This window comes from Saccharothrix sp. NRRL B-16348 (genome assembly GCF_001280085.1).
Taxonomy (GTDB): domain Bacteria; phylum Actinomycetota; class Actinomycetes; order Mycobacteriales; family Pseudonocardiaceae; genus Actinosynnema.
The window spans coordinates 1-55,033 of sequence record NZ_LGED01000114.1 but is presented as its reverse complement, the minus strand read 5'-3'; the positions used below and the strand labels follow the sequence as shown (position 1 = coordinate 55,033).

At 72.1% G+C, this 55,033-nt stretch carries 57 protein-coding genes, 4 pseudogenes and 1 riboswitch (1 of these 62 cut by a window edge); of the genes and pseudogenes, 27 read left to right on the top strand and 34 right to left on the bottom strand.

The window, feature by feature from the left end; all coding sequences use genetic code 11:
- From prcB to ADK67_RS12820, 4 genes are all read right to left on the bottom strand, one after another.
- Positions 1-700, bottom strand: the 5' portion of a protein-coding gene (gene prcB / locus ADK67_RS12835) for a proteasome subunit beta (RefSeq protein ID WP_053716645.1). The gene continues 149 nt to the left of window position 1, outside the view; the window shows 700 of its 849 coding nt (coding positions 1-700); it begins with the start codon at positions 698-700; the stop codon falls past the left edge of the window.
- Between the two features lie 34 nt (positions 701-734).
- A complete protein-coding gene (locus ADK67_RS12830; RefSeq protein ID WP_053716644.1) occupies positions 735-929 on the bottom strand; it encodes a ubiquitin-like protein Pup in 195 nt (64 codons plus the stop codon).
- Positions 930-1,013: 84 nt separating this feature from the next.
- The gene (gene dop, locus ADK67_RS12825; protein ID WP_053716643.1) at positions 1,014-2,507 is read right to left on the bottom strand and encodes a depupylase/deamidase Dop; all 1,494 of its coding nucleotides are present in this window, start codon (positions 2,505-2,507) and stop codon (positions 1,014-1,016) included.
- Positions 2,508-2,559: 52 nt separating this feature from the next.
- Complete coding sequence (locus tag ADK67_RS12820) at positions 2,560-5,037, bottom strand: FtsX-like permease family protein (RefSeq protein ID WP_053716642.1); 2,478 nt, start codon at positions 5,035-5,037, stop codon at positions 2,560-2,562.
- A 104-nt stretch (positions 5,038-5,141) separates the two neighbouring features.
- Here ADK67_RS12820 and ADK67_RS12815 point away from each other — a divergent pair, with 104 nt between their 5' ends.
- Together ADK67_RS12815 and ADK67_RS12810 are read left to right on the top strand one after the other, a co-directional pair.
- A complete protein-coding gene (locus ADK67_RS12815) occupies positions 5,142-5,636 on the top strand; it encodes an NUDIX hydrolase (protein WP_053716641.1) in 495 nt (164 codons plus the stop codon).
- Positions 5,627-5,923, top strand: a complete 297-nt coding sequence (locus tag ADK67_RS12810; protein WP_053716640.1) for a DUF6191 domain-containing protein — start codon at positions 5,627-5,629, stop codon at positions 5,921-5,923. The genes ADK67_RS12815 and ADK67_RS12810 overlap by 10 nt, the downstream gene beginning before the upstream one ends.
- Here the strand turns inward: ADK67_RS12810 and ADK67_RS12805 are convergent.
- Complete coding sequence (locus ADK67_RS12805; protein ID WP_053716736.1) at positions 5,895-6,815, bottom strand: aldo/keto reductase; 921 nt, start codon at positions 6,813-6,815, stop codon at positions 5,895-5,897. The two genes, ADK67_RS12810 and ADK67_RS12805, sit on opposite strands and share 29 nt — an antisense overlap.
- A gap of 82 nt (positions 6,816-6,897) precedes the next feature.
- On the opposite strand from ADK67_RS12805, the gene ADK67_RS12800 reads away from it, so the two are divergent.
- Positions 6,898-7,137, top strand: a complete 240-nt coding sequence (locus ADK67_RS12800) for a hypothetical protein (protein WP_157620234.1) — start codon at positions 6,898-6,900, stop codon at positions 7,135-7,137.
- A 320-nt stretch (positions 7,138-7,457) separates the two neighbouring features.
- Entirely contained in the window at positions 7,458-7,748 is a 291-nt protein-coding gene (locus ADK67_RS55330) for a hypothetical protein (protein ID WP_157620232.1), read from the top strand.
- Here ADK67_RS55330 and ADK67_RS12795 read toward each other — a convergent pair.
- Both ADK67_RS12795 and ADK67_RS12790 read right to left on the bottom strand, forming a co-directional pair.
- The gene (locus ADK67_RS12795) at positions 7,745-8,512 is read right to left on the bottom strand and encodes an ABC transporter permease (RefSeq protein ID WP_053716638.1); all 768 of its coding nucleotides are present in this window, start codon (positions 8,510-8,512) and stop codon (positions 7,745-7,747) included. The genes ADK67_RS55330 and ADK67_RS12795 overlap by 4 nt on opposite strands.
- A complete protein-coding gene (locus ADK67_RS12790; RefSeq protein ID WP_053716637.1) occupies positions 8,509-9,417 on the bottom strand; it encodes an ABC transporter ATP-binding protein in 909 nt (302 codons plus the stop codon). The genes ADK67_RS12795 and ADK67_RS12790 overlap by 4 nt, the downstream gene beginning before the upstream one ends.
- A gap of 111 nt (positions 9,418-9,528) precedes the next feature.
- Between ADK67_RS12790 and ADK67_RS12785 the strand changes: the two genes are divergently transcribed.
- Positions 9,529-10,635 carry a sensor histidine kinase gene (locus ADK67_RS12785; protein ID WP_053716735.1) on the top strand — a complete coding sequence of 369 codons (1,107 nt, stop codon included), beginning with the start codon at positions 9,529-9,531 and terminating at the stop codon, positions 10,633-10,635.
- Entirely contained in the window at positions 10,632-11,276 is a 645-nt protein-coding gene (locus tag ADK67_RS12780) for a response regulator (RefSeq protein ID WP_053716636.1), read from the top strand. Before ADK67_RS12785 ends, ADK67_RS12780 begins: the two co-directional genes overlap by 4 nt.
- A 59-nt stretch (positions 11,277-11,335) precedes the next feature.
- Here ADK67_RS12780 and ADK67_RS52475 read toward each other — a convergent pair whose 3' ends face one another.
- Positions 11,336-11,608, bottom strand: coding sequence for a hypothetical protein (locus ADK67_RS52475; protein WP_053716635.1), 273 nt, complete (start codon positions 11,606-11,608; stop codon positions 11,336-11,338).
- A gap of 76 nt (positions 11,609-11,684) precedes the next feature.
- Here ADK67_RS52475 and ADK67_RS12770 point away from each other — a divergent pair, with 76 nt between their 5' ends.
- Positions 11,685-12,908, top strand: a complete 1,224-nt coding sequence (locus ADK67_RS12770) for an MFS transporter (protein ID WP_053716634.1) — start codon at positions 11,685-11,687, stop codon at positions 12,906-12,908.
- A 126-nt stretch (positions 12,909-13,034) separates the two neighbouring features.
- Entirely contained in the window at positions 13,035-13,208 is a 174-nt protein-coding gene (locus tag ADK67_RS50760; protein ID WP_157620230.1) for a hypothetical protein, read from the top strand.
- A gap of 17 nt (positions 13,209-13,225) precedes the next feature.
- Here the strand turns inward: ADK67_RS50760 and arc are convergent, their stop codons facing one another.
- The gene (arc, locus tag ADK67_RS12765; RefSeq protein WP_053716633.1) at positions 13,226-15,025 is read right to left on the bottom strand and encodes a proteasome ATPase; all 1,800 of its coding nucleotides are present in this window, start codon (positions 15,023-15,025) and stop codon (positions 13,226-13,228) included.
- 239 nt (positions 15,026-15,264) lie between these two features.
- Between arc and ADK67_RS50755 the strand changes: the two genes are divergently transcribed.
- Positions 15,265-16,059 carry an Rv0361 family membrane protein gene (locus tag ADK67_RS50755; protein WP_157620228.1) on the top strand — a complete coding sequence of 265 codons (795 nt, stop codon included), beginning with the start codon at positions 15,265-15,267 and terminating at the stop codon, positions 16,057-16,059.
- A gap of 66 nt (positions 16,060-16,125) precedes the next feature.
- Here the strand turns inward: ADK67_RS50755 and ADK67_RS12755 are convergent, their stop codons facing one another.
- Together ADK67_RS12755 and ADK67_RS12750 are read right to left on the bottom strand one after the other, a co-directional pair.
- On the bottom strand, positions 16,126-16,953 hold the full coding sequence (locus tag ADK67_RS12755) for a tRNA (adenine-N1)-methyltransferase (RefSeq protein ID WP_053716631.1): 828 nt from the start codon (positions 16,951-16,953) through the stop codon (positions 16,126-16,128).
- 99 nt (positions 16,954-17,052) lie between these two features.
- Entirely contained in the window at positions 17,053-17,640 is a 588-nt protein-coding gene (locus tag ADK67_RS12750) for a hypothetical protein (RefSeq protein WP_053716630.1), read from the bottom strand.
- A gap of 100 nt (positions 17,641-17,740) precedes the next feature.
- On the opposite strand from ADK67_RS12750, the gene ADK67_RS54610 reads away from it, so the two are divergent.
- Both ADK67_RS54610 and ADK67_RS12740 read left to right on the top strand, forming a co-directional pair.
- Positions 17,741-18,862, top strand: coding sequence for a sensor histidine kinase (locus tag ADK67_RS54610; RefSeq protein ID WP_082403428.1), 1,122 nt, complete (start codon positions 17,741-17,743; stop codon positions 18,860-18,862).
- A complete protein-coding gene (locus tag ADK67_RS12740; RefSeq protein WP_053716628.1) occupies positions 18,859-19,533 on the top strand; it encodes a response regulator in 675 nt (224 codons plus the stop codon). The genes ADK67_RS54610 and ADK67_RS12740 overlap by 4 nt, the downstream gene beginning before the upstream one ends.
- Here the strand turns inward: ADK67_RS12740 and ADK67_RS12735 are convergent.
- On the bottom strand, positions 19,508-20,638 hold the full coding sequence (locus ADK67_RS12735; protein WP_053716627.1) for a site-2 protease family protein: 1,131 nt from the start codon (positions 20,636-20,638) through the stop codon (positions 19,508-19,510). The genes ADK67_RS12740 and ADK67_RS12735 overlap by 26 nt on opposite strands.
- Positions 20,639-20,711: 73 nt before the next feature.
- Positions 20,712-21,425: a TetR/AcrR family transcriptional regulator gene (locus ADK67_RS12730; RefSeq protein ID WP_053716626.1), complete on the bottom strand. Its 714-nt coding sequence runs from the start codon at positions 21,423-21,425 to the stop codon at positions 20,712-20,714.
- 86 nt (positions 21,426-21,511) lie between these two features.
- On the opposite strand from ADK67_RS12730, the gene ADK67_RS12725 reads away from it, so the two are divergent.
- From ADK67_RS12725 to ADK67_RS12710, 4 genes are read left to right on the top strand one after another with little or no spacing between them, the layout of a single operon-like run.
- Positions 21,512-22,687, top strand: a complete 1,176-nt coding sequence (locus ADK67_RS12725) for an FAD-dependent monooxygenase (RefSeq protein WP_053716625.1) — start codon at positions 21,512-21,514, stop codon at positions 22,685-22,687.
- A 55-nt stretch (positions 22,688-22,742) separates the two neighbouring features.
- Complete coding sequence (locus ADK67_RS12720) at positions 22,743-23,609, top strand: RecB family exonuclease (RefSeq protein ID WP_053716624.1); 867 nt, start codon at positions 22,743-22,745, stop codon at positions 23,607-23,609.
- Positions 23,610-23,638: 29 nt separating this feature from the next.
- On the top strand, positions 23,639-24,421 hold the full coding sequence (locus ADK67_RS12715) for a thioesterase family protein (protein ID WP_053716734.1): 783 nt from the start codon (positions 23,639-23,641) through the stop codon (positions 24,419-24,421).
- A gap of 38 nt (positions 24,422-24,459) precedes the next feature.
- A complete protein-coding gene (locus ADK67_RS12710) occupies positions 24,460-25,092 on the top strand; it encodes a phosphoribosyltransferase (RefSeq protein ID WP_053716623.1) in 633 nt (210 codons plus the stop codon).
- Here ADK67_RS12710 and ADK67_RS12705 read toward each other — a convergent pair.
- Genes ADK67_RS12705 through ADK67_RS12695 form a run of 3 tightly spaced genes read right to left on the bottom strand, consistent with a single transcriptional unit; the run spans position 25,077 to position 26,135 of the window.
- Positions 25,077-25,364, bottom strand: a complete 288-nt coding sequence (locus tag ADK67_RS12705; RefSeq protein WP_053716622.1) for an antibiotic biosynthesis monooxygenase family protein — start codon at positions 25,362-25,364, stop codon at positions 25,077-25,079. The two genes, ADK67_RS12710 and ADK67_RS12705, sit on opposite strands and share 16 nt — an antisense overlap.
- Positions 25,361-25,624: a phosphoribosyl-ATP diphosphatase gene (locus tag ADK67_RS12700; RefSeq protein WP_033434999.1), complete on the bottom strand. Its 264-nt coding sequence runs from the start codon at positions 25,622-25,624 to the stop codon at positions 25,361-25,363. Before ADK67_RS12700 ends, ADK67_RS12705 begins: the two co-directional genes overlap by 4 nt.
- Positions 25,625-25,679: 55 nt before the next feature.
- Complete coding sequence (locus ADK67_RS12695) at positions 25,680-26,135, bottom strand: hypothetical protein (RefSeq protein WP_053716621.1); 456 nt, start codon at positions 26,133-26,135, stop codon at positions 25,680-25,682.
- 85 nt (positions 26,136-26,220) lie between these two features.
- Here ADK67_RS12695 and ADK67_RS12690 point away from each other — a divergent pair, with 85 nt between their 5' ends.
- Positions 26,221-27,396, top strand: coding sequence for a GNAT family N-acetyltransferase (locus tag ADK67_RS12690; RefSeq protein WP_053716620.1), 1,176 nt, complete (start codon positions 26,221-26,223; stop codon positions 27,394-27,396).
- A gap of 1 nt (position 27,397) precedes the next feature.
- Here the strand turns inward: ADK67_RS12690 and ADK67_RS12685 are convergent, their stop codons facing one another.
- Complete coding sequence (locus tag ADK67_RS12685; protein ID WP_053716619.1) at positions 27,398-28,138, bottom strand: nucleotidyltransferase domain-containing protein; 741 nt, start codon at positions 28,136-28,138, stop codon at positions 27,398-27,400.
- Between the two features lie 54 nt (positions 28,139-28,192).
- Entirely contained in the window at positions 28,193-28,912 is a 720-nt protein-coding gene (locus ADK67_RS12680) for a LysE family translocator (protein ID WP_053716618.1), read from the bottom strand.
- Positions 28,913-28,930: 18 nt separating this feature from the next.
- Between ADK67_RS12680 and ADK67_RS12675 the strand changes: the two genes are divergently transcribed.
- The 4 genes and pseudogenes from ADK67_RS12675 to ADK67_RS50750 all read left to right on the top strand — a co-directional run bounded on the left by ADK67_RS12675 (position 28,931) and on the right by ADK67_RS50750 (position 30,233).
- Positions 28,931-29,587: a (2Fe-2S)-binding protein gene (locus ADK67_RS12675; protein WP_053716617.1), complete on the top strand. Its 657-nt coding sequence runs from the start codon at positions 28,931-28,933 to the stop codon at positions 29,585-29,587.
- 31 nt (positions 29,588-29,618) lie between these two features.
- Positions 29,619-29,738, top strand: a riboswitch (cobalamin riboswitch).
- Positions 29,715-29,840: pseudogene (locus tag ADK67_RS55325) on the top strand (CbtB domain-containing protein); the annotation flags it as partial. Its footprint overlaps the riboswitch before it by 24 nt.
- A pseudogene (locus tag ADK67_RS55320) lies at positions 29,789-30,043 on the top strand (CbtA family protein); the annotation flags it as partial. The pseudogenes ADK67_RS55325 and ADK67_RS55320, both read left to right, overlap by 52 nt.
- 22 nt (positions 30,044-30,065) lie before the next feature.
- Complete coding sequence (locus tag ADK67_RS50750; protein ID WP_157620222.1) at positions 30,066-30,233, top strand: hypothetical protein; 168 nt, start codon at positions 30,066-30,068, stop codon at positions 30,231-30,233.
- 60 nt (positions 30,234-30,293) lie between these two features.
- Here the strand turns inward: ADK67_RS50750 and ADK67_RS12670 are convergent, their stop codons facing one another.
- Both ADK67_RS12670 and ADK67_RS12665 read right to left on the bottom strand, forming a co-directional pair.
- Positions 30,294-30,932, bottom strand: a complete 639-nt coding sequence (locus ADK67_RS12670; protein WP_442974137.1) for an HAD family hydrolase — start codon at positions 30,930-30,932, stop codon at positions 30,294-30,296.
- Between the two features lie 42 nt (positions 30,933-30,974).
- Complete coding sequence (locus tag ADK67_RS12665; RefSeq protein WP_053716615.1) at positions 30,975-31,406, bottom strand: homocysteine S-methyltransferase family protein; 432 nt, start codon at positions 31,404-31,406, stop codon at positions 30,975-30,977.
- A gap of 50 nt (positions 31,407-31,456) precedes the next feature.
- Here ADK67_RS12665 and ADK67_RS12660 point away from each other — a divergent pair, with 50 nt between their 5' ends.
- Both ADK67_RS12660 and ADK67_RS12655 read left to right on the top strand, forming a co-directional pair.
- Complete coding sequence (locus tag ADK67_RS12660) at positions 31,457-32,353, top strand: PAC2 family protein (protein ID WP_053716614.1); 897 nt, start codon at positions 31,457-31,459, stop codon at positions 32,351-32,353.
- Entirely contained in the window at positions 32,350-33,504 is a 1,155-nt protein-coding gene (locus tag ADK67_RS12655) for an MFS transporter (protein WP_053716613.1), read from the top strand. The genes ADK67_RS12660 and ADK67_RS12655 overlap by 4 nt, the downstream gene beginning before the upstream one ends.
- On the opposite strand, the gene ADK67_RS12650 is transcribed toward ADK67_RS12655, so the two are convergent.
- Genes ADK67_RS12650 through ADK67_RS12635 form a run of 4 tightly spaced genes read right to left on the bottom strand, consistent with a single transcriptional unit; the run spans position 33,419 to position 37,770 of the window.
- The gene (locus ADK67_RS12650) at positions 33,419-34,657 is read right to left on the bottom strand and encodes an MFS transporter (RefSeq protein ID WP_053716612.1); all 1,239 of its coding nucleotides are present in this window, start codon (positions 34,655-34,657) and stop codon (positions 33,419-33,421) included. The genes ADK67_RS12655 and ADK67_RS12650 overlap by 86 nt on opposite strands.
- On the bottom strand, positions 34,654-35,211 hold the full coding sequence (locus tag ADK67_RS12645; protein WP_053716611.1) for an ArsR/SmtB family transcription factor: 558 nt from the start codon (positions 35,209-35,211) through the stop codon (positions 34,654-34,656). Before ADK67_RS12645 ends, ADK67_RS12650 begins: the two co-directional genes overlap by 4 nt.
- Before the next feature lie 52 nt (positions 35,212-35,263).
- Positions 35,264-36,856: an ABC transporter permease gene (locus ADK67_RS12640; protein ID WP_053716610.1), complete on the bottom strand. Its 1,593-nt coding sequence runs from the start codon at positions 36,854-36,856 to the stop codon at positions 35,264-35,266.
- Entirely contained in the window at positions 36,853-37,770 is a 918-nt protein-coding gene (locus ADK67_RS12635; RefSeq protein ID WP_053716609.1) for an ABC transporter ATP-binding protein, read from the bottom strand. Before ADK67_RS12635 ends, ADK67_RS12640 begins: the two co-directional genes overlap by 4 nt.
- Before the next feature lie 103 nt (positions 37,771-37,873).
- On the opposite strand from ADK67_RS12635, the gene ADK67_RS12630 reads away from it, so the two are divergent.
- The gene (locus ADK67_RS12630; RefSeq protein WP_231648154.1) at positions 37,874-38,386 is read left to right on the top strand and encodes a GbsR/MarR family transcriptional regulator; all 513 of its coding nucleotides are present in this window, start codon (positions 37,874-37,876) and stop codon (positions 38,384-38,386) included.
- A 185-nt stretch (positions 38,387-38,571) separates the two neighbouring features.
- The gene (locus ADK67_RS12625) at positions 38,572-40,377 is read left to right on the top strand and encodes a S8 family peptidase (RefSeq protein WP_053716608.1); all 1,806 of its coding nucleotides are present in this window, start codon (positions 38,572-38,574) and stop codon (positions 40,375-40,377) included.
- 151 nt (positions 40,378-40,528) lie between these two features.
- Here ADK67_RS12625 and mshC read toward each other — a convergent pair whose 3' ends face one another.
- Positions 40,529-41,767, bottom strand: a complete 1,239-nt coding sequence (gene mshC, locus ADK67_RS12620; RefSeq protein WP_053716607.1) for a cysteine--1-D-myo-inosityl 2-amino-2-deoxy-alpha-D-glucopyranoside ligase — start codon at positions 41,765-41,767, stop codon at positions 40,529-40,531.
- Positions 41,768-41,857: 90 nt separating this feature from the next.
- On the opposite strand from mshC, the gene ADK67_RS12615 reads away from it, so the two are divergent.
- The 3 genes from ADK67_RS12615 (at position 41,858) to ADK67_RS12605 (ending at position 45,813) form a co-directional block, all read left to right on the top strand.
- Positions 41,858-42,655: an SPFH domain-containing protein gene (locus ADK67_RS12615; protein WP_053716606.1), complete on the top strand. Its 798-nt coding sequence runs from the start codon at positions 41,858-41,860 to the stop codon at positions 42,653-42,655.
- 70 nt (positions 42,656-42,725) lie between these two features.
- A complete protein-coding gene (gene ctaD / locus ADK67_RS12610; protein WP_053716605.1) occupies positions 42,726-44,501 on the top strand; it encodes an aa3-type cytochrome oxidase subunit I in 1,776 nt (591 codons plus the stop codon).
- 127 nt (positions 44,502-44,628) lie between these two features.
- Positions 44,629-45,813 carry an FG-GAP-like repeat-containing protein gene (locus ADK67_RS12605; RefSeq protein WP_053716604.1) on the top strand — a complete coding sequence of 395 codons (1,185 nt, stop codon included), beginning with the start codon at positions 44,629-44,631 and terminating at the stop codon, positions 45,811-45,813.
- A gap of 45 nt (positions 45,814-45,858) precedes the next feature.
- Here the strand turns inward: ADK67_RS12605 and ADK67_RS12600 are convergent, their stop codons facing one another.
- From ADK67_RS12600 to ADK67_RS12570, 9 genes and pseudogenes are all read right to left on the bottom strand, one after another.
- On the bottom strand, positions 45,859-47,793 hold the full coding sequence (locus ADK67_RS12600) for a vWA domain-containing protein (RefSeq protein ID WP_053716603.1): 1,935 nt from the start codon (positions 47,791-47,793) through the stop codon (positions 45,859-45,861).
- Positions 47,790-49,175: a sigma 54-interacting transcriptional regulator gene (locus ADK67_RS12595; RefSeq protein WP_053716602.1), complete on the bottom strand. Its 1,386-nt coding sequence runs from the start codon at positions 49,173-49,175 to the stop codon at positions 47,790-47,792. Before ADK67_RS12595 ends, ADK67_RS12600 begins: the two co-directional genes overlap by 4 nt.
- A gap of 309 nt (positions 49,176-49,484) precedes the next feature.
- Positions 49,485-50,345, bottom strand: coding sequence for an aminoglycoside phosphotransferase family protein (locus ADK67_RS12590; RefSeq protein WP_053716601.1), 861 nt, complete (start codon positions 50,343-50,345; stop codon positions 49,485-49,487).
- Between the two features lie 112 nt (positions 50,346-50,457).
- Positions 50,458-51,507, bottom strand: coding sequence for a glycoside hydrolase family 6 protein (locus tag ADK67_RS54605; RefSeq protein ID WP_269435993.1), 1,050 nt, complete (start codon positions 51,505-51,507; stop codon positions 50,458-50,460).
- A pseudogene (locus ADK67_RS54600) lies at positions 51,497-51,607 on the bottom strand (hypothetical protein); the annotation flags it as partial. The gene ADK67_RS54605 and the pseudogene ADK67_RS54600, both read right to left, overlap by 11 nt.
- A gap of 273 nt (positions 51,608-51,880) precedes the next feature.
- Positions 51,881-52,207, bottom strand: a pseudogene (locus tag ADK67_RS54595) (cellulose binding domain-containing protein); the annotation flags it as partial.
- 423 nt (positions 52,208-52,630) lie between these two features.
- On the bottom strand, positions 52,631-53,428 hold the full coding sequence (locus ADK67_RS12580; protein WP_053716600.1) for a hypothetical protein: 798 nt from the start codon (positions 53,426-53,428) through the stop codon (positions 52,631-52,633).
- Positions 53,429-53,460: 32 nt separating this feature from the next.
- Complete coding sequence (locus tag ADK67_RS12575; protein ID WP_053716599.1) at positions 53,461-53,934, bottom strand: YcxB family protein; 474 nt, start codon at positions 53,932-53,934, stop codon at positions 53,461-53,463.
- Positions 53,931-54,959, bottom strand: a complete 1,029-nt coding sequence (locus ADK67_RS12570; RefSeq protein WP_053716598.1) for a ferrochelatase — start codon at positions 54,957-54,959, stop codon at positions 53,931-53,933. Before ADK67_RS12570 ends, ADK67_RS12575 begins: the two co-directional genes overlap by 4 nt.
- Between the last annotated feature and the right edge of the window lie 74 nt (positions 54,960-55,033).

Sequence of the window (55,033 nt, the reverse complement as noted above, 5' to 3'; positions counted from 1 at the left end):
AGTCGTCGTCGGCCGCGTCGTACAACGCCTCGATCGCGGTCCTGGTGGCGCCCTCGGCGTCCGCGTCGGGGTTGTACAGCTTCTTCATGGCCGACTTCGCGAACAGCGAGCCGGAGCCGACGGCCTGGTAGCCCTGCGACTCCTCGTACCGCCCGCCCGTCACGTCGTAGGACACGATGCGGCCCGCGCGGTCCGGGTCGGGCGCGTCGGTGTCGAAGCCGGCGAACAGCGGCACGACCGCCAGGCCCGCGAGCGCGGCGTCGAGGTTGCCCTTGATCATCGCGGAGAGCCGGTTCGCCTTGCCGTCCAGCGACAGCGAGACGCCCTCGATCTTCTCGTAGTGCCGGAGCTCGACCGCGTAGAGCCGGACGATCTCGACCGCGATGCCCGCCGTGCCCGCGATGCCCACCGCCGAGTGGTCGTCGGTGATGAACACCTTCTTCATGTCGCGCTGGGCGATCACGTTGCCCATCGTGGCGCGCCGGTCGCCCGCGATCACCACGCCGCCCTTGAACGTGAGGGCGACGATGGTCGTGCCGTGCGGAGCCTGCACCGCGCTGCCCTCGGGCAGGGTGCGGCTCGACGGCAGCAGTTCGGGGGCCTGCGCGCGGAGGAAATCGGTGAACGACGACGACCCCGGCCTGAGGTAGGCCGGGGGCAGCGACGCGGCCGGGTAGTGCCCGGTCGAGCTGTGGTCCATGTGTTGGTTTCTCTCCTGTCCCGCCGGCGGCTTCTTACTCGCCGCCCTTTTGCACGTACGCGCGGACGAAGTCTTCGGCGTTCTCCTCGAGCACGTCGTCGATCTCGTCGAGGATGGCGTCGACGTCCTCGCCGAGCTTCTCCCGGCGTTCCTGGCCGGCGCCGGCCGCGCCGTCGCCGTTCTCGTCGCCGTCACCGCCGCCTTGGCGCTGAACCTGTTCCTGGGCCATGTCGACCTCCCGGTCTTCGGGTCCTGCGAGTTAAACACTACCCACCAGGCACGACATCCTGCGCCTGCCACTCGGGTCTGTTGATCAGCCCCGGGTGAGCGCCTCCACCAGTTGCTCGGCCGTGTCCGAGGCTTCCAGCAGGGCTCCGACGTGCGCTTTCGTGCCGCGCAGCGGTTCCAGGGTGGGGATCCGGACGAGTGATTCCCGACCGAGGTCGAAGATCACCGAATCCCACGACGCGGCGGCCACCGAAGTGGGGTAGCGCTCCAGGCAGCGACCCCGGAAGTAGGCGCGGGTGTCCTCCGGCGGAGCGAGGATGGCCGCACGCACCTCCTCCTCGCTGACCAGGCGTTTCATCGAGCCGCGGGCCACCAGCCGGTTGTACAGGCCCTTGTCGAGCCGCACGTCCGAGTACTGCAGGTCGACCAGCGACAGCCGGGGCGAGCCCCAGGCCAGGCCGTCCCGGGCGCGATAACCTTCGAGCAACCGCAGTTTCGCCACCCAGTCGAGTCGGTCGGCGCACTCCTGCGGGTCGCGGGCCAGCGCGTCGAGCACCTCGCCCCACACGCGCAGCACGTCCCGGTCGCCGTAGCCCTCCTGCTCGACGAACGCGGCGGCGCGCTCGTAGTAGGCGAACTGCAGGTCCAATCCGGTGAACTTGCGCCCGTTCGACAGCTCGACCTTCACCTTGAGGGTCGGGTCGTGGCTGATCTGGTGCACCGCCCGGACCGGCTCCTGCAGCCGCAGGTCGTCGAACCGGCGGCCGGCCTCGATCATGTCGAGCACCAGCGACGTGGAGCCGCACTTGATGTAGGTGGAGTACTCGGCGAGGTTCGCGTCGCCGATGATCACGTGCAGCCGGCGGTACTTGTCCGCGTCGGCGTGCGGCTCGTCGCGGGTGTTGATGATGCCCCGCTTGAGCGTGGTCTCCAGGCCGACCTCGACCTCGATGTAGTCGGAGCGCTGGGACAGCTGGTAGCCGGCCTCCTCGCCCGCCGCGCCGAGGCCGACGCGGCCGGAGCCGACCACGACCTGGCGGGACGCGAAGAACGGCGTGAGCCCGGCGATCACCGCGGTGAACGGCGTGCTGCGCTGCATCAGGTAGTTCTCGTGGGTGCCGTAGCTGGCGCCCTTGCCGTCCACGTTGTTCTTGTAGAGCTGGAGCCTGGGCTGGCCGGGGACGGTGGCCGCGCGCATCGCGGCCTCCTCCATCACCCGCTCCCCCGCCTTGTCCCAGATCACCGCGTCGCGCGCGTTGGTGACCTCGGGCGCCGAGTACTCGGGGTGCGCGTGGTCGACGTAGAGGCGCGCGCCGTTGGTGAGGATGACGTTGGCCGCGCCCAGGTCCTCGACGTCGCTGTCGCCGGGGTGGCCGCCGGGCGTGCCGAGGTCGAAGCCGCGCGCGTCGCGCAGCGGCGACTCGACCTCGTAGTCCCAGCGCGCCCGGCGCGCCCGCGGTATGTCGGCGGCCGCCGCGTAGGCCAGCACGACCTGTGTCGAGGTGAGCACCGGGTTCGCCGTCGCGTCACCCGGCACCGAGATGCCGTACTCGACTTCGGTTCCCATGATCCGCCGCATATACGCAGACTACGACCTTCCACCGACACACCGCCCGGACCCAGGTCACGTTTCAGCCGGCCGCGAGCCCGGCGGCGGGCCTGATCCGGGCCGCGCCGCGGGCCGGGCCGAACGCCGCGAGCACCGCCAGCGCCACCACGCCCGCGCCGCCGACCAGCAGCGGGAGGACCGCCGCGGTGGGCCACACGAACAGGCCGACCGCGGCCAGCGTCAGCTCCGCGTAGACGAGGCCGAACACTCCTCCGCCCAGCACGCCCACCAGCGACAACAGCACCGCTTCGGCCACCACGCCGCCTTGCAGGCCGCCCTTGGTGACGCCGAGCGCGCGACGCAGCGCCAGCTCCTTGCGGCGCTCCTGCACGGAGATCGTCAACGCGGTGCCGATGCCGGTCACGGCGACCGCGACGGACAGCCCCAGCAGCACCATCAGCATCACGATCCCCAGGTCGAGGTAGCGCTGGTTCCGCGCGTCCGTCTCGGCCTTGGTCTTCACCAGAACGGTGGGAGAGTCGGCCAGCGCCGCCCGCACGCCCGCCCCGTAGGCGGCCGGGTCCGCGCCCGGTGCGAACGCCACCAGCACCTTCGAGGCGGGCGCCAGGTCCGGGTCGGCCAGCACCACGTCGGCGCCGTCGAGCAGCGTGCCGGCGAACGTGCCGGCGACCGTGGCCGTGCGCGGCCCGCCGGGCAGTCCCTCGACCGTGAACGGCCTGCCGACCTGCGCGCCGAACCGTTCGGCGTACCACTCCTCGAGCAGGACGCTGCCCGGCGCGAACCCGTTGGCGTTGACGTTCTGCCTGGTCAGCCACTCGCGCATGCGCTCGGGGTCGGCGCCGACGACCTGCGTCGGGTACGTGTGCCCCTCGGCGTCCCGCTGGTCCGCCTCGACACCGTGCAGCACGACCGTGGTCGCCGCTTCCGGCCGGTTGGCCGCCGCGCCGACACCGCCGGCGAGCGCGCGTCCACCGGAGTCCGAGACCACGGCGTCGGGCCGCGGCTCGTTGCTGAACTCCTCCTCCATGCGTTGCGCCGAGCCCACCGTGACGGCGAAGAACGTGACCATGGCGGCGGCCAGGAGCAGCGGCATCGCCACCGACGCGGACCGCTGCGGCACCCGGCGCACCTCGGCCGCGGCCAGCTTCCACTGCGCGCCGCCGACCCGACTCGCGACCGTGCCGAAGATCCGGCCGAGCGCGGGCACGACCACCGGTCCGAGCACGCCGAACAGGCCGAACACGGCCGTGATGCCGGAGAACAGGACCAGGAAGATCGCCGCCACCGAGCCGCTCGCGAGGATCGCCAGCACCGCCATGACCGCCGCGACGCCGACCAGTGCGACGCCGAAGATCCGGCGGCGGCGCACCACGGCCCGGTCGGGCGTCTGACCTTCGGACGTCCGCAGTGCCGCGAGCGGCGAGATGCGCGCGGCGGCCAGCGCGGGCCGGACCGCGGCGAACGCGCTGAGCGTGGCCGCCGTGACGACGCCGATCACCAGCTGGCCGACCGTCGGCAGCAGCGGCGGGCTCAGCTCCACCGCGCCGAGCAGCGAGGACAGGCCGGTGGCGTCGAACAGCCTGGCCAGCAGCCACGCCACCGACCCGCCGAGCACCGCGCCCACCACGCCCGCGACGGCGCCGGTGAGCAGCGCTTCGAAGAGGTTCGCCCAGACCAGCGGGCCGCGGTGCGCGCCGAGGCAGCGCAGCAGCGCGGTGTGCCGCTGGCGTTGCGCGTAGACGGCGCGGTAGGTGGCGGAGGCGACGAAGACGGACGTGGCCAGCGCCAGGATGCTGAACGGCAGCAGCACGGCCGCCAGGTCGTTGTTCGGCGGTTCCGCGGCGATCGCCGCCCTGGTGTCCACCTGGAAGCCCTCGCCCGCGGCCTGCGCGACGGCGGCCCGGTCGCCCCCGACCACGTAGATCGCCTCGACCCGGGGCTCGCCGCCGAGCTTGGCGGCCAGGCCCTCGCCGACCACGATCATGGGCTCCTCGCCGAGCGAGCCGCGCTTCGTGATGCCCCGGACGACGACGTCCACCGGCTTGCCCGCCGCGTCGGCGACCTTGACCGAGGAGCCCGGCTTGAGGCCGTGCTCGTAGGCGGTGACCCGGTCGATCGCGATCTCGCCGTCCGAGCCGGGTGAGCGGCCCTCCAGGATCGGCACGCGGTGCAGGTCGGCGCGGTCCGGCTCGATGTCGGTGGTGGCGCGCCGGTCGCCCGCCCGGCCGCCGTCGACCAGCAGGTCGGCGCGGACCTCGCGGATCGGCTCCGCCACCGTCACCCCCGCGACCTGCGCCACCCGATCGGCGGTCGCCTGGTCGAGAACCGCGTCGGTGCCGTAGAGCGGCGGGCGGACGACGAGGTCGACGCCGGCGGGCACGGTCGGCGCGCCCTCGTTCGTGGCGCGGACCATCGCGTCGCTGAGCATCAGGGCGGCCAGCAGGCACGCGACGCCGACCACCAGGGCGACACCGGGCAGCGCGGCGCGACCGGGCCGGTTGCGGAACTCGGCGACCGCGAGCCGCAGGGATGTGGGCACAACTCCTCCTCATGACGCGAACGCCACGACGTTAGGAACCGGCGGCATCGGCAGGCGTCGGCCCGAGGTAGCACGGGCCGGTACTACCTGGGGAGGATCTTGGCGTGGAACACGTGGCAGTGGTGGACCCGGACGGCACGCCCGTCGGCACGGCGACGCGCGCCCGGATGCGCGCGGAAGGCCTGTGGCACGTGTGTGCGGTGATCGTCGTGCGTTCGCTCGACGGGACGCGCGTGTACGTGCACCGGCGCACCGACACCAAGGACGTCTACCCCGGGCTGTACGACCCGACGTGCGGCGGTGTCATGGCGGCGGGCGAGACGCCGGACGAGTGCGCGGCGCGGGAGCTGGCCGAGGAGCTGGGGATCGTGGCGACGCCGGCGTTCCGGTTCAAGACGCCGTTCGTCGACGGAACCATTCGGTACGTCGCGCACGTTTACGACGTGCGCAGCGATGGGCCGTTCGTCCATCAGCCGGAAGAAGTGGCGTGGGGCGGCTGGATGGAGTTGGCCGAGGTGCGGGCGTTGGCGGAGGACCCCGGGTGGCCGGTCGTGCCGGACGGTCGGGCCCTGATCCGGGAGTGGTTCTCATGGGCATGATGTTCGCGATGTCGATCCCCGGCCTCGCCCTGCTGCTGCTCGGCCTCGCCGCCGGCGAACGGCTGTGGCGGTGGGTCCGCCGGCGCAAGGGTCACCCGGTGGTGTCGGCGACCGCGCTCGACGAGTTCACCACCCTGTTCTCCGGCGGCAAGCACATCGAGCTGCGCCAGCGCCAGGTCACGTTGATGCTGGGCGAGGACGAGGAGGCGGGCGCGCCGCCGCGCGGACCGGTGGACCTCGACTCGGGCACCGTCCGGCTCAGTCCCAAGCCAGCGACGCCCGAGTAGCCCAGTACCGCTCGGCGGGCTCGGCGCAGTCGGCGAGCTCGTCCGGCGCCAGGTCGACGTCCCGTGCCCGGAGGTTGGCGCGCAGCTGCTCCGGGCTCGCGGCGCCCGAGAGGACCACGTCGGCCCACGGTTGCGCGCGCACGGCGGCCAGCGCGATGGCGTCCGGGCCGACGCCGTGCCGGCCGGCCAGCTCCCGCACGCGTGGCGGCGGGTCGACGGCCAACCTGCCGTTGGCCAGGCCCTCCTTGACGAACACCTCCGCGCCCGACTCCTTGGCGAACGCCAGCGCCGGCCCCGCCGAGGTCTCCAGGACGTTCCAGGTGGACTGGACGCTGTCGAACAGCCGCCGTCCCTCGACGGTGAGCTCCAACGCGCGCCGGATCGTCTCGCCCTGCCGCGGGCCGGAGGTCGAGAAGCCGAGGCGGACGCCCGAGTCGCGCAGCCCGCCCAGGGCCAGGAGCAGGTCCGGGTCGCCGAACAACGGGCTGTCGGACGTCAGCGAGTGCACGTTGTAGAGGCCGACGTGCGCGCCGAGCAGGTTCTCGGTCTCCTGCCACTGCCGCGTGAACCGCTCGACCGAGTGCTCCTTGACCTCGTGCGTGGCCGCGTCCGACCGCCAGTCGGCGACGTAGGTGTAACCCCACTTGCTTGACACCTGCACGTCCTGGTGGGGGCGGGCGGCCAGCCACTGGGCCAGGAACTCCTCCGCGCGGCCGTACGAGCGGGCCGCGTCGACCCGGCGCACACCTGCCGCGTAGGCGGCGTCCAGCACGGCGTGGCAGTGGGCGCGCATGGCGTCCACGTCCCGGTGGTCGGGCAACGCGTGCTCGCGGCCGAGGTTGATGTAGGCGGGGCGGCCGAGCGCGGCCAGACCGAGGGCGAAATCGGGCACGCCCGCCACGGTAACCGGCCGCCTTCCGAGCCGCCGGTCACCGTGGCGTGGTGATTCCGCGCTCGGACGCGGTTTGTACGCCGTGCTGTCCCGAATGGACGGCTACCGGGCCGCGGTGGTGGGGTGGAACCCGGAGGACCTCGCCGACCCCGCCGAGTTGCGCGCGGGCTGGTCGGACGAACTGGCCCAAGGCGACTTGCCGGGCCTGGTGCTATCCGGCGAGGTACACCGGACCCTCCACCCCACCACCGGCTTCGAACCGTTCGACAACGATCACGAGTGGCTCCCCTACCGCGGCGAACGCACCGGGAACCACGGCTAGCCACCCGGTTCCAGAACGTCCCGGACCGGAGCCAGGGTTCAGGGCTCGCCCGACCATCCCACCCACCGCGGCATTCGGCCTGAGCGATCGAGCAATGCCTCCAGCAAGCCAAAATCGTGCTCGGCATCGGGCTCCCACTGGACCGGACCGACCTCCGCTGTCCGCACGGTGGACGGCAGGTCCACGGTCGGCACCGGCTCCTCCCACCGCCCACAGGTGAGGTGAGCGGCGGCGTGTCGGTGGCCGGAGCGTGGCGAGGTCCACTGTTACCCGTCGGTGTCAGACCGGGGCGTCCGCCGAACCGGGCGACAACGGGTTAGGTGCGGGTGGACCAGCGAACTGATGGCGGCTGCCCCGACCGGGTTCTGGGCGATAAGGCCTACAGCTCCAAGGCCAATCGCGTCTGCCTACGTCGCCGAGAGATCAAGGCAACCATCGACCAGCCCCGCGACCAGGCCGGACACCGCAAGGCCAAAGGATCCGAGGGCGGGCGGGCACCGACGATCGACAAGCAGATCCACAGGCGGCGCCACGCGGCCGTCCGCTACCAGGCCACCGGTCACGTCGCGGCCATTAAAAGCTGGCTACGCCACATCGGAAACACGCGCTAGGCGTCGCGGCGTAGGAGGGCGATTGAGCCGGCACCCAGCGCTAGCGCCAGGTACGCGAGCATGGCCAGGCCGGCGGCGGCCGGGGAGAGTGGTGCGCCCGGTGATTCGGCGGCTAGTTGGGGGGCCAGGACTGGCAGCATCACGGAGTACACGCGTTCGTTCCAGGGGGACGGCAGGACCAACGCCAGAGTCGGCAGGACGAACAGCAGGGCGCAGAGGGAGACCAAGGCGCCCGCCGTGGAGCGGAGGAGGAAGCCGAGGCCCAGGCCGAGCAGGGCGAGCAGGACCAGCGAGGCCGTGTTCGCCAGGAGGGTCGGCAGGGCGTCGGTGAAGGAGTCGTAGGCCGAGATCGGTTCCGGGCGGTCTCCGGTGATCAGTTCCCCGGTCTGGTAGGCGAGGAGGACGGTCGCCAGGCCGATCAGCAGCGACGCGCCGGCCACCACGACGGTCTTGGCCAGCAGGTAGGCCTTGCGTTGCGGCACGGAGACGAGGGCGGTGCGGATCATGCCGCTGCCGTACTCCGAGGTGATCGCCAGGGCGCCCAGCACCCCCAGGCAGAACTGGGTGAACGGGACCACCATCATGCTCGGGTCGGCGGAGCCGAACTGCTGCTGCACGTCCGGCGGCGAGGTGTCCCAGTCGGCCGTCATCAGGAACGACACCAGCGCGCCGCCCAGCAGGCACGCGGCGATGGCCACCAGGATGTAAGTGGTCGAGCGGACCGAGCGGAGCTTCAGCCACTCCGAGTTCAGCACGTCGGTCATCGGGCGGTCTCCTTGGTGCGGTACTCCACGCTGTCCTCGGTCAGCTCGAGGTAGGCGTCCTCCAGGGACGCGCTGCGCGGGGTCAGTTCGTGGATCGGGATGCCGCTGCGCGCGGCCAGGTCGGCGATGGCGGCGGCGTCCATGCCTTGCACGAGCAGTGCTCCGTCCTCGGCCTGGGTTCTCGCGCCCGCGGCGGTCAGGGCGGTCACGAGGGCGGCCGGCGTGGGCGTGCGCACCAGCACGTCCCTCTTGAACTTCTCCTGGAGCTCCTGCATGGACGCCTCCAGGATCAGCCTGCCCCGGCCGATCACGATCACCCGGTCGGCGGTCAGGGCCATCTCGCTCATCAGGTGGCTGGACACGAGCACGGTGCGGCCCTCGCGGGCCAGGTCGCGCATCAGGTGCCGGATCCAGCGGATGCCCTCCGGGTCGAGGCCGTTCACCGGCTCGTCGAACAGCAGCACGCCGGGATCGCCGAGCAGGGCCGCCGCCACCCCGAGGCGTTGCTTCATCCCGAGCGACAGCGAGCCCACGCGTCTCTTGGCCACCCCTGCCAGGCCGACCTGCTCCAAAGTCGCGACCACCCGCGTGTCCTTGATGCCGTTGCTGCGGGCCAGCACGCGGAGGTGGTCGTACGCGGACCGGCCGCCGTGCGCCGCGCCCGCGTCGAGCAGCGCGCCGACGTGGTGCATGGGCCGGCGGATCCCGGCGTAGCGGCGACCGTCGACGAGCGCCTCGCCGCTGGTCGGCCGGTCCAGGCCGAGGATCGCCCGCATGGTGGTGGACTTGCCCGCGCCGTTGGGCCCGAGGAACCCCGCTACGTAGCCCGGTTTCACCTCGAACGAGAGGCCGTCCACGGCCCGGGTGGCGCGGTAGCGCTTGGTCAGTTGCCTTACTTCGATCATGGGGAGGAGCTTGCCGGGGTGGGGTGTCGGGGGCATCGGACCGAGGTCTGCGATTCAAGGTCGGACCGTGGTCCGACGCCGGCGGCGGCCACGCCGATTACCGTGCCGGACGTGACCTCACGCCTCCTGCGGATGCTGCCGACCGCCTACCTGTACGCGCTGGACGCGGCCACCGCCATGGTGCTGGTCATGGTGTACCTGGACTTCGCCCGGATGAGCGACGTGCCGCCGTGGCTGGGATATCCGGTGGCGCTCCTGGTCGGTGCGCCGTTGGCGCTGCGCCGCAAGCGGCCCCTGCTCACGCTCGGCATCGTGCTCATGGCGCAGAACGTCGCCACCATCACCCACATCACGCTGGAGCCCTACAGCGCCAGCGCGTTCGCCATCTACATGGTGGCTTCGGCCTGCTCGTCGCGCGAGGCCGTGGGCGCGCTGGTCGCCACGCTCGGCTCGGCGTGGGTGGCGGTGTCCATCGGCGAGGCGTGGCCGGAGTCCGCCGGGCTCGCGGTGTTCCTCACGCTGGTGGTGTGCGCCGCGTGGGCGTTGGGCCGCACCACGCGGATCCGCCGGTCCTACGAGGCCCGTCAGGCCGCCGAGGCGTCGACCAGGGCGGTGTCCGAGGAACGGATGCGCATCGCCCGCGAACTGCACGACGTGGTCGCGCACAGCCTGAGCCTGATCACGGTCAAGGCCGGCGTCGCCGCCCACGTGGCGCCGTCCCAGCCAGAGGAGGCGCGGGAGGCGCTCCAGGTCATCGAGAGAGCCTCGCGCGGCACCCTGGTCGAGATGCGGCGGCTGCTGGGCGTGCTGCGGTCGGAGGACTCCGAGACCGAACTGGCACCCATGCCGGGCATGGGTGATTTACCCGAATTGGTGACCCGGGCGTCGCTGGCCGGGGTGGACGTGTCCCTGTCGGTGTCCGGTTCGCTGCCCGACGGGCTGGGGCTCACCGTGTACCGGATCGTGCAGGAGTCCGTCACCAACGTGGTGAAGCACGCGGCGCCGGCCGCCTGCGAGGTGTCGATCGTCGTCGGGGAGGCTTCGGTGGAGGTCCGCGTGGTCGACGACGGGCCGGGTGAACGGGTGTTGGCCGGTGGCGGCGGAGGGCACGGGTTGATCGGGATGAGGGAACGGGTGGCGGTCTACGGCGGGACGTTCTCGGCCGGACCGCTCGCGGGTGGCGGGTTCGCGGTGCGCGCCGAGGTGCCGCTGTCGTGATCGACGTGGTGGTCGTGGACGACCAGGCGCTGTTGCGCGGCAGCTTCCGGGTGCTCGTGGACTCGGCGGCCGACCTGCGGGTGGTCGGCGAGGCCGGTGACGGCGCCGAGGCGGTGTCGGTGGTGCGGTCGACGTCGCCGGACGTGGTGTTGATGGACGTCCGGATGCCGGGCGTGGACGGGATCGCGGCCACCCGCGAGATCAGCTCGTTCAGCGCGGCCAGGGTGCTGATCCTGACCACGTTCGACCTGGACGAGTACGTGTACTCGGCGTTGCGGGCCGGCGCGAGCGGGTTCCTGCTCAAGGACACTCCCCCGGCCGACCTGCTGGCCGCGATCCGAGTGGTGGCCGCCGGCGACTCGCTGCTGTCACCCTCGGTGACACGTCGCCTGGTCGCCGAGTTCTCCCGCACACCCACACCGCGCACGATCCGCCTCGACGGAATCACCGAACGTGAACAGGAGGTGCTGTTGCTCATCGCCCGCGGGTTCTCCAACGCCGAGATCATGGACGAGCTGTACCTGTCGGCCGGCACGGTGAAGACCCACATCGGCCGCCTGCTGCACAAGCTCCAGGCCCGCGACCGGGCACAACTCGTGATCGCCGCCTACGAGTCCGGTCTGGTCACCGCCCGGTCCTGACAAACGGGCACCCCTCAACCACCGCACCAGTGACCGCGATTGGGCGGCGGCGACCCTGATCAGGCGTGAGCAGGCGGCCCGCCGCACAGCCGACCGACGAAGTGCCTGGTCACCGCACTGGCGAAGACGATCGCGGCGGAGACCGGCGAGTCGACCGGGACTCGGGGCGGGCGCGGGCCGGCGCTGGAGGCCGAACGCGAGCTGGGTGCGGTGGCGATGCCGTCGAAGGCGAGGTTCACCCGACCGGCCGCCGGATCGTGCCACGGGCCAGGACGATCCGTTTCGCGCCCGAGCCGCCTGCTCCGCAGCAACCGGCTGTCCACCAGCTCCACAGCCCCTGGTCGCGGTAGCGGGCCCGGCGTTCTCGGCTCCGCGGATTGTCGGTGGGTGCCGGCAACGTACGGTCCTATGCCCCGGCTGGTGCCCGCGCTGCTGCGCGACCCGACGTTCCGCTGGTACTTCGTCGCCCGGACGTCCTCCCACTTCGGTGACGGCCTGATCGGCATGGCGCTGGTGTTCGGCTCGTTGCGGCTCGGCGCGTCGCTGACCGAGGTCGGACTGGTGCTGCTCGTCGGCCGGTTGCCGGTGGTGGTGTTCACGCTCGTCGGCGGGGTGGTGGGCGACCTGGTGTCGCGTCGGGCCGTCATGCTCGCCGCCGACGTCGTCCGCTGCGCCTCCCAGGGCCTGACGGCCGCGCTGCTGATCACCGGCGTCGGGACGCTGTGGCACCTGGCTGCACTACAGGCGGTGGCAGGTGCGGCGAACGCCTTCTTCGCCCCCGCCGCGGCAGGCCTGGTCGTCGACGTGGTGCCCCAGGAGCACCGCCGTCAGGCCAACGCCCTGGTCAACGCCGCCCAGAACGCCGCGACGCTCGTCGCCCCGGTGGTCTCCGCGGTGCTGGTGGAGACGGTCGGAGCGGGCGGGTCCTTCGCCGTGGACGCGGCCACGTTCGCGATCAGCGCCGCCGCGCTCGTCGCGCTGAAAGTCCCGGACAGGCCGGTGACGCCACGGCCCGCGCTGCTCGACGCCGCTCGGCACGGGTGGCGCGACTTCCGCGCCCGTCCCTGGCTGCAGGCCATCACGATCCAGGTCGCCGTCATCAACGGCGCCTGCATCTCCCCGTTCCTGGTCCTTGCCCCGGTCATCGCCGATCGGGAGCTGGGTGGCGCTCTGGCCTGGGCTTTCATCGCCAACGGCTACGCCGTCGGCGCGCTGCTCGGCAGCACCCTGGCCTTACGCCAGCAACCGCGGCGCCCGCTGCTGGTGGCCGTCACCATCCCGGTCGCCCTGGCCCCGCTGCCGGTCCTGCTCGCCGCGGGCGCGCCCGTCCCGATCCTCGCCGCGGCGGCCGTCCCCGCCGGAGTGCAGGCCGGCCTCTACGCCGTGCTGACCCAGACCGCGCGGCAGGTCCACGTGCCCGCCGACCTCGTCGCCAGGGCCACCGGCTTCTCCACCGTCGTCGGCCTGGCCGCCGCGCCGCTGGGCATGGCCCTGGCCGGACCGGCGGCCGAGCTCATGGGCACGGACGCCGTGCTCCTCGCCGGCGCGGCGATCGTCACGCTGAGCGCACCGCTGGCGCTCGCTGTGCGCTCTGTCCGGCAACTCCCGGCCGAACCCGAGCCCGCCCACTGACCCCCGAACGGCACGCCTGCCCGTGAACGGCGCCACCACCGCCCTCCAGCGCCCGCCGCCTCGCGGCGAGAACCCGCCGGATCAGCAACGAAGCGACCGCGGGGCTGAATCGCGATGTCCAACGGCATGGCAAGGACGACGGACGTCCGCGGCCCGGTGTTCTCGACGAAGGCCGGTCCCTCCCGGCCACGAACCGTCCGTACGGGTGACGGCCGTCAGGGGCGGCTGGCCGTGCTCGACCCCCTGAACGCGGAGAACCCGCCCGGCGCGGTGGCCGGGCGGGTTCTCCAGGCGGGTTGATGGAGGGCAGTGCGGTCTTACAGGTACTGACCGGTGTTCGTGGCCGTGTCGATGGCCCGACCCGACTCCTGGTTCTTGCCGGTCACCAGCGTGCGGATGTACACGATCCGCTCGCCCTTCTTGCCCGAGATCCTGGCCCAGTCGTCCGGGTTGGTCGTGTTGGGCAGGTCCTCGTTCTCGGCGAACTCGTCCACGATCGCGTCCAGCAGGTGGCGCACCGACAAGCCCGGCTGCTTGGTGTCCAGCAGGCTCTTGATGGCCGCCTTCTTCGCGCGGTCGACGATGTTCTGGATCATCGCGCCCGAGTTGAAGTCCCGGAAGTACAGGACCTCCTTGTCACCGTTGGCGTAGGTGACCTCGAGGAAGCGGTTCTCCTCGGACTCCTCGTACATCCGCTCGACCGTGTGCTGCACCATGCCGTCGATGCAGGCCACCGGGTCGCCGCCGAACTCGGCGAGGTCGTCGGCGTGGATCGGCAGGTCGGGGGTGAGGTACTTGTTGAAGATGTCCTTGGCGCCTTCGGCGTCCGGACGCTCGATCTTGATCTTGACGTCGAGCCGGCCCGGCCGCAGGATCGCCGGGTCGATCATGTCCTCGCGGTTGGAGGCGCCGATCACGATCACGTTCTCCAGGCCCTCGACGCCGTCGATCTCGCTGAGGAGCTGGGGCACGATCGTGGTCTCGACGTCGGACGACACGCCGCTGCCGCGGGTGCGGAAGATCGAGTCCATCTCGTCGAAGAACACGATCACGGGCGTGCCCTCGGAGGCCTTCTCCCGGGCGCGCTGAAAGATCAGCCGGATGTGCCGCTCGGTCTCGCCGACGAACTTGTTGAGCAGCTCGGGGCCCTTGATGTTGAGGAAGTAGCTCTTGGCTTCGCGGTGGTCCTCGCCCCTGGCGGCGTGGACCTGCTTGGCCAGGGAGTTCGCCACCGCTTTCGCGATGAGCGTCTTGCCACAGCCGGGAGGGCCGTACAACAGCACGCCCTTGGGCGGGCGCAGCTTGTACTCGCGGAACAGGTCGGCGTGCAGGAACGGCATCTCCACGGCGTCGCGGATCTGCTCGATCTGCCGGTAGAGGCCACCGATGTCCTCGTACCGGACGTCGGGCACCTCCTCCAGCACCAGGTCCTCGACCTCGGCCTTCGGCACGCGCTCGTAGGCGAAGCCCGCCTTCGAGTCGACCAGCAGGGAGTCGCCCGGCTTCAGCGGCGAGTCCATCAGCGGCTGAGCGAGCCAGACGACCCGCTCCTCGTCGGCGTGTCCGACGACCAAGGCGCGGCCGATCGAGCTGTCCGCGAGCTCGGAGTACAGCACCTCACGCAGCGTGCAGACCTCGCCGGTGCGCTCGAAGTCGCCGCCCTCGACCACGGTCAACGCCTCGTTCAGGCGCACCGACTGGCCGAGGACCAGCGACGGCGTCTCGACCGCGGGCGATACCGAGACCCGCATGCGACGGCCCGAGGTGAACACGTCCACCGTGCCGTCGTCGAAGCTGGCCAGGAACACGCCGTAACCGCTGGGCGGCTGCGCGAGGCGGTCCACTTCCTCACGCAGCGCGAGCAGCTGGCTCCGCGCTTCTCGAAGGGTGTCGATGAGCTTCGTGTTGCGCTCGGTCAGTTGGCTGACGCGCTCCGTCGCCTCCGCCAACCGCTGCTCCAGCAGGCGGACGTGTCGTGGGGATTCCGTCAACTTGCGGCGCAGCAACGCGATCTCGTCCTCCAGGAACCTGATCTGCGCTGTCAGCTCACCAGAGTTATTGCCCTTGTTCAGCTCGCCACCCTCATCGGGCTGGCTGCCGGGATGACCGTGCTGCATGTCGGCACCCTCCTCCCGTGTTCGTACGACAACGGTACCGGCGATCACCGACAAAAGCCGCCACCCAGCGGGTTCCCGGGCGTCGTGTGATGACACAAACCGCCCGCTCGGCCGGATCAACTGCTCCAAACCGGTGTCAGCCGGTACCTCCCACCCGCTACCGTGCGTCCAGCACTAGTCCCACGTGAGTGGTCCGGGCAGTGTCCACTGCCACCAGCGGAAAGTTCTAGGAGAACGTGATGTCCGTCCCGCCGCAGCAGCCGGGTCCGTACGGTCAGCAGCCGGGTCAATTTGGCCAGCAACCAGGTCAATTCGGCCAGCAGCCGGGATACGGCCAGCAGCCCGGCGGGTACCCGCCGCCTGCCCAGGGGTTCCCACAGGGTGGGCAGCAGCCCGGTTACGGCACGCCGCCCGGCGGCTACCCCCAGCAAGGCCAGCCCGGCCCCGGCCAGCAGCCGTACGGCCAACCCGGCCAGTTCAACCAGCCCGGTTACGGCCAACCGGGTGGTTTCGGCGACCCCTACGGCACGCCGCCGAAGAAGAGCCCGTTGCCGTGGATCCTGGGCGGCGTCGGCGCCCTGGTCGTGATCGGTGTCGTGGTCGTCCTCATCACGACGATGGGCGGTGGCAGCAACGGCACGGCCAAGGACGCCGCCGACAGCTACGCCGCGGCCATCAACGCGAAGGACTTCGACAAGGTCCGGTCGTTGACCTGCGCCGAGCACCACGACGAGATCGACGACATGCGGAAGCTCTACGACCCCGAGACGATGAGCGCCGAGATCGAGAAGCAGCTCGAGAAGCTCCCCGCGGAAGCGCGGAAGGAGGCCCAGAAGTCGATCGACGCGGCGAAGAACGTCACGATCACCCTCGCCGTCGACAACGTGGTGGAGAAGACCGACACCACGGCCGAGGCCTCTGTCTCGATCAAGTACGCGAACGTGCCGGATGACATGAAGGCCCTGATGAAGGACAAGAGCGGGACGAAGATCCCGTTCAAGAAGACGGACGACGGCTGGGTCGCCTGCGACTGAGCCCCCCGTGCTGAAACGGCCCGCGCACCACCTGGTGCGAGGGCCGTTTTGGCTGGTCAGAAAGGCTCAGCCCTTGGACGGCCTGCGCTGCGGCCGGGGCGGCGTGACGCCGTCGGCGAGCCTGCGGGTGGTCAGCAGGAACGCGGTGTGCCCGATCATCCGGTGCTCCGGCCGCACGGCCAGGCCCACCACGTGCCACGGCCGCACGAGGGTCTCCCACGCGTGCGGCTCGGTCCAGTGCTGCTGCTCGCGGATCGCCTCGGTCACCTTCGACAGCTGCGTCGTGGTCGCCACGTACACCACGAGCACGCCGCCCGGGATGAGGTTGCGGGACACGGCGGGCAGCACGTCCCACGGCGCGAGCATGTCCAGGACGACCCGGTCGACCTCGCCCTCGTGCTCGTTCACGTCGGCCACGGTCAGCGACCAGTTGCCCGGCCGCTCGCCGAAGAACTGCTCGACGTTGCGGATGGCGTGGTCGGCGTGGTCCTGGCGGACCTCGTACGACGTCACGCTGCCCTTCTCGCCGACCGCGCGCAGCAACGAGCAGGTCAGCGCGCCCGAACCGGCACCGGCCTCCAGCACCCGCGCGCCGGGGAACACGTCGCCGTACATGACGATCTGGGCGGCGTCCTTGGGGTAGATCACCTGGGCGCCGCGCGGCATGGACAGCACGTAGTCCGACAGCAGGGGCCGCAGTGCCAGGAACGACGTGCCGCCGACCGAGACGACCACGGAGCCCTCGGGCTGCCCGATCAGCTTGTCGTGCGACAACGCGCCGCGGTGCGTGTGGTACTCCTTGCCCGGTTCGAGCACGATCGTGTAGTGCCGTCCCTTCGGGTCGGTCAACTGCACCCGGTCACCCGGCTGGAACGGACCACTGGCGGTGCTCACCGCGGCGAACCTCCTGCTTAAACGCGTGTCAACAGCGCACGATGGTCGCACGGAGGCCGCACACGGCCCGTAGCGGCCCGCCGGCCGTCGGCCACGCGGTCACTCGCCCTTGTCGGCGGCCTCCTCCCGGAGCCGGCCTTTCCCCAACTCGGTGACCGTGTGGTAGACGGGCCAGCCCACCAGCCAGATCACGCCGACGAGCGTCATGCTGCCCATCTGCCCCCACAGCGCCTGTGTGCGCTCCGGCGTGCCCACGACGAACATGAGCAGCAGCATCACCGAGCACGCGATGGCCCACGCGATCGCGAACTTGCCCCACTCGCGCCACTCGTGGCGGACCTTCGCCGTGCCGTGCCGCGGCGGCTTCACGGGCGGCGGGCCACCGGCGAACCGGTGGGCGACCCGCTGGTCGGCCCACCGCAGCATGGTGTGCCCGAACGCCACGCTCACGCCCAGGTAGATCGCGGCGAGGCCGTGCACGGAAGTGGCCTCTCCCCCGGCCCGCAGGTCGAAGACGGTCGCGACGAGCAGCACCACGTCGACCAGGGGTGTGCAGGCCAGCAGCACCGCGCCCAGCCTGCGCATCCGCAGCGCGTACCGGGCCAGCAGCCCCGCGCCCAGCACCACCCAGAAACCGATCTCGCACGCCACGATGAGGACGACCAACGGTTCAACCACGTCGGCCATCCTGCTGCGGGCGCGGGCCCGTGCGCGTCGTCGGGCCGGCCGACCTCGCGTCATCAGTTCGTAGGACGCCCCACGCGCGGCCCTGTGCTGTGATGACGGGGTGGAGCTCCGCCCGAAACGCCGCGACGTGCTGGTCGCGGTGGCTTTCTTCGCGTTGGGGCTGCTGGCGCACCGGCTCGGCCTGGACGAGGTGACCGGCAACCAGGACGACACCACGCCGATCGGCGTGCGGGTGGCGATCCTCGCGGTGGCGTGCGCGGGTCAGGTGTTCCGCCACCGGGCGCCGGTGGCGGCGGTGTGCGTGGTCGGCGCGGCCACGGCGGCGGACATCCACTTCGGCTTGAGCTCGCCGGTGATGGTGGTCTGCATCGACGTGCTGTTCGTCGCCACGCTGCACGGTCCGCGCGGGCTGCACCGGGTGCTCATGGGCGTGGTGGCGGTGACGACGGTCGGCATCACGGCGGCGGTCGCGGCGATGGGCGACTGGCGGCAGTCGTTCTACGCGGGGTTGCAGGTGTTCTCGCTGCTCGTGGTGCCCGTGTGGTGGGCGACGAACGTGCGGCGGCACCGGGAGAGCGCCGAGCAGGTCGCCCACATCGCCGAGCTGGACCGACGGGCCGCGGTGAACGCCGAGCGCAACCGGATGGCCCGTGACCTGCACGATGTGGTGGCCGGGCACATGTCCGCGATCGCGATCCAGTCGGAGGCGGTGCTGTCGCTGCGCTCGGGCGACCCGGAGACCGCGCGCACGGTGCTCAAGTCGGTGCGCGAGAACAGCGTGCGGGCGTTGGCCGAGATGCGGACGATGATCGACGTGCTGCGGGCCGACGAACCGGTGGACGAGCCGGTGGCGGTGCGGCTGGCGGACGTGGGCAGGCTGCTCGAGTCGGCCGCCGCGGCCGGGCTCCGGGTCGAGCCGCCGGGGCGTGACGTGGGCGAGCTGCCGGTGGGCGTGGACGTCGCGGCGTACCGGATCGTGCAGGAGGCGTTGACCAACGCGGTGAAGCACGCGCCGGGCGCGCGCACCTCGGTGGTGCTCGAACGGCAGGTCAGGCGGTTGGTGGTGGTCGTGCGGAACGACGTGGTCGACGGCGCGCGCGGCACGGGGACGGGAACGGGGTTGGTGAGCATGGCCGAACGCGCCCACCTGGTCGGCGGGGTGTTCTCCGCGGGCCGTGACGACGACGGCGACTGGGTCGTGCGGGCGGAGTTCCCGCTGTGATCCGGGTGGTGGTGGCCGACGACCACGCGGCGATCCGGGCCGGGCTGGTGATGATCCTCGGCGACGCGGACGGCGTCGAGGTGGTCGGCGAGGCGGCGGACGGCGCGGAGGCCGTGCGGCTGGCCGAGCGGCTGGCGCCGGACGTGGTGCTGATGGACATCCGGATGCCCGGTGTGGACGGCATCGAGGCGACCAGGCAGCTCAGCGGGGTGTGCGAGGTGCTGGTGCTGACCACGTTCGACCTGGACGAGTACGTGCGCGGGGCGCTCCGGGCGGGCGCGGCGGGGTTCCTGCTGAAGTCGGTCGAGTCGTCCGCGCTGGTGGACGCGGTGCGGCAGGTGGCGGCCGGTGACGGCGTGCTGGCGCCCAGCGTGACGCGGCGGGTGATGCGGGAGTTCGCCTCGACCGCGCCGAAGGCACGCCCGGCCGCGTTGGACGCGTTGACCGAGCGTGAGGTGGAGGTGCTGCACTGCCTCGGCGAAGGGCTGTCGAATCACCAGATCGGGCGACGGCTGCACATCGGTGAGACGACGGTGAAGACGCACGTGTCGCGGGTGCTGACGAAGCTGGACCTGCGGTCGCGGGTGCAGGCGGCGATCCTCGCGCAGGAGGCCGGTCTGCTCGACGACCAGGGCGACGACCAGGTCAGCGGCGGTCCAGCGCGGCCTTGAGGTCTTCGCGGCGCAGCACGCCCGCGGGCCGTCCTTCGAGGTCGACGACCAGGTACTCCCAGGCGGCGGTGCCGTGCACGCGTTCGACGACCTCGGCGCCGGTCTCGTTCTCCAGCAGCACGGTCTCCGGCCGGATCGGCACGGCGGCCTGCTCGGCGGGCGCGTGCGGCGAGGTGCTGGCCAGGCGGCGCGCCATCTCGCGGTCGAGCAGGCCGGCGGCGACGCCGTCCGCGCGGACCAGGACCACGCCGCGGCCGGCGGAGGCGGTGAGCGCGCCCGACACCGGGCTCTCGGCGGGCAGCTGGAGCACGGGGCGGACGAGTTCGCCCAGCGTGAGGCCGTCCGGCCAGGTGCTGCGGCGTTCGGCGGTGAACTCGCCGCGCGCGCCGGCCAGCACGAACCACGCGGTCAGCAGGCACACGCCGAAGCGGAGCCAGCGGTCCTCGGCGCCGTCGACCACGCCCCAGACCGCCCAGACGACGAGCAGCGCGGCCACCACGCCGCCGCCGATCACGGCGGCCTTCGTGCCCGTCGCGCGGCGGCCCGTGACGGCCCACACGCCGGCGCGCAGGATCCGGCCGCCGTCCAGCGGCAGGCCCGGGAGCAGGTTGAACACCGCCACGGCGGCGTTGGCGAACGCGGTCTGGGCGATCAGCAGCCAGACGGCGTCGGGGTACGGGATGGCGGACGCGGCCAGGGCGAAAGCGCCGGCCAGGATGATGGAGACGATCGGGCCCGCGGCGGCGATCGCGCCCTCGTGGCCGGGGCGGGTCGGGGTGCGCATCACCTCGGACACGCCGCCGAGCAGGAACAGGCGCAGCCGGCGCACCGGCAGGCCGAGGCGCAGGGCGACCAGGCTGTGGCCGAGTTCGTGCGCCAGCACCGAGAGGCCGAGGAAGATCGCGAAGGTGGCGGCGAGGAGCACGCCGGTGAGGCCGCCCGTGCCGGGTGCGATGCGGCCGACCAGCGGCGCGTAGAGCACCACGATGGCCGCCGAGCCCAGCCACCACGAGGGCGCGAGCAGCACCGGGATCCCGGCCGCGCGGAACAGCGGCAGCCCGCCGTCCCGGCCGACCTGCCGTCGCCAACTCCCCGTCGTCGCCACGTGCAGAGCCTAGGCGGCCGGGTGTATCAGGACTGTGTTGGATCAGGGCCGTGTCGGGCCGGATCAGGTCAGGTCAGGCGGGGTCGGCCCGGCCCGGGTCGCCGATCCGGGCGCGCAGGCCGTCGAGGATGAGGTCGAGCCCGAAGCCGAGGGCCTCGTCCTCACCGCCCTCGGCCGCCTCCGCCAACGCGGCCTTCACGGCGGGGAACCGGTCGCCCCGCTCGCGCACCACCTCGGCCAGGATCGCGCCGAACTGCGTGCCGGTGTCGCCACCCGGTGTCGTCGCCGCCTGCTGGGCGATGTTGCGGACGTGCCCGGCGAGCACGGCCAGCACGTCCATCCGCGCGGCGCCGCCCAGGCCGGTGCCGTCGAGCACGGCCAGCGCGGCTTCCATCCAGGCCAGCTCGTTCGGACCGACCACGCGCGGGCCCGTGGTGGCCTCCAGCACCCACGGGTGCCGCACGAAGCCCGGCAGCAGCGCCAACGCCCACGCGCGGAGTCGTGCGCACCGGTCGTCGCCGCCCGGGTCGGCGGGCGGCGTGCCCATCGCCAGGTCGGCCATGAGCGCGACCAGCTCGGACTTGCCGGGCACGTAGCGGTACAGGGACATCTTGGTGAAGCCGAGGTCCGCGGCGACCCGTTGCATCGAGACGGCGGCGAGCCCTTCGGCGTCCGCGATCGCGATGCCGGTGCGGGCGATGAGGTCGTGGGTGAGCGCCGGCTTGGGGCCGCGACGCGGGCCGGGACGGTCGCCCCACAGCAGGTCGAGGCTGCCCGTCAGGTCCATCGCCACCTCCGTGTTGCCACCGCCAAGAAACTGTGTCTAACATACACAAATAGAATTGCTTCCGATGGACACAGTTTGGGGCGGGTATGGCGGACAAGCAGGTCCTGGTCTCCGGCGCGAGCGTCGCCGGGCCGGCGCTGGCCTACTGGCTGGCGCGCTACGGCTTCGACACGACCGTGGTGGAGATCGCGCCCGCGCTGCGCGGCGGCGGGGCGGCGGTGGACTTCCGCGGCGAGACGCACCTCGCCGTGCTGGAGCGGATGGGCGTGCTGGACCGGCTGCGCGAGGTCCAGACCGGCGGCAGCCCGATGACGTTCGTCGACGAGCACGACCGCACCGTGCTGCACCTGCCGGCGGACTTCGCGGGCGGCGACGTGGAGGTGCTGCGCTCGGACCTCTCGCGGGTGCTCCACGAGCACGGCAGAGGGCAGGTGGACTACGTCTTCGGCGACTCGATCACCGGGTTGACCGAGACGCCCGACGGTGTCGACGTGACGTTCGCGTCCGGGGCGCGGCGCACGTTCGACCTGGTCATCGGGGCCGACGGGATCCACTCGCGGGTCCGCGCGCTGGCCTTCGGGCCGGAGGAGCGGTTCGTCAGCCACCTCGGCTACTACGTGGCGAGCTGGGACCTGCCCGCCGACGTCGACGTCCCGGCCGGGTCGGTGAGCTACAACGTGCCGGGACGGCTGGTGTCCACCGGCGGCGGCCCGGACCGGCCGGGCGCGTTCGTGGCGTTCAAGTCGCCGCGCCTGGAGTACGACCGGCACGACGTGGCCCAGCAGCGCGGGCTGCTGGTCGACGCGTTCCGCGGGATGGGGTGGCGGACGCCCCGGTTGCTGGCGTCGTTGGAGCACACGACGGAGCTGTACTTCGACTCGATCAGCCGGGCGGACGTCCGACCGTGGTCACGGGGCCGGGTCGCGCTGGTCGGGGACGCGGCCTGCGGCGCCACCATCGGCGGGATGGGCGCGGGCACCGCCGTGGTCGGCGCTTACGTGCTCGCGGGCGAGCTGGCCACGGCCGAGGGCGACCACGCGACGGCGTTCCGGCGTTACGAGGACCGGATGCGCGACTACGCCCGACGGTGCCAGAAGGGTGGTGACCGGACGGGGAAGTTCCTGGCGCCGGCGAGCGGGTTCGCCCTGCGCATGCGCAACGGCCTCCTGGGCAACAAGTTCCTGCTCGACCTGATGCTGAAGGTCGGCAAGGACATCACGAACAAGATCGACCTGCCGGACTACGCGCACGCCGCCGCGTAGCGCCCGCGCGGTTCGGACCTGATCTTGTCGGGGGGTTGGCCTATGGTTCTGGGCCATGGCAGTGCCGACGATCACCGAGCGCCCTGTTCGCAGGCCAGCGCTGTCGCCCTCGCGAGCGGGCGACTTCAAGCAGTGCCCGCTGCTCTACCGCTTCCGCGCCGTCGACCGGCTGCCCGAGAAGCCGACCAGGGCGCAGGTGCGCGGCACGGTGGTGCACGCGGTGCTGGAGGACCTGTTCGGCCTGCCCGCCGACGAACGGCTGCCGGAGAAGGCGCGGGCGCTGGTGGGTCCGGCGTGGGAGCGGGTGCGGGCCGAGCGGCCCGAGTTCGCCGAGCTGTTCGCCGAGGGCGATCCCGAGCAGGAGCGGTGGCTGGCGTCGGCGGAGGAGCTGCTGGACGGCTACTTCGGGTTGGAGGACCCGCGCCGGTTCGACGCCGACGCCCGTGAGCTGCTGGTGGAGTGGGAGCTGCCCTCGGGTGTGCTGCTGCGCGGGTACATCGACCGCGTGGACGTGGCGCCGACCGGCGAGATCCGGGTGGTCGACTACAAGACGGGGGCCGCGCCGCGCGAGGTCGGCGAGGCCAAGGCGTTGTTCCAGATGAAGTTCTACGCGTTGGTGCTGTGGCGGCTGCGCGGCGTGGTGCCGCGCCAGCTGCGGCTGATGTACCTGGCCGACCGGCAGGCGTTGGCCTACCAGCCGGACGAGGCGGAGCTGACCCGGTTCGAGCGGACGCTGGAGGCGATCTGGGACGCCATCCTGCGCGCGGCGAAGTCCGGCGACTTCCGGCCGAACCCGGGCAGGCTGTGCGACTACTGCGACCACAAGGCGCTGTGCCCGGCGTTCGACGGCACGCCGCCGCCGTACCCGGGCTGGCCGGAGCCGGACGCCGGCGTGGAGACCGCGCTGGACCGGGCCGACTGACACCGAGTGGGTTCTCGCCGACGGGGGTGTTGATGGACGCGTTCTACGAGCAGTTGGACCCCGACCGGTTCGCCGCCACCGGGCACACCACCGGTCCGTGGGGCGACGACAGCCAGCACCTGGGGCCGCCGTCGGCGCTGCTGGTGCGGGAGTTGGAGCGGTGCGCGCCGCGGCCGGAGGCGGTGCTGTCCCGGGTGGTGTTCGAGGTGCTCGGCCCGGTGCCGGTGGCGGAGCTGACCGTGACCGCGTCCGTGGTGCGGCCGGGGCGTTCGGTGGAGCTGCTGTCGGCGGAGTTGGCGCACGAGGGCCGCCCGGTGCTGCGGGCGAACGCGTGGCGGATCGTGGCGGGCGACACGGCGTCGGTGGCCACCGACGCGGGCGAGCCCCTGGTCCCGCCGTCGGCGTGCGAGCCGATGGCAGTCCCGGAGCACTGGCGGGGCGGCTACCTGGCCGCGATGGAGTGGCGTTCGGTCCGCGGCGGCATCTTCGCGCCCGGTGACGCGGTGGTGTGGGCGCGGGCGCACGTGCGCGTCGTCGCCGGCGAGGAGCCGAGCACGGCGCAACGGCTGTTCACGGTGGCCGACTCGGCGAGCGGCGTGTCCAGCCGGCTGGACATCCGCACCTGGTACGCGATCAACACCGACCTGACCGTGCACCTGCACCGCGAGCCGGTCGGCGAGTGGTTCGCCCTGGACGCGCGCACCGTGATCGGACCGTCGGGTGTGGGCGTGGCGAGCAGCGTGCTGCACGACGAGCACGGGCCCGTGGGGCGCACCGCGCAGTCGCTGTTCGTGCGGGAGCGCCAGGCCTGACGGTCGCAGTCGGCGCGCGATGCGCGCACCATGGGTCCATGAGGTTCGCGGACCGCTTCGACGCCGGCCGGGTGCTCGCCCGGGCGCTGGCCGACGAGTCGTGGACCGATCCCCTGGTGCTCGGCCTGGCCCGCGGCGGGGTGCCGGTGGCGTTCGAGGTCGCCTCGGCGCTGGGCGGTGAGCTGGACGTGGCCGTGGCCCGCAAGATCGGCGCGCCCGGCCACCCCGAGTACGGCATCGGCGCGGTCACCGCGAACGGCGAGCCGATCTTCGACGACGAGGCGCTGCGCGTGCTCGGCCTCACGCGCGAGGACCTGACCGAGACGTGCGAGGCCGAACGGCGGGAGGCCCGACGGCGGCTGGAGCTGTACCGCGACGGCCCGGTGCGGCTCGAAGGCCGTGACGTGCTGGTCGTGGACGACGGCCTGGCCACCGGCGTCACGGCCCGTGCCGCGCTGCGCGAAGCCCGCGGGCAGGACCCGCGCCGCCTGGTGCTCGCGGTGCCGGTGGGCGCGGCGGACTCGGTGCGCGCCCTGCGCGCGGACGCCGACCTGGTGGTCTGCCCGCACCCGCGGACGGATTTCCGGGCCGTCGGCCGGTTCTACGGGCACTTCGACCAGACCACCGACGACCAGGTGGTCGAGCTGCTGCGCCGTCAGACCGCGCGGTAGTGCTCGACGGTCGGGAACGGGTCGTAGAAGTGGTGCAGCAGCGCCTTCCACCGCGGGTACAGCGGACCCTGCCGGAAGCCGACCGTGTGGTCCTCCAGCCGTTCCCACCCCACGAGCAGCAGGTACCGGGACGGCTGCTCGACCGACCGCCGCAGGTCCAGCGAGACGAACCCGGGCGACCGCGCGATGACCTCGCGCGCCTGGTCGAACGCCCGCTCGAAGTCCGCCTCCAGGCCGGGGCGGACGTCGAGCGTCGCGACTTCCAGGATCACAGGTGCTTGTAGACGTCTTCGAGGGTGAGACCGCGGCCGAGCATGAGCACCTGCACGCGGTACAGCAGCTGGGAGACCTCTTCGGCCAGGCGCTCGTCGGACTCGTGCTCCGCGGCGATCCAGACCTCGCCCGCCTCCTCCAGCACCTTCTTGCCCTGCGCATGCACCCCGGCCTCCAGAGCCGCGGCGGTGGCGGAGCCCTCAGGGCGGGTGCGTGCGCGTTCGCTCAGCTCGGCGAACAGCTCGTCGAAGGTCTTCACGGGGTCTGATCCTCCCATCCCCCGAACGGCCGCAGGCACCCAGGACCCGCGAACGCTAGATCCCGTAGTGCGGGCTGGTGAAGGGCCACGTCCCGGCGATCCACTCCGGCACGAACGCGTCCAGCGCGCGCTCCAGGTCGGTGCCCACGCGCTCGTCCACGACCCACCAGGAGATCTGCGCGTCGTCGTCACGCGCGGGGTCCTCGACGGGGTCGATGTAGACGCAGCCGTACAGCTCGGTCTCGTCGGCGTTGAAGAGGGCGTAGTTGAACGACTCGTGCGCGTCCTGCTCCCGTTCGTGCCGGGCGAGGTCGACGCGGTCGTGCTCGTGGGTCATGTCGGCGGGCGGCCAGCCCCACTTCTCGCCGTAGAGCGACCACAGCCGCGCCTGCGAACCCATCACGGCGGGGTAGTCGATGTCCACATCGGACTCGCGGATGGGCCGCAGGTGGTGGTCGGCGTCGAGCGGGACGTGGGTCGGGTGGGCGAAGTCAGCGGGGAGCCAGGGCATGGCGCGGATTCTGCGTCGGCGGTCGGGGAACCGCCACCGAAAAATCCGTTGGCGCGATTTCGGACACACCGCACACACTGCACGGATGACCGATGGGTTGGTGCTGCGGACCGCTCGCCCGGACGACCTCGACCAGATCGGGGCGCTGCTGGTCGACCGCGGCGAGCCGGTGGACGCCGTCGACCACCGCCTGGTCGTCGAGGACCCGGACGCGGGCTGGGACGCGTGCGCGGTCGTCGTGGACGGCGACAAGGTGGTGTCCACCGCGACCCTGCTGGACGAGACGCTGGTGCTCGGCGGGGTGGAGATCCCGGCGGGCCAGGTCGAGCTGGTCGCGACCGACCGCGCCTACGAGGGCCGCGGGCTGGTGCGCGCGTTGATGGGGTGGGCGCACGAACGGTCCGCCGCGCGCGGCCAACTCGTGAACGTGATGCTCGGCATCCCGTACTTCTACCGCCAGTTCGGCTACACGTACGCGATCCCGATCTCGGCCACCCGACCGGTGACGGAGCGTCCCGACGTCGGCGGGCACACGCTGCGCGAGGCCGGTGTCGAGGACATCCCGGCGATGGTCCGGCTCCAGGACGCCGAGCAGGCGCGGGCCGACCTGCGGATGCCGCACTCCCCCGGGCTGTGGCGGTGGCTGGTGGCGCGGGACGGCAGCACGGAGTGGCTGGTGGAGCGCGACGGCGTGCCGGTGGCCACGGGTCGCGCCACCCCGCCGGAGGACGGCGGGCGGCTGTGCGAGGTGGCGGCCGTGGACGAGGCGGCGGCGCACGCCCTGCTCGCGTTGACCGGGGCCGACGAGGTGACCGAGCGGCCGGGGTCGGTGGCGGGTGAGGCGCTGGAGCCGTTCCTCGGGCCCGCGGCGGAGGAGGCGAACTCGTACTACGTGCGGATCGGCGACCCGGTCGCGCTGCTGGAGCAGTTGCGGCCGGTGTTCGGGCGGCGGTTGGCGGAGGCCGGGTTCGCCGATCAGGAGGGCGAGGCGGTCGTCTCGTTCTACCGGTCGCACGTGCGGCTGCCGTTCAAGGCGGGCGAGGTGGGGCCGGTGGTGGCGGGTGGTCGGATGCAGGCGCCGGGCGCGGCGGGTGGCGCGGGCGTGGCGCCGGACCTGCTGGCGTCGCTGCTGTTCGGCCCGCACGGGCTCCAGGGCCTGACCGCGCGGTTCCCGGACGTGTACCCGGGCCCGAACGCCGAGCTGATGCACGCCCTGTTCCCGCCGGTGCGCGGTGACCTGATGACGTTCTACCTGGCGTAGGTCAGGTGGCGGCCCGGAACAGGTCCCGCGCCTCGGCGATCGCCCGCGCCAACGCGTCGGGTTCGGGCCGCAGTCCCGTCACGATGGCGTCCACACCGCGCAGCCCCGCGTCCGCCAGCAGCCGCTTCTCGTTCGTCGTCCACTGACCTCGTGCGGCGAGCACCGCGTGGGCGGTCTGGAGCGCGGCGGTGACCAGCGTGGCCGCGACCTCGGCCGGCCGTCCGCTCGGCGCGTGCGCGGTGAGGGCGTAGTCCAGGGTCGCCGCCGCCCTGCCACGCCACGCGGACGGCGCCGCCGCGCGCAACGCCTCCGGGTAGGCGGGTCGGGGCAACGTGCCGCGCAGCACCGTGTTCCGCGCGAGTTCGCCGACGACCAGGTAGCTGGGGATGCCGGCGAGGTGGAACATCAGCGGCTCCCAGCGGAAGCGGCCCTGCTCGGCCTCGGCGAGTTCGTGCTCGACGACGTCGAGGTCGCGGTAGTGGACGTCGACCCGGCGGCCGTCGACGGTGAGCCAGGCGCCGCCGTTGAAGACGCCGCCACCCCACCCGCCGACCTCGCCCTCCCAGCCGATCGCGCGCAGGTCGGCGGGGTCGAAGTGGTGCCGGTAGTAGACGGCCAGGTCCCAGTCGCTGTCCGGGGTGTGGGTGCCTTGGGCGCGCGACCCGCCGAGGGCGACCGCGTGCACTCCGGGCAGGTCCGCCAACCGGTCGGCGACGTGGTCGAGGAACGTTTCGTCGGTCATGGGCACGGCGACATGCATAGCTCGGGTGCTTGGGTCGCGTCAGCCGAATTCGCTTCAGAGGGTCGCGAACTCGACGCCCATCGCGACGCCCGCGAGCACGAGCAGCACGCCGGCGGCGGTGAGGGCGCGGCGGTAGCCGGTGTCGCCGAGCCGGTGGCGGCCGCGGGCGACGAGCAGGGCGATCACGACCTTGCCGCCGACGAGGGTGAGGTAGAACCCGATCAGCAGCCCGGCGCCCGCGAACGCCGACGCGCGCCAGGTGGTGATGGTGAGGGGGCCGAGCGCGGTCGCCCACGCGATCCACGGGTGCGGGCTGAGCAGGTTCACCAGCACGGCCCGGCGCAGGGCCCCGGAATTGTCGGACCTCGTCGGTGGACCGGAATTGTCGGACCTCGCCGGTAGAATCGAGTTCAGGGTTCCCCTGGGCGGGGACGGCTGCGAAGCATGGGGTTCGGGCGGCGGCGGGTGCTCGGGCGGCGGGGAGTGCTCGGTCAGCGACGCGGCTCGGGCGTCCCGGACGGTCTGCACGCCGGTCCACACCACGAACACCGCGCCGACGACGCCGAGCACGCCCAGCGCACGTCCGGGCAGGCGGTCCAGCAGGAGCAGGGTCACCGCGACCACCGCGGCGTCGGACAGCAGCGGGGCGCAGGCGGTCAGGGCGCCCGCTTTCCAGCCCGACCGCAGGGCTGCCGTCACGACCAGCACCAACAGCGGGCCGGGGCTGATGCCGGCGACCAGACCGAGGGTCAGTCCCAACCCCAGTGCGTCCACGGCGGCAGACTAGGTCACGTGTCCGAGTTCGCCCGAGTCCTGGCCACCCTGCGGCAGATCCGCGGCCTCAGCCCGTTCTTCGCCCTGGACGTCGGCCGGCCCGACGACAGCTGGCACGACGGCGAGGCCCTGTCGCACGGCCCCGCACTGCCCGACGCCCTCGACCGGATCTCCACCCGGTACCGCACGGGGGAACGGCGGGTCGCCGCGTCGCTGTTCTTCCTCGGCTACACGGCACGGCTGGTGAGCCCGGTCGTCGCCGCACGCGCGGTCGACGGGGTCGCGCCCGACATCCGGCCCGCGAACCTGTGGTGGCGGTACGGCCCGGAAGGCCTCCAGGTCCGGCTCAAGGAACCGGTCGCCGGCGTCGGCATCGCCGAGTCGCTGGCGCCCGCGGTGGAGGCGGTGCACGCGGTCACGCCGGTGGCCCGCGGCCTGCTGTGGGGCAACGCGGGGTCGTCCGCGGCGGGCGCGCTGCGCACGATCAGCCGCGGCGGCGTCGACTGCCTCGCGTTGGCCGACGAGCTGTTCGCCGACCCGCCGCTCAAGGACACCGGCGACTTCATCCCGTTCCCCGGCGAAGTGGTGTTCCGGCGGCGCAGCTGCTGCCTGTACTACCGGCTCGACGGCGGCGGCACGTGCGGTGACTGCCCGCTGCCGCCGCGCCGGACGTGACGAACGACAACTCGTCTGGTCGGTTGTGCCCGCCCTCGATCCGCCTCTGCGGTCGCAGCGCCGCAGTGGACGGGAAGCCGGTGTGAATCCGGCGCGGTCCTCGCCACTGTGACCGGGGAGCCAACCCGCCGAGACCGTGCACGAGTTCTTCCACGACGGGCGCCACGCGCTCGGCGTCCCGTGCCACCAGGCCGGGCCGACATGCCGACGTACAGGGGTCTGGTGCTGCGCGGTGTCGGCGCGGGCGCGGTGACGGGGCTGCTCGCGGGCCTGGTCGGCGTGCTGGTGGTCGAGGCGCCGATCCGGGCGGTGTCGCTGTCGGCGGCGGCGTTCGGCGCGGCGGCGCTGCTGCCCGCGGTGAAGTACCCGGCCAACCCGCCGGGGGTGGGTGACGCGGACACGGTGGAGTACCGCACGGTGCTCTACCTGGGGCTGATCGCGGCCGGGCTGCTGGTCGCGTTCGGGGCGAGCCTCCCGGTTGGGCCGGCTGTCGCCGCCGGTCCGCGCCACCGCCGTGGCGTCGGCCGTGGTGGTCGTGCTGCTGGTCGCGTTCCCGGCGACGCCGGACGCCGTGCCGTCCGACCTGCCGGGCAGCGTGCTGTGGGAGTTCCGGTTGGCCTCGCTCGCCGAGACGGCCACGCTGTGACTGGGTCTCGGCGTCGTGTTCGGCCTGCTGGTCGACCCGGCGACGCGGCGGGCGCCGGTGTCAGCGGTCTAGGAGCAGGGCGAGCGTCGCCAGTTCCACCCCGACCAGGGACTCGCGGAACACGCGGCGCTCGCCCGGCTCCACCGGCACGTCGCACGGCACGACCAGGACCGTGCAGCCGGCGGCCACGGCGGAGGCGACGCCGGTCGGCGAGTCCTCGATCGCGACGCACCGGGCCGGGTCGACGCCGAGCAGCCGTGCGGCCTTCAGGTAGGGGTCGGGCAGCGGCTTGTTGCGGCGGTCCACCTCGTCGCCGCACACCGTGACGTCGAACAGGTCCCGCCCGATGGTGTCCAGCGCGACCTCGGTCAACTGCCGCTCGGTCGACGTCACCAGCGCCATCGGCACACCCGAGCCGCGGATCTCGCGCAACGCCTCGCGCGCGCCGGGCCGCCACGGCAGCCCGGCGCGGAACACCTCCTCGGTGCGCCTCATGATCCAGGCCGCGCCGTCGGCGAGGTCCTCCTCGGTCGGCTGCTCGACGCCCACCTCCGCGAACAGCATCGCCATCGTCCGGCGCACGCTCGACCCGACCATCGCCTGCCTGGTCTCGATCGACAGCGTGCCGCCCAGCTTCTCGACGAACTCGTAGAGCGGGATGTCCCACAGCTTCTCCGAGTCGAGCAGGGTGCCGTCCATGTCCCACAGGACGGCCGCGGGCTCACCCACGTGGTTCTCCATTCACCCGTTCGACGTAAATGCTTCGAAGTGAAGAGTACGGAGCGTGATCGCAGGCGGGTGGCTCGGTACCGGGCCCGACCGAGCCGGCCACGACCTGCCGTGATCGTCGTCGGCGGCTTCACGTGCGAGTTCGGCACCCCGACGTGACAATCCGAAGATCTTCTCCGCCTTGCCGCGCTCGACCGGGTCGGCGCGATCGACCCCGAAGGTGTTGGTCTCGACAGCGTGCGCGCCGACTTCGCGGGAGCCGCGGCGAACCTGGCGCACGACGCCGGGCCCGATCACGTTCCGGCTCTCGTGGCAACCCTCGTGACCTGCGAAATCTCCGAGGGGCTGGTCGGCGGACCGGAGCCTGGCGGCCATCGCGCCGGCGGCAACGGGGAGGCGGTCGGCGAGCGCGCCCGCGCGAGGCGGCGTGACACGATCCGACATGCGCCAAGCCTACGGCGTCGGGTGTGCGGCGGTGGTCGTAGTCTGGCCGCGTGACCGATCCGGACCAGGCCGCCCAGACCCCCTTCGACCCCAGCAAACCGCTCACCAATCCGATCATGGTTTGCGCGTTCGAGGGTTGGAACGATGCAGGAGACGCCGCCAGTACGGCGATCGAACACCTGCAGCTCACGTGGGACGCGACGCCGTTGGCGGAGATCGATCCGGACGACTACTACGACTTCCAGGTGACTCGCCCCACGGTCCGCCTGGTGGACGGCGTCACCCGAAGGGTGGAATTCCCGACGACCCGCCTGTCGGTCTGCCGCCCGCCCGGGTCGTCCACCGACGTGGTGCTGGTGCACGGGATCGAGCCGAACATGCGGTGGCGGAAGTTCGCCGCCGAGCTGCTGGGCCACATCGAGGACTTGGGCGTGACCACCGTGGTCACGCTGGGCGCGCTGCTGATGGACACCCCGCACACCCGGCCGGTGCCCGTGACGGGGACGGCGTACGACGAGGCGGCGGCGGCGAAGTACGGGCTGGAGCGGTCCCGGTACGAGGGGCCGACCGGGATCGTCGGCGTGTTCCAGGACCTGTGCGTGCAGGCGGGCGTGCCCGCGATCTCGTTCTGGGCGGCGGTGCCGCACTACGTCTCCCAGCCGCCCTCGCCGAAGGCGACGCTCGCCCTGCTGCACCGGGTGGAGGAGGTGCTGGACGTCGAGGTGCCGCTCGGCGCGCTGCCCGAGCAGGCCGAGGAGTGGGAGCGCACGGTCAGCGAGATGGCCGACGAGGACGAGGACGTGCGCAACTACGTGCGGGCGCTGGAGGAGCGCGGGGACGCGGAGATCCAGATCACCGAGGCCAGCGGTGACGCGATCGCCGCCGAGTTCGAGCGCTACCTGCGGCGGCGCGGCCGGGGGCCGGGTCGCGGGCCGACCGGGATGTGACCCGACTCGGCCGGACCGCGCGGCTCCGGTCGCGTGGTCGGCTGGCGGCGTTGTACGCGGGTGGGTTCCTGGGGCCCTTCGGCGGTGCCATGACGGCGTCCGTGCTGCCCGAGGTCGGGGGAGATTTCGGGATTTCGGCCGGGACGGCGGCGGCGACGTTGACCGGGTACCTCGTGCCGTTCGCGTTGCTCATGCTCGTCTCCGGCACGTTGGGTGAACGGTGGGGTGCCCGGCGGACGGTGCGGATCGCCTACGCCGTCTACGTCCTGTCGTCCGTCTTGTGCGCGGTGTCGTGGTCGTTTCCCGTGTTGCTGGGCGGACGGGCCGTGCAGGGGGCGGCGAACGCGTTCACCACTCCCCTGCTGTTGGCGGCGATCGCGGCGGTGGCGCCGAAGGCCCGGTTGGGGCGGGCGCTCGGCGTGTTCGCGTCCATGCAGGCCGCCGGGCAGACGTCGGCGCCGTTGTTGGGCGGGCTGGCGGCGGAGGCGTCGTGGCGGTGGGCGTTCGTCGGCGCGGCGGTGGTGGCGGGCGCGTTGGCGGTGGTCGGGTTGCCCGCCGACCTGCCGCGCGACGGCGAGCGGCCGCGGCTGCGCAGCGCATGGCGGCCCCGGACGTTGCGGCTGGCCGCGGTCGGGTTCGTGGCCTGGGGGTGCCTGGGCGGGGTGTCGTTCCTGGTCGCCCTGCGGCTGGGTGACTCGTTCGGGTTGAGCGCGGGGCAGCGGGGGCTGGTGCTGACCGGGTTCGGGCTGGTCGGGATCTTCACCGCACGGGTGACCGGGTGGGCGATCGACCGGTTCGGCGCACGGCGGTGGGCGGTGTCCGGCGCGGCGGTCGGCGGGGTGCTGCTGGTCGGTGTCGGCGTGCTGCCGTCGGTGGTCGCGGTGGGGGTGTTGTGGGCGGCGGCGGGCGCGTTCAGCCAGGCGGTGATCGTCGGGCTGAACGCGCTCGTGCTGTCCTCGGACGAGGCGAACCGGGGTGGGTCGGTGTCGGTGGTGCAGTCGCTGCGGTTCCTGGGTGGCGCGCTGTCGCCGGTGGCGTTCGTGCCGCTGTACCACGCCGACCCGGTCAGCGCGTTCCTCGTCCCGGCCGGGTTGGTGCTGGCCGTGCCGCCTGTGCTGCTGCACCGCCGCCGTTCACGCGATCCAGCGTGACCAGCGCCAGCACACCGGCCGCCAGGTAGAACGCGGCCTGGGCGTTGAGCAGCACGGGCAGACCAAGCACAGGCGTGAGGGTGCCCGCGAGCACCATGCCGAGCGCCTGACCTCCGTCGTAGAGGCTGACGAACGTCGCCATCACCCGGCCGCGGACCTCGTCGGACGCGTGCAGCTGGAGCACCGACATCATCCCGGCGCCCGCGATCACGCCCGGCACGCCCACCACGACGAACGCGGCCAGGTAGAACACCAGCGCGGTGGTCACGTGCGGCCCGTTCCAGCCGAGCGCGGCGACCACGGCGAAGCCGACCAGCGACACGCCCAGGAGCCTGCCGGGCGCGAGCCGACGCGCCAGCAGGCCGACCAGCAGACCGCCGAGCAGACCGCCGATCGCCTGGACGCCGCGCAGCAGCCCCACCTCGGCCGCGCCGCCGCCGAGCCGTTCGGTCACGAACACCACGAACAGCACCACGAACAGGCCCTGGCCGGTGGCCATCAACCCGACCACGGCCACCATCGGCCGCAACGGCCCGCGGATCTCGCGCAGGCCGTCCAGCCAGGCCCGCCACGCGGGTTTCCCCGCCTCACGCGCCGGGTCCGCCGTGCCGAGCGTCGCCAGCAGCGCCGCCGCGAGCAGGAACGACACCACGTCCGCCAACACCACGCCCGGCAGCCCGGTGTAGCCGAGGAGCAGGCCGCCCAGCGACGCGCCGACCAGCCGGGCCAGGTTGGCGTTCAGCCCGACCAGCCCGTTGGCCGCCGGCACCTGGTCGCGCGGCACCAACGTCGGCAGCAGCGCGTTCTTGGCCGGTTCGAACAACGCCGCCAGCCCGGCCTGCACGGCCGTCACCACGTTCACCAGCACCAGGTCGCCGGTGAGCAGCGGCAGCAGGGTGACCGCCTGCGCGAGGCTGACCAGCAGCATCAGCTTCCGCCGGTCCCAGCGGTCGGCCAGCACGCCGGCCAGCGGCGACAGCGCGAGGCTCGGCAGCAACGCCACCACGAACGTGGTCGCGGTCGCCGCCGCCGAGCCGGTGCGCTGGTACACGTACACCGGCAGCGCGACCAGCAGCACCCAGTCGCCGATCTCGGAGACGAACCCGGCGATCCACAACCGGCGGAACGCGGGCACGCCCAGCGGCCCGGTCACCGCGGGAACGCCCGGATCCCGACGTGCGCGGGCAGCGCGCCCTCGGGCACGTCCTGGCGCACCGGCACCAGGTACGGCCGCAGGATGTCGTCGATCATGCCGAGCAGGCCGGACAGCTCCTCGGCGGTCACGTTGACCGTGTAGCCGTGCATCGCGGAGGCCGCCAGCCACTCGGGCGGCAGCTCGTGCTGCCGGTCCAGGAACCGCCGCACCAGCCGGTTGTCCTCGTTGAGCCCCAACGCGAGCAGCGCGTCCTGCTGGGTGCGCACCTCCGGGTCGTCGTCGAACGCGCCGACGTCGTAGCCCACCGAGGTGGCCCGCCACGGCCGTTCCCGCCCGTCACCGGCCTCGACGCGTTCGACGAAACCGGACTTCGCCAGCTGCCGCAGGTGCCAGCTGCAGTTGGAGGCGGTCGAGCCGACCGCCTCGGCGCACTCGCTCGCCGTGCGGGGACCGACCGCGAGCAGGTGGTTCAGCAACGACACGCGCAGCGGGTGCGCCAGCGCCTTCAGCGCGTCGACATCGGTGACCCGTCGGGGCCCTGGGAGGTCCATGGCCCCGACGGTAGACCTGAAAGCATTCTTTCGAAAGACCTCTTTCAGATATTCAGCCGACGTCCCTCCGTCGGAACGCGGCGAACCCGAGCGCCGTCAACGCCGCCGCGACCAGCGTCAACCACAGCAGCGGGGCCGCGGTCACGTCCGCGCCCGGCACCTTCGGGATGTGCGTGAACGGCGAGAGGTCCATCGCCCACTGGTCGAGCTGGAGCAGCGGCCCGAGCTGGCCGAGCACCAGGAACACCACGATCACCGCCCAGCTCGCCGACGCCAGCTTCGGCACCAGCGCGAACAGCGCCAGCGCGAGGCCCGCGACCACCCACACCGCCGGCACGTGCGTCAGCGCGGCGCCTACCAGCCGCGCGACCTGCCCGCCGACGTCACCGACCCGCACGCCGTGCACCAGACCGGCGCCGAGGCCCGCGGCGGCCAGCACGACGGCCGTGCCCACGGTGGCGAACAGCACGTGGCTGCCCACCCACGCGAACCGGCTGACCGGCGTGGCCAGCACCGGCTCCGCGCGGAACTCGGTCTCCTCGGTGCGCAGCCGCAACGTCGACTGCACCACGTAGATGGCGCTGAACAGGGCGATGATGCCGACGATCGACGCCAGGTAGACGTCCACGATCGCGCCCGCGCCGCCCATCTGCGCGATGATCTTCTGCAACGCCGGGTTGGCCTCCAGCATCTGCTCGACGCCGCGCGCGACCGACCCGTAGACGGCGCCGAGCACGAACAGGCTCAGCGTCCAGCCGATCAGCATGCCCCGCTGCAACCGCCAGGCCAGGCCGAACGCGCTGCCCAGCGAACGGGGCGCGCGGGCCGGGCCGAGCCGGGTCGGCACCAGGCCGCCGCCGAGGTCCCGCTTGGCCACCAGGACCGACGCCGCCACGACCAGCACCGCGAACAACGCCACCGGCAGCAGCAGCACCCAGAACCGGTCGCCCGCGAACGCCCTGGTCTGCTCCAGCCACCCCAGCGGCGACAGCCAGGTCAGCCACGTCGGACCCTCGTCGCCCGCCGCGTCGCCGACCGCGCGCAGCAGGTAGGCGACGCCGAGCACGGCGCCGGAGATCGAGTTGGCCGTGCGCGCGCTCTCCGACAGCTGCGCGCCGACCGCGCCGACACCGGTGAACACCCAGCCGACGGACGCGAACGCGAGGCCGAGCGCGAACGAGCCGGACGCCGACTCGCCGAGACCGGTCAGGCCGAGCGCGACGAGCAGGCCGATCACCGTGCTCGCCGACAGCGCCACCACCACGGCGGCGGCCAGCGGCGCGTGCCGGGCGACGACGGCCGAGCCGATCAGCTCCAGCCGGCCCGTCTCCTCCTCCGCCCTGGTGTGCCGGGTGACCAGGAACATGCACATCAGGCCGACCAGCAGCGCGCCGAACACGCCCCACCGCCAGGCCAGCACGCCACCGGTGGTCGACGCGTCGTGCAGGGGGCCGAGCATGGCCAGGAAGGCCGGGTTGCTGCCCGCCGTCGCGCCCAACTGCTGCCGGGACTCGGGCGAGCCGTACAGCTCGCCGACGGTCGACGCGGTGGACAGCGTGATGCCGACCAGGCCGACGACCCACACGGCCAGCAGCAGCCGGTCGCGGCGCAGCGCCAGGCGCACCAGCGAGCCGAGGCCGGTCACGACGACATCGCCCCTTCGGTCGCGCCGGCGGGCAGCTCGTCCTCGTAGTGGCGCAGGAACAGCTCCTCCAGCGTGGGCGGCTGGCTGGTCAACGCGCGGACACCGCTGCCGACCAACGCGCGCAGCGCCGTGTCCAGGTGGTCGGTGTCGACCTCGAACCGCACCCGGTTCCCCTCGACCGCCAGGTCGTGCACGCCGGGCAGTCCGGCCAGCCCGGACGGCGCGCCGACCAGCTCGGCGGACACGCTGGTGCGGGTGAGGTGGCGCAGGTCGGCCAACGTGCCGGTCTCGACCGTGCGGCCGTTGCGGATGATGCTGACCCGGTCGCACAACGCCTCGACCTCGGCCAGGATGTGGCTGGACAGCAGCACGGTCCGCTCACCGCGCAGCTCGTTCACCGCCTCCTGGAACACGGCCTCCATCAGCGGGTCGAGCCCGGAGGTCGGCTCGTCGAGGATCAGCAGCTCCACGTCGGAGGCCAGCGCCGCGACCAGGGCCACCTTCTGCCGGTTGCCCTTGGAGTAGGTGCGGCCCTTCTTGCGCGGGTCCAGCTCGAAGCGCTCCAGCAGCTCGGCGCGGCGCTTCTCGTTCAGCCCGCCGCGCAGCCTGCCCAGCAGGTCGATCACCTCGCCGCCGGTCAGGTTCGGCCACAGGCTCACGTCGCCGGGCACGTAGGCCAGCCTGCGGTGCAGCTCGGCGGTGTCGCGCCACGGGTCGCCACCCAGCAGCGACGCGGAGCCCGCGTCGGCGCGCAGCAGGCCCAACAGGACCCGGATGGTGGTTGACTTGCCCGACCCGTTGGGGCCGAGGAAGCCGTGCACCTCCCCCTCGCGGACGGCGAGGTCGAGGCCGTCCAGTGCACGCGTCGGGCCGAAGGTCTTGACCAGGCCCGACACGGATATCGCAGCAGTCATGCCCGGTAAGTTACAGTGATTTCACAAAGTCATGAAGTTAAGGAAGCGTATAAACTGCCCCCCGGTCAGTGGACCTCGAAGGGATGATCCGGCGGTGACACAGGTGGACGAGCGTGACGATCAGGCCGTGCTGCGCTTCATCGAGCGCTTCTCCTCGGTGTTCACCGAGTCCGGTATGGCCAGGATGCCCGCCCGGGTGTTCGTCGCGCTGCTGGCCACCGACTCCGGCGAGATGACCTCCGCCGAGCTGGCCGAGCTGCTGCGCGTCTCCCCCGCCGCCATCTCCGGCGCGGTCCGGTACCTCACCCAGGTCGGCCTGGTGAGCCGGGAGCGGGAGACGGGCACGCGCCGCGACATCTACCGCGTGCTCGACGACCTCTGGTACGAGGCGCTGTTCCGCCGTGACGAGATGCTCCGCCGCATGACCGGACCGCTCAAGGAAGGCGTCAGCGCGCTCGGCCCCGGCACGCCCGCGGGCAAGCGGATCGCCGAGACCCTCATGTTCTTCGAGTTCTTCCACGCCGAGCTGCCGAACATGCTCAAGCACTGGCGGGCGTACCGGGACGAGCGACTGGGCGCACCGGACTCGGCCGACCGGTCCCCCGAGCCGTCCTGATCGGTCCCGATTCGACGTAGTTACGACTATCGGCGCTAACGAGCGACCGGTTTTGTCCCGACCATTCAAGTGACCAGGTCGCTCCACCCCGTTCGCGCGGACGTCCCATCCCCTGCATCGCACGGCCGACCGGCGCACCCGCCCGGCACGGCCGCGCAGCCCTGCCCAAAAGGGAGAACCTCTCCATGGGAGACGCCCGTACCACCAGAAGACTGGCCGTGCTCGGCCTGGCCGCCGTGTCGGCCGCCGCGCTGGCCTTCTCGAACGTCGGAGTGGCGGCGGCCGAGGGCAACGTGCTCGGCGCGGAGCGCGCCGACGCCGTCCCCGGCTCCTACGTCGTGGCCCTCAACGACTCGATGTCGGCGAGGTCCGCGTCCGCGTCGACCGCGTCCGCGCTGGTCGACAAGTACGGCGGCCAGGTCCGCGTGGCCTGGCAGCACGCGCTCAACGGCTTCCACGCCACCATGTCCGCGGCACAGGCCAGGCGCCTGGCCGCCGACCCGCGGGTGGCGTTCGTGCAGGCCGACCTGCCGATCTCGATCGACGCGGTGCAGCCGAACCCGCCGTCCTGGGGCATCGACCGCATCGACCAGCGCAACCTGCCGCTGGACAACGCCTACAACTACTCCACGACCGCGAGCAACGTGCGGGCGTACATCATCGACACCGGCATCCGGACGACCCACACCGACTTCGGCGGCCGGGCGACCTGGGGCACCAACACCGTCGACACGAACAACACCGACTGCAACGGCCACGGCACGCACGTCGCCGGCACCGTCGGCGGCACCGCGCACGGCGTCGCCAAGGGCGTGCAGCTGATCGCGGTCAAGGTGCTCAACTGCGCCGGCTCCGGCACCACGGCGGGCGTCGTGAACGGCGTCAACTGGGTCACCCAGAACGCCGTCAAGCCCGCGGTCGCGAACATGTCGCTCGGCGGCGGCGTCGACACCGCCCTGGACACCGCGGTGCGCAACTCCATCGCCTCGGGCGTCACGTACGCGGTCGCGTCGGGCAACTCCAACGCCAACGCGTGCAACTACTCCCCGGCGCGGGTCGCCGAGGCGCTGAGCGTGAACGCGTCCACGAACACCGACGCGCGCGCCTCGTTCTCGAACTTCGGCACCTGCACCGACCTGTTCGCGCCCGGCCAGAACATCACGTCGGCGTGGATGACCAACGACACCTCCACCAACACGATCAGCGGAACGTCGATGGCGTCGCCGCACGTGGCGGGCGCCGCCGCGCTGTACCTGGCGACCAACCCGGCCGCGACCCCGCCGACCGTGAACGCGGCGATCGTCGCCGCCGCCACCGCCGACAAGATCACCAGCCCGGGCACCGGCTCGGCGAACAAGCTGCTGTTCACCGGCACGTCGACCCCCGGCGGCCCGGCCGTGACCAACCCGGGCAACCAGTCGACCGTCGTCGGCACGGCGGTCAGCCTGCAGCTGTCCGCCAGCGGCGGCACCGCGCCGTACGCGTTCACCGCCACGGGCCTGCCCGCCGGCCTGTCGATCAGCTCCTCGGGCCTGATCAGCGGCACGCCGACGACCACCGGCACGTCCTCGGTGACGGTGACCGCGACCGACTCGGCGTCGCGCGAGGGCACCGCCACGTTCTCGTGGTCGATCACGTCGACCGGCGGCGGCTGCGACGCGGTCACCAACGGCACCGACGTGACGATCGGCGACAACTCCGACGTGAACAGCCCGATCTCGCTGACCTGCGCCGCCAACGCCTCGGCGACGACGAGCGTGCAGGTCAACATCGTGCACACCTACATCGGTGACCTGATCGTGGACCTGGTCGCGCCGGACGGCTCGGTCTACAACCTGCACAACCGCAGCGGCGGCGGCACCGACAACATCAACCGCACCTTCACCGTGAACGCCTCCTCCGAGGCCGCCGCGGGCACCTGGAAGCTGCGCGTCCGCGACCAGGCGTACCTGGACACGGGCTACATCAACAGCTGGACGCTCGACGTCTGAGCCTGACGTGACCGGCGGGGCCGTCTTCGCGAAGGCGGCCCCGCTCCCGGGTTGACGACCACCGCCCACCCGGGGTGGTTTCGGCGGACGTCCTGGGCGACTCCGACCGAACGGATGCCGCCCAGGCACGCGCCCGCAGCCTGCGGGAGGGTCAGACCTCCACGCCGAGCAGCGCGTCGGCCGCGGTGCGGAACAAGGTCGGGCCCGTGTGGTCCGAGCCGCCCGTCGACAGGGCCTCGGTCGCCCACGCGTCCAGTGCCGCCAGCGCCTTGGGCGTGTCGAGGTCGTCGCTGAGGTGGTCGCGCAGGCGGGCCACGGTGGCGTCCGCGCCCGGCCCCGTCGGCAGGGCCGCGGCCAGCCGCCACTTCGCCAGCCTCGCCTCGGCCTCGGCCAGCAGCCCGTCGCTCCACGGCCGGTCGGTGCGGTAGTGGCCCGCGAACAACGCCAGCCGCACCGCGTTCGGGTCGACCTTCTGCGCCCGGAGCTTGGACACGAACACCAGGTTGCCGCGCGACTTGGACATCTTCTCGCCGTCCAGGCCGATCATGCCCGCGTGCACGTAGTGCCGGGCGAACGGGTGCTCGCCGGTCACCGCCTCGGCGTGCGCGGCGGAGAACTCGTGGTGCGGGAAGATCAGGTCGGACCCGCCGCCCTGCACGTCGAACGACGTGCCGAGCCGGTTCAGCGCGATGGCGCTGCACTCGATGTGCCAGCCGGGCCTGCCGGGGCCGAGCTCCGACGGCCACGACGGCTCACCCGGTCGGGCGGCACGCCACAGCAGGGCGTCCAGCGGGTGGCGCTTGCCCGGCCGGTCCGGGTCGCCGCCGCGTTCGGCGAAGAACCGGCCCATCGTCTCCAAGTCGTAGTTCGACTCGTAGCCGAACCGCCCGGTCGCCGTGTGGTCGAAGTAGACGTCCGGGTACTCGGCGTCGTCGACCCGGTACGCGGAGCCACCGGCGAGCAGCTTCCCGATGATCTCGACCACCTCGGGGATCGCGTCGACCGCGCCCACGTAGTCGCGCGGCGGCAGCACCCGCAGGTCCACCATGTCCTCGCGGAACAGCGCGGTCTCCCGCATGCCGAGGACCACCCAGTCGTCCTGGTCGCGCTCGGCCCGCTCCAGCAGCGGGTCGTCGATGTCGGTCACGTTCTGCACGTAGTGCACGTCGTGGCCGTTGTCCAGCCACACCCGGTGGACCAGGTCGAACGCCAGGTAGGTGGCCGCGTGACCCAGGTGCGTCGCGTCGTACGGGGTGATGCCGCAGACGTACAGCCTGGCGGTGGCGCCGGGGGCGGTCGGGCGCACCTCACCGGCGGCGGTGTCGAACAGCCGCAACGGACGCGGCTCTCCCGCTACCCGCGGGACAGGAGTGGATGACCAGGTCTGCATGTGAACGACCCTAACTCGCGCGTCGGACCGGGGACGAAACGTCCGCACGGCGGGACTGCGGGCGTACCCTCTGACCAGGGGACCTGGGAGATGGTCGCGATGATCCTGGACATCGTCATCGGCGCTCTGGGCCTGTTCGCGCTCGGCCTCGCGAGCAGCGCCCGCATCGTCAAGCAGTACGAGCAGGGCCTGGTGTTCCGCTTCGGCAAGGTGCGGCCCGTGCTGCGCGGACCGGGGTTGACCATGGTCGTGCCGGGCATCGACCGGCTGCGGAAGGTGAACCTGCAGATCGTCACCCAGCCCATCCCGGCGCAGGACGGCATCACCCGCGACAACGTCACCGTGCGCGTGGACGCCGTCGTGTACTTCAAGGTGGTCGACGCGGTGCGCGCCGTGGTCACCGTCGAGGACTACCGGTTCGCCATGCTCCAGGTCGCGCAGACGTCGTTGCGCTCGATCATCGGCAAGAGCGAGCTGGACGACCTGCTGTCCAACCGCGAGCGCCTCAACCAGGGCCTGGAGCTGATGATCGACAACCCGGCGGTGTCCTGGGGCATCGAGATCGACCGGGTCGAGATCAAGGACGTGGCGCTGCCGGAGAGCATGAAGCGGTCCATGTCGCGGCAGGCCGAGGCGGAGCGGGAGCGGCGGGCGCGGATCATCACCGCCGACGGCGAGCTGCAGGCGTCGAAGAAGCTGTCCGAGGCCGCCGCGGCCATGTCCGCCACGCCCGCCGCGTTGCAGCTCAGGCTGCTGCAGACCATCGTCGAGGTGGCGGCGGAGAAGAACTCGACCCTGGTGCTGCCGTTCCCGGTCGAGTTGCTCCGCTTCCTCGAACGGGCGTCAGTCGCGATAGAACAGCAGGTCACGGTCCCCAAGCAGGGCTGAGCGTTTGCCCCGTGCCGCGGACCGGGGGACGATGTGGGCTGGCTCACGTCGTCAGGACGAGGGAGGCGGCATGACCGCGCTCAAGCCGGAACCGGTGATCACCCACCCCGGTGCGGCCCGACGACGGTCCAAGGGCTCGGTGCTGCTGGGGCTGCTCCGCACGACCGACCCGAAGCAGATCGGGCTGCTCTACCTGGCCACGTCGTTCATGTTCTTCATGGTCGGCGGCGTGATGGCGCTGCTCATCCGGGGCGAGCTGGCCCGGCCGGGGCTGCAGTTCCTGTCCAACGAGCAGTACAACCAGCTGTTCACCATGCACGGCACGATCATGCTGCTGCTGTACGCGACGCCGATCCTGTTCGGGTTCGCCAACTACATCCTGCCGTTGCAGATCGGCGCGCCGGACGTGGCGTTCCCGCGGCTCAACGCGTTCTCCTACTGGCTGTTCCTGTTCGGCGGGCTGACCGTGATGGCCGGGTTCCTCACGCCCGGCGGCGCGGCGGACTTCGGCTGGACCGCCTACACGCCGTTGAGCAGCGCCGTGCACGCGCCCGGCATCGGACCCGACCTGTGGATCATGGGCCTGGCGGTGTCCGGCCTCGGCACGATCCTCGGCGGGGTCAACATGGTGACCACGGTGTGCTGCCTGCGCGCGCCCGGCATGACCATGTTCCGGATGCCGATCTTCACCTGGAACATCTTCGTCACCAGCATCCTGATCCTGCTGGCGTTCCCGATCCTCACCGCCGCGTTGATGGGCCTGGCCGCCGACCGGCACCTCGGCGCGCACGTGTTCGACCCCGCCAACGGCGGCGTGATCCTGTGGCAGCACCTGTTCTGGTTCTTCGGCCACCCCGAGGTGTACATCGTCGCGCTGCCGTTCTTCGGCATCGTCAGCGAGATCTTCCCGGTGTTCAGCCGGAAACCGCTGTTCGGCTACAAAGGACTGGTCTTCGCCACGTTCGCCATCGCGGCGCTGTCGGTGGCGGTGTGGGCGCACCACATGTTCGCCACCGGAGCGGTGCTGCTGCCGTTCTTCTCGCTGATGACGTTCCTGATCGCGGTGCCGACGGGCATCAAGTTCTTCAACTGGATCGGCACCATGTGGAAGGGGTCCATCACGATGGAGACGCCGATGCTGTTCAGCATCGGGTTCCTCGTCACGTTCCTGCTCGGCGGGCTGACCGGCATCATCCTCGCCTCGCCGCCGCTGGACTTCCACGTCACCGACACGTACTTCGTGGTCGCCCACTTCCACTACGTCCTGTTCGGCACGATCGTGTTCGCGACCTACGCGGGCCTGTACTTCTGGTTCCCCAAGATGACCGGGCGGATGCTGGACGAGCCGCTGGGCAAGCTCCACTTCTGGACCACGTTCCTGGGCTTCCACGGCACGTTCCTGATCCAGCACTGGCTCGGCAACATCGGCATGCCCCGCCGGTACGCCGACTACCTGCCCAGCGACGGCTTCACCCTGATGAACACGATCTCCACGATCGGGGCGTTCCTGCTGGGCGCGTCCGTGCTGCCGTTCGTGTGGAACGTGCTGCGCAGCTACCGGTTCGGCGACCCGGCCGAGCGCGACGACCCGTGGGGCTTCGGCAACTCCCTCGAATGGGCGACGACGTGCCCGCCGCCGCGGCACAACTTCACCGAGCTGCCGCGGATCCGGTCCGAGCGGCCGGCGTTCGAGCTGCACTACCCGCACATGGTGGAGCGGATGCGCGACGAGTCGCACTTCTCGCTCACCAGGCCGGGCAAGCACCGCGTGCCGCCGGACGACACGACGGAGACGGCCCTCGCCTCCACCGACCGGGAACGCGACACGAAGGACCAGCGCGACTGAGCCGACGCCGCCGGCGGTGCTGTCGGGCGTTCGCCTGATAGTCGAGCCGTGGTCGCCTTCCTACCGTGGTGTTGCTGCCGGACGTACCGGCTTGCCGCACATCACGACCATTGGGGAGGGACCTCGTATGTTACGTGGCAGAACGGCACGGTTCCGTGCCGTCGCCAGTGCCTGGCTGGTCACCGCGGTCGGACTGGCGTCCGTCGTGTCCGCGTCACCGGCGCAGGCGGCGCCGTCGTTCCAGCTGCCGTTCGAGTGCGGGCAGCAGTGGCGGCTGGACACCTGGGCGCACAGTCCCGCGCTGGACATGGTGCGAGAGCCTGACCAGGTCGGCACCCTGGGCGCGGCGCTGCTCGCGCCGGCGGCCGGCACGGTGAACAAGTCCACCTACCACGACAACGCCGGCCACATGATCCAGATCAACCACGGCGGCGGCCACTTCACCACCTACCTGCACCTGGACTCGCGCGCGGTCGCGGTCGGCGCACGGGTCGCGCGGGGTCAGCTGATCGGACGGGTCGGCAAGAGCGGCCCGACCTCCAACGGCCACCCGCACCTGCACTACGAGCAGGGTTTCGACGCGAACGGCGACGGCAGCGCCACCTGGGGGTTCGCCGGCGCGGAACGCGTGGCGGCATCGTTCGACGGGGTGACCCACACCGGGGCGTCGCGCACCTGGCGCAACGTCACCAGCCGCAACTGCCAGGAGGAGACCGACCTCGAACGGGTGTCGGACTTCAGCGGTGACGGCCATTCCGACGTGCTGGGTGTCACCGCCGCCGGTGAGCTGCTCTACTACCCCAACAACAGGCTCGCGCTCTCCACGCCCAAGGAGATCGGGCACGGCTGGGGCGGGTTCCAGCAGGTTGTGTCCGCGGACTTCAGCGGTGACGGGCACGCCGACGTGCTCGGCGTGAACGCCGAAGGCGACTTGCTCTACTACCCCAACAACGACCTGGCGCTCTCGGCACCCAAGCAGATCGGACACGGCTGGAGCGGGTTCAAGCACGTCATGGCCGCCGACTTCAGCGGCGACGGACACGCCGACGTGCTCGGGGTCAACGCGGATGGCGACCTGCTCTACTACCCCAACACCAAGCTCGCGCTCTCCACGCCGAAGCAGATCGGGCACGGCTGGGGCGCGTTCCAGCAGGTCGTCGCGTCCGACTTCAGCGGCGACGGGCACGCGGACGTGCTGGGGGTCAACGCCGAAGGCGACCTCTGGTACTACCCGAACAACGACCTCACGCTGTCGGGGTCGACCGCCCGGCAGATCGGCAGTTCGTGGGGCGCGTTCCCGCACGTGATGTGACGTCGAGGTGGCGCGGACCCGGCCGGGGACGCGCCACCTCCCCGTTCAGCGGCGCTTGCGCGACCTCAGGTAGTCGCTGACCACGGCCGCGCCCAGGCCGTCCTCGCCCGGTGCGACGACCCGGCCGCCGGACCGCCGGGCCACCGCGTCGACGAACCTGGTCAGCCGCGGGTCGTCGCCCAGCCGGAACACCGTGATCGACGCGCCGAGGCGGGCCAGGGCGTCCACCTCGACCAGGGTCTTGCCGATGGTCCGGTCCAGCGGCGGGTAGTGGAACTCGGCGTCGCCGGTCGCCTCCAGGTGCGCGGTCGGCTCACCGTCGGTGACCACCAGCACCACGGGCTGCGCGTCGGGGTGCTTGCGGACGTGCCGACCGGCCAGCAGCAGCGCGTGGTGCAGGTTCGTGCCCTGCTCCCACACCCCTTCCAACGCGGTGAGCTGCCCGATGTCGACGGTCTCCGCGTGCCGGCCGAACGTGATCAGCTCCAGCGCGTCGGTGCGGAACCGGGTCCGCACCAGGTGGTGCAACGCCAGCGCGGTGCGCTTCATCGGCACCCACCGGCCGTCCTGCACCATCGACCAGGACGTGTCCACGCACAACGCGACCACCGCGCGTGACCGCTGCTCGGTCTCGCTGACCTCCACGTCGACCACGTCCAGTCGGACCGGGCCGCCCGCCGACCGCAGCACCGCGTTCGTGACGGTCCGCGGCACGTTCCACGGCTCGGTGTCGCCGAACTGCCACGGCCGCGTCGACCCGATCAGCTCACCGGCCGCGCCGGCGGACGAGTTGTCCCGCTGACCCTGCTCGCGGGCGCTGTCGAGCACGCCGCGCAACGCCGTCTCGCCCAACCGCCGCAACGCCTTCGGCGTCAACCGCAGCGAGCCGTCCGGCGCGCGTTCCAGCAGGTTCTGCGACCGCAGCTCGCGTTCCAGCTCGGCCAGCCGCCGCGCGTCCACGCCCGCCTCGTCGCCGAGCTGCCGGACCAGCGCCTCCAGGTCGATGTCCTCCAGCCGCGCGCCGGGGTAGCCCTGCGAGAGCTGCTCGGCCAGCGCGTCCATCTCCGCCAGGTCCGCCATCGCCTGCGCGCCCTCGCCGAGGCCCAGCGGGTTGTCGCCGCGGAACCGCGCCGAGCCGTTCCAGTCCTCGCCGGGCCGCAGCCCCTGCAGCAGGGCGTCCAGCTGGGACAGCTGCGCACCGACGCCCGAGTTGCCGAACGCCTGCTGCGACAACGCCGACAGCTGCTCGCGCTGCTCGTCGGACATCGAGTTCATCATGCGCTGCGCGGCGGCGGAGCGGGCGGCCAGCGCGTCGACCAGCTCGTCGACCGACTTCGGGTTCTCCGGGAAGAACTCGCCGTGCTGACGCATGAACTGCTCGAACCGCTCACCCGTGTCCTCGCCGGAGGCGTGCGCGGCGAGGAGGTCGTTGAGGTCGCTGAGCATGGCCTGGATGCGCTGGACGTCCTCGGGGCGGACGTTCTCCATGGCCTGCTTCATGCCCTGGAACCGCTGGTCCATCAGCTCGCGGCCGAGCAGGTTGCGGATCTCCTCGTAGGACTGGCGGGCCTGCGGCGAGCGCCAGTCGTACTCGGCCAGCTCGCTCACGGCCGCCGCGGTCGACTGCGGCAGCGCGTCCAGCTGGGCCTCACGGAACCGGGCCTCGTCGTCCGGGTCGGGGAACAGCGCGGCCCGTTCGGCGGCCAACGCCTCCTCCAGCAGCCGCTGGATCTCCTGCAGCGTGCCGTCCAGGCGGTGGCGGCGGGTGAGGGCGGCGCGCTTCTGCCACAGCCGGGCGGTCAGGTCGTCCAGGCCGCGGGTGCCGGGCAGGCCCCGGCGCAGCAGCTCGCGCAGCGCCGAGGCGGGTGACGCGCCCTCCATGACGTCGCGGCCGAGTTCGTCCATGGCCGCGCGCAGGTCGGTCGGCGGGGCGAGCGGGTCGGGCCCGTCGACGTACCGGCCGTACCGGTAGCTGCTCATCCGTACACCGTTCGGTCGTCGTCGCTGTCCTTGGACAGCTGACGGGTCAGGTAGAGCGATTCCAACGCGAGCTCGACGGCCGACGCGATGCGGCCCGCCGGGTCCTTGGGCCCCGCGCCGACCCGCTGCGCCACGTCGTGCAGCACGGGCAGCTCCGGCAGCGCGGCCAGCAGGTCGCCGGGGTGCACGCGTTCACCGGTGGCCACCGGGTGGCCGTCGGACACCAGCTCCGCCAACGGCCGCAGGTCGACGCCCGCGAACGTGGACCGCGCCGTGTCCGCGATGGCCCGGCGCAGCAGGTGGACCAGCACCTCCTGCTCGCGGCCCTCCTCGCCGGCCTCGAACTCCAGCTTGCCGCGCAGCACCTCCGGCACCGACTCCAGGTCGATCGGCCGGGCGATGGGCGGGTTCTCGCCGATCAGCGCGCTGCGGCGCAGGGCGCTGGCGGCCACCGTCTCCGCCGCCGCGACCGCGAACCTGGCCGACACGCCGGAGCGCTGGTCGATCGAGGACGACTCGCGCAGGTGCCGCACGAACCGGGCGATGACCTCCAGCAGGTGGTCGCCGACCTCGGCGACCAGGTGGGCCTCCTGGCGGACCAGGTCGATCTCGGCACCGATCTCCAGCGGGTAGTGGGTGCGGATCTCCGCGCCGAAGCGGTCCTTGAGCGGCGTGATGATCCGGCCGCGGTTGGTGTAGTCCTCGGGGTTGGCGGTGGCGACGAGGAGGACGTCCAGCGGGAGCCGCAGCGTGTAGCCGCGGATCTGGATGTCGCGTTCCTCCATCACGTTGAGGAGTGCCACCTGGATGCGTTCGGCCAGGTCGGGCAGCTCGTTGACGGCGATGACGCCGCGGTGCGAGCGGGGCAGCAGGCCGTAGTGGATGGTCTCCGGGTCGCCGAGGCTGCGGCCCTGGGCGACCTTGACCGGGTCGACGTCGCCGACCAGGTCGCCGACGCTCGTGTCCGGCGTGGCGAGCTTCTCGGCGAACCGCTCGTCGCGGTGCTTCCAGGTGACGGGCAGGTCGTCGCCGAGTTCCTTGGCGCGGCGCTTCGACTCGGGGGTGATGGGGTCGAGGGGGTGCTCGTTCAGCTCGGCGCCCTCGATCACCGGGGTCCACTCGTCCAGCAGGCCGACGATCGTGCGCAGGAGCCGCGTCTTGCCCTGCCCGCGTTCGCCGAGGAGCACCACGTCGTGTCCCGCGAGGAGGGCGCGCTCCAGCTGCGGCAGGACGGTGCGGTCGAAGCCGACGATGCCGGGCCACGCGTCACGGCCGTCGCGGAGGGCGGCCAGGAGGTTCTCCCGGATCTCGGCCTTGACCCCGCGCGGCAGGTAACCGGCCGCTCGGAGGGCGCCTGCGGTGGTGGGAAGGTCAGAGGTCACTCCACCGAAGTTACGCACTGATCGGCCTTCGGTCGACGTGAAGCCGCTCCACCTTGCGTTTTCCCCTGGTGGAGCCTTCGGCGCCGAGAATTGTCGGACCCCTCTGGGAGAATGAGAAACAGGGGTCCCCTGGGCGGGGACTCCTGCGAAGCATGGCCGGGCCACTGGGTCGAGCCCGCTCCGTCAGGACCGCCTCGATGCCGGGTGGCGGCTGGTGGTCGAGCTCGGTTCGGCCGGGGTGGTCAGCGGGCCGGGGTGTCAGCGGGCCAGGGTGGTCAACGGGCCAGGGTGGTCAACGGGCCAGGGTGGTCAACGGGCCAGGGTGAGGAGTTCGGTGCGGGCTGCCTCGTCGTCCAGGTAGGCGATGGCGTTCATCGGGGCCAGGGCGCGGCACCAGTCGTGCAGGCGGTCGGGGTCGAGGGCGGACGCGGTGGCCACGGCGGTGGCGCGGGCGGTCACGCCGGTGCGGCCCGCGGCGGCCAGGGCGTAGTCCACGACGTCGAAGCACGGGTCGCCGACGCACGGCCGCGGGTCGATCGCCACCAGGCCCCGGGGTGCGCCGCCGTCCAGGACGTTGCCCGAGTGCAGGTCACCGTGCAGCAGCACCTGCGGTTGGGTGTCGAGCAGCGCGCGGCAGCGGGACAGGGCCCGGGTCCACGTCCGTTCCGTGATGTGGGCGGCGACCGCCGGGTCGGCCAGGCGGCGACCGATCCGGGCGTAGGCCTCCTCGCAGCGGGCGCGCAGGGACAGCCAGGGGCCTCCACCGGTCGGCACGGTGTGCAGCGCCGTCACCAGGTCGGCCCACTCCTGCGGTGACGGCGGGGTCTCCAGTTCGTCGGCGGGCGTGCCGGGCCGGACGGCTTCCATCAGCACCTCGCCGTCCGCCTCGGCCAGCACGGCGGGCACGCGGCCGGACGGGGCGAAGTGCCGCAGCACGGACGCCTGCGAGGCCAGGAACACGGGGTCCGGGCTCAGCTTCAGCGCCAGCGGCTCGTCCCCACGCGCGCACGCCACCACGACCGACGACGCACCCGGCGGCATCACGTCGCCCAGGGTGAGGTCCCAGCGCGCGGCGGCGTCGGCGGCCTGCTCCGGCACGCGCGCGCACCACTCGGCCACCGAAGGGCCGAACCTCAGGGACAACCGCCCGGTGATCTCGTCGACATCCACCCGTGCCACGGTAAAGGCGACCACAACCGGATAACGCCCGTAGGCGACGCCCGGCATGGGCGCCGCCTACGGTGTGCAGACCTGTTCAGTTGTCGTGCCAGTCAGTCAGTGGTCACAGCGCCGGGTAGGCGTTGGCCATGAGCTGCTGGAACTGGGCCGAGAACCAGTGGCCCGACAGCGGGGCGTCCGCGAGGGCGCCCGAGGGGTTGTTGCCGTTGCGCGGGTTGCCGCCGTACGTCGGGTCGCACATCCGGTCGAAGCCCTTGCCCTCGGGGTTCGGGATCTCCTTGCTCGCACCGTCGGACTCACCCGGCGGCTTGATCCAGACGTACGCGTCGATGTTCGGCTTCGGAGCGGCCTTCGGACGCTCACCCAGACCGGCGCCGTCCTGGTTGCACCAGTTGCCCTTCTGGAGGCGACGGTCGATGCGCGACTCGTTCACGTACGCGTCGGCCGTGGTCGCGGTCGACTTGGCGGTGGGCCGGTTGGGGCCGCCCCAGCCGTTGCGCGAGGTGTCGATCAGCATGCCGATGCCGCTGTCGAAGCCCTGCTTGACCAGCTCGGTGCGCATCGCCGTGGCGAAGCCCAGCTCACCGTTGAAGTCGTTCCAGTCGACCCACTTCGCGTTCTCCTTCACCGGGCGACCGCCGACGAGGTCGTCGACCGTCCAGTACGGCTCCTCCAGCGCGGAGTAGTTCGCGGTGTTGGTGATGAAGCCGTGGACCTTGTCCTTGGTGGCGCCGTTCTTGCCCAGGATGGCAGCGAACTGCTTCGCCGAGGCGTAGAAGTTGTCGTACTCCGGCACCGTGTCGCCCCAACCGATCCAGCCGTGGTGGCCGGAGTCGATGTAGTTGTAGACGTTGGAGATCGCGCCGAGCTTGCCGACGGCGTAGGACACGCCCTCGATGTAGTTGCCGTTCTGCTTCATGATGTCGCAGTTCGGCGTGGCGGTCGCACGGGGCGACACGTTGGTGACCAGGTTCGGCAGCGAGTCGATCTCGATGACCGCGACGATGCGCAGCTTCGAGTACTTCGCGTCGCTGACGATGCTCGTGATCTTGTCGATGTACTCGGTCTTGTAGCGACCGATAGGCCAGCGCGGCGCAGTCGCGGCCGGGCAGGTTGTAGACGACGAACTGGAACACCAACTGGCCGTCCGCACGGGCCGCGCGCTGCTTCTCGGCCTCGTCCAGGTGATCGGCCAGACCCATGCTGCCCGTCGTCGGCGAGTCGTTGCCGTCGACCGCGCTGATCCGGTCCATCCACACACCGGTCGGCTGGTTCGCGATCCGCGACCCACCCGGCTCCGCGGCGGCCTGACGCGACCACTGCGGGTTCACGTACACGCCGGCGCCGACGTACGGGTTGTCGGCCTTCGGACCGCCCGGGTTGGTGCCCGTGGTGGTCGTCGTCGTGCTCGTGCTGGTGCTGGTCGTGGTGCTGGTGGTCGTAGTCGTCGTGTCGACCGACCCCGTGCACACCGTGCCGTTCAACCGGAACTGCGTGGGCACCGGGTTGGACCCGGTCCACGAGCCGTTGAAGCCGGGCGTCACCGACGCGCCGGTGCCGAGGTTGCCGGCCCAAGAGGGGTTGCGGACCGTCACGCGCGTCCCGGACTGGGAGAACGTGCCGTTCCAACCCTGCTGGACCCGCTGGCCGGCGGCGAAGTCCCACTCCAGCGTCCAACCGCCGGAAATGGCGTCACCGAGGTTGGTGACCGTGACGTTGGCGCCGAATCCGCCTTGCCACTGATTCGTGATCTGGTACGAAACCCGACAACCGGGAGCAGCGCCGCCACCGAGGTCACCGCCAATGCCCCGGTCAGTTTCCGGGAACGTACGAACGTGCGCAGACTCATGCATCGCCTCCTTGCGAGCAACCCGCCATCTGGGAGCGCTCCCAGCGATTTCGCCGAATCGGGATTCGACGCGAGACCGAAACAGCTGCCTGGGAGCGCTCCCAGACGTACCGTAACGCACGACACCTCGTGTTGACGAGGGGTTGACCTGGACATAATCCGCCGCTATACCCGGGCACGTACCCTGTCACAGGCCGCTGAGCTGGACTTATGGTTCTTCAGTCGCCGCCGGGTTTACGTGTTCGAGTTCAGCCGGAATCGATTCGGAGCGCGAACGGCCGTGGCCCGGATCGCCTGTTCAGCCGATTGCCCGCGCGACTCGGGAGCAAGCTGGGCGTCGAATATTCGACACGGCATCGCACAACGAGCCGACCGACCATTTCGAAGGTCACCGAATAGCTGTCGAATATTCGACGGCGGTTACCGCCTAATGGCGGCCGGCGCCCTGATCCGAAAGGACCCGGACGGCTTCGTCGACGGCCGCGAGCCGGGCCAGCCGCACGGCTTCGGACAACGGCCGCAGCGCCTCGTCCCGCGCCCTCGTCGCGGTCGCCGACACGGCTCCGCCCGGCGCGTCGGACGCCGCCACGGTGAGGATCGCGGCGACCTCGGACGCGCGCTGGAGCACGCGCAGCGCGCGGGGCGGCATCCCGGCGGGCCACTCCAGCGCCGAGTGCTCCGCGGACAGCGCGGCGATCTCGGCCCGCACGTTCGGCCGGTGCCGCGCCACGTCCAGCGTCACCAGCGCGGTGGCCGCCTCGCGCATCGCCGACGCCAGGCCGTGCTCGGCCTCGCCGATCGGCACGTGCTCGCCGGTGGGCGCGCCGGGCAGGTCGAACACGGTCCACCGCACGACGCCGTCGGCCACCAGCTTCGGCACCAGCCCCACGCCCACCTCGGGCAGCACGGCGGCCTCGCCCGCGCGCAACGCGGACTTGCCGAGCGGCCCGTTGGCGCCGAGCCCGCGCACGTCACCGGGCACGGGGATGACCAGCCGGGCCGTGGTCGCGGACGCGCGGCGCAACGACGCCAGCAGCAGCGCGGGGCCTACCGGGGCCTCGTCGGGCCCGGGCAGGTCGAGCGCCGTCGCGGTGCCGTCGTCGTCGGCCACCACTTCGTGCAGCCCGGCCCAGAACCCCAAGGCGTCGAGGACGTCGTCGGCCGCGGCCGCACCATGCAGCCAGGCTGACGTCCAGACGACCAGCGTCGCACTCGCACAAGACACGCCTACCGAGGGTACGCGGGCCGTCCGACAGCTCAGGCCGCCGGGCCGACGTGTTCCACCAGCAGGGAGCGGAACCTCTCGACCGCCTCGGCGTCGGCGAACGCGCGGTGCGGCACCGCGTACACGGCGGTGGTGCCGGTCCGGAGCACGAAACCGCGGGCCGTCTCCACCCAGCCGGGCAGTTCCGCCCAGCTCAGCTCGCTGCGCGCGGCCTCGCCGACGGACATCCGCAGCGAGTGGGCGTCCGCCGTGCCGGTCACCGTCTTGGCCGCCAGCGGGTGGTTGTGGAAGTTCACCGCGGTGCCCACCGGGACGAGTGCGATGATGATCACAGCGAGCACGAGCCCGAACACGCCCGCCCACGTCATGCCCATCACCAGCACGACGACGCCCAGCACGCCGAGCACCGCGGCGAACCACGGCGCCCACCGGTACAGCGGCACGGAGGTGCGCAGGGCGTCACGCCAGTCCGCGGGCCTCGGCGACCAGCTGAAGTCGACGCTCACCGGCCCGCACCCGGCCGCTTCACGGGCTCGCAGCACCGCGTGGCGCAGAACGCGCCGTCGACCGTGCAGCCGAGTGCCGGGAAGTCCGAGAGCTTGCGGACCGGCGCGCCCGCCACGTGCTCGGCGACGAGTTCCGCCACCAGTTCGGCGAACCTGGGGTCGTCGTTGGGCGTGGCCGCGCGGGCGAAGCCCATGCCCAGCTCCTCGGCGCGCTCACGGGCCTCGGTGTCGAGGTCCCACACCACTTCCAGGTGATCGCTGACGAACCCGATCGGGCACACGACCACGTTGCGCACACCCTTGTCGTAGAGGGTGTCGAGGTGGTCCACGATGTCCGGTTCCAGCCACGGGACCTGCGGCGGTCCGGACCGCGACTGCCACACCACGTCGTGGTCGCTCGCGCCGACGGCCTCCGCGACCAGCCGCGACGCCTCGGCGACCTGCCGGGAGTAGAGGTGGCCGCCGTCCTCGGGCGGCCCGGCGGCCTTGTCTGCCGACACCGGCACCGAGTGCGCGGTGAACACCACCCGGTAGTCGTCACCGGGCAGGCGGGCCGCGGCGGCGCGCACGGCGTCCGCGAACGACGCCACGAACAGCGGGTGGTCGAAGAACTGGCGCAACTTGACCAGCTCGGGCGCGTCCTCGACCGCCGCACGGGCGCGCAGGATGTCCTCGTCGTACTGCCGGCACGCCGAGTAGCCGCCGTAGGCGCTGGTCGGGAAGACGAGGGCGCGCCGGACGCCGGCGGCCTTCATCTCGGCCAGGGTGTCCTCGACCATCGGGTGCCAGTTGCGGTTGCCGAAGTAGATCGGCAGGTCGACCAGGCCGCGCACGGCCTCGATCGCGGCGCGGTTGAGCGCGTTGATCGGCGACACGCCGCCGAAGTGCTGGTAGTGCTGCTCGACCTCGTCCAACCGCTCGGGCGGCACGCCCCGGCCGCGGGTCACGTTCTCGAGGAAGGGGCGGACGTCGTCGGGTCCTTCCGGTCCGCCGAAGGACAGCCAGAGCAGCGCGTCGTAACTCACCCGGACATCCTCGCGCCGGGGGTCATCGGGCGCACAACCGGGTCGGGTCGGTGGTCGGGGGTGGGGTCCGGGGT

What these genes read in the sequence shown, in the direction of transcription:
- ADK67_RS12665 (WP_053716615.1), bottom strand. Translation starts at nt 31,406, where the DNA reads ATGTCGGATCGTGTCACGCCGCCTCGCGCGGGCGCGCTCGCCGACCGC.
- ADK67_RS12710 (WP_053716623.1), top strand. Translation starts at nt 24,460, where the DNA reads ATGAGGTTCGCGGACCGCTTCGACGCCGGCCGGGTGCTCGCCCGGGCG.
- ADK67_RS12695 (WP_053716621.1), bottom strand. Translation starts at nt 26,135, where the DNA reads ATGCCCTGGCTCCCCGCTGACTTCGCCCACCCGACCCACGTCCCGCTC.
- ADK67_RS12690 (WP_053716620.1), top strand. Translation starts at nt 26,221, where the DNA reads ATGACCGATGGGTTGGTGCTGCGGACCGCTCGCCCGGACGACCTCGAC.
- ADK67_RS12725 (WP_053716625.1), top strand. Translation starts at nt 21,512, where the DNA reads ATGGCGGACAAGCAGGTCCTGGTCTCCGGCGCGAGCGTCGCCGGGCCG.
- ADK67_RS12795 (WP_053716638.1), bottom strand. Translation starts at nt 8,512, where the DNA reads ATGACCGACGTGCTGAACTCGGAGTGGCTGAAGCTCCGCTCGGTCCGC.
- ADK67_RS12720 (WP_053716624.1), top strand. Translation starts at nt 22,743, where the DNA reads ATGGCAGTGCCGACGATCACCGAGCGCCCTGTTCGCAGGCCAGCGCTG.
- ADK67_RS12635 (WP_053716609.1), bottom strand. Translation starts at nt 37,770, where the DNA reads ATGACTGCTGCGATATCCGTGTCGGGCCTGGTCAAGACCTTCGGCCCG.
- dop (WP_053716643.1), bottom strand. Translation starts at nt 2,507, where the DNA reads ATGCGGCGGATCATGGGAACCGAAGTCGAGTACGGCATCTCGGTGCCG.
- ADK67_RS12605 (WP_053716604.1), top strand. Translation starts at nt 44,629, where the DNA reads ATGTTACGTGGCAGAACGGCACGGTTCCGTGCCGTCGCCAGTGCCTGG.
- ADK67_RS12790 (WP_053716637.1), bottom strand. Translation starts at nt 9,417, where the DNA reads ATGATCGAAGTAAGGCAACTGACCAAGCGCTACCGCGCCACCCGGGCC.
- ADK67_RS50755 (WP_157620228.1), top strand. Translation starts at nt 15,265, where the DNA reads ATGTCCGTCCCGCCGCAGCAGCCGGGTCCGTACGGTCAGCAGCCGGGT.
- ADK67_RS12645 (WP_053716611.1), bottom strand. Translation starts at nt 35,211, where the DNA reads ATGGACCTCCCAGGGCCCCGACGGGTCACCGATGTCGACGCGCTGAAG.
- ADK67_RS12685 (WP_053716619.1), bottom strand. Translation starts at nt 28,138, where the DNA reads ATGACCGACGAAACGTTCCTCGACCACGTCGCCGACCGGTTGGCGGAC.
- ADK67_RS12830 (WP_053716644.1), bottom strand. Translation starts at nt 929, where the DNA reads ATGGCCCAGGAACAGGTTCAGCGCCAAGGCGGCGGTGACGGCGACGAG.
- ADK67_RS12670 (WP_442974137.1), bottom strand. Translation starts at nt 30,932, where the DNA reads ATGGACGGCACCCTGCTCGACTCGGAGAAGCTGTGGGACATCCCGCTC.
- ADK67_RS12750 (WP_053716630.1), bottom strand. Translation starts at nt 17,640, where the DNA reads ATGGCCGACGTGGTTGAACCGTTGGTCGTCCTCATCGTGGCGTGCGAG.
- ADK67_RS12600 (WP_053716603.1), bottom strand. Translation starts at nt 47,793, where the DNA reads ATGAGCAGCTACCGGTACGGCCGGTACGTCGACGGGCCCGACCCGCTC.
- ctaD (WP_053716605.1), top strand. Translation starts at nt 42,726, where the DNA reads ATGACCGCGCTCAAGCCGGAACCGGTGATCACCCACCCCGGTGCGGCC.
- ADK67_RS12810 (WP_053716640.1), top strand. Translation starts at nt 5,627, where the DNA reads ATGGGCATGATGTTCGCGATGTCGATCCCCGGCCTCGCCCTGCTGCTG.
- ADK67_RS12730 (WP_053716626.1), bottom strand. Translation starts at nt 21,425, where the DNA reads ATGGACCTGACGGGCAGCCTCGACCTGCTGTGGGGCGACCGTCCCGGC.
- ADK67_RS12625 (WP_053716608.1), top strand. Translation starts at nt 38,572, where the DNA reads ATGGGAGACGCCCGTACCACCAGAAGACTGGCCGTGCTCGGCCTGGCC.
- ADK67_RS12770 (WP_053716634.1), top strand. Translation starts at nt 11,685, where the DNA reads ATGCCCCGGCTGGTGCCCGCGCTGCTGCGCGACCCGACGTTCCGCTGG.
- ADK67_RS50760 (WP_157620230.1), top strand. Translation starts at nt 13,035, where the DNA reads ATGGCAAGGACGACGGACGTCCGCGGCCCGGTGTTCTCGACGAAGGCC.
- mshC (WP_053716607.1), bottom strand. Translation starts at nt 41,767, where the DNA reads ATGCAGACCTGGTCATCCACTCCTGTCCCGCGGGTAGCGGGAGAGCCG.
- arc (WP_053716633.1), bottom strand. Translation starts at nt 15,025, where the DNA reads ATGCAGCACGGTCATCCCGGCAGCCAGCCCGATGAGGGTGGCGAGCTG.
- ADK67_RS12615 (WP_053716606.1), top strand. Translation starts at nt 41,858, where the DNA reads ATGGTCGCGATGATCCTGGACATCGTCATCGGCGCTCTGGGCCTGTTC.